General features: G+C 68.7%; 50 protein-coding genes (1 of these 50 only partly in view). 32 read left to right on the forward strand and 18 right to left on the reverse strand.

Annotated elements, in window-relative coordinates; translation table 11 throughout:
* From OWM54_RS14675 to OWM54_RS14695, 5 genes are all read right to left on the reverse strand, one after another.
* Nucleotides 1-1927, reverse strand: the 5' portion of a protein-coding gene (locus OWM54_RS14675) for an efflux RND transporter permease subunit (RefSeq protein WP_267697906.1). 1220 nt of this gene lie to the left of the window's left edge; 1927 of the gene's 3147 nt are visible here — the first part of the coding sequence; its start codon is at nucleotides 1925-1927; its stop codon lies off the left edge, out of view.
* A gap of 13 nt (nucleotides 1928-1940) precedes the next feature.
* Complete coding sequence (locus tag OWM54_RS14680) at nucleotides 1941-3551, reverse strand: efflux RND transporter periplasmic adaptor subunit (protein ID WP_141642824.1); 1611 nt, start codon at nucleotides 3549-3551, stop codon at nucleotides 1941-1943.
* A complete protein-coding gene (locus OWM54_RS14685) occupies nucleotides 3548-4720 on the reverse strand; it encodes a TolC family protein (protein WP_267697907.1) in 1173 nt (390 codons plus the stop codon). The genes OWM54_RS14680 and OWM54_RS14685 overlap by 4 nt, the downstream gene beginning before the upstream one ends.
* A 126-nt stretch (nucleotides 4721-4846) precedes the next feature.
* Entirely contained in the window at nucleotides 4847-5830 is a 984-nt protein-coding gene (locus OWM54_RS14690) for a M56 family metallopeptidase (RefSeq protein ID WP_267697908.1), read from the reverse strand.
* The gene (locus OWM54_RS14695) at nucleotides 5830-6222 is read right to left on the reverse strand and encodes a BlaI/MecI/CopY family transcriptional regulator (RefSeq protein ID WP_267697909.1); all 393 of its coding nucleotides are present in this window, start codon (nucleotides 6220-6222) and stop codon (nucleotides 5830-5832) included. Before OWM54_RS14695 ends, OWM54_RS14690 begins: the two co-directional genes overlap by 1 nt.
* Before the next feature lie 104 nt (nucleotides 6223-6326).
* Here OWM54_RS14695 and OWM54_RS14700 point away from each other — a divergent pair, with 104 nt between their 5' ends.
* Nucleotides 6327-7376: a DMT family transporter gene (locus OWM54_RS14700; protein ID WP_267701129.1), complete on the forward strand. Its 1050-nt coding sequence runs from the start codon at nucleotides 6327-6329 to the stop codon at nucleotides 7374-7376.
* A gap of 137 nt (nucleotides 7377-7513) precedes the next feature.
* Here OWM54_RS14700 and arsN2 read toward each other — a convergent pair whose 3' ends face one another.
* From arsN2 to OWM54_RS14725, 5 genes are read right to left on the reverse strand one after another with little or no spacing between them, the layout of a single operon-like run.
* A complete protein-coding gene (gene arsN2 / locus OWM54_RS14705) occupies nucleotides 7514-7981 on the reverse strand; it encodes an arsenic resistance N-acetyltransferase ArsN2 (RefSeq protein WP_267697910.1) in 468 nt (155 codons plus the stop codon).
* Nucleotides 7978-8379, reverse strand: a complete 402-nt coding sequence (locus OWM54_RS14710; protein WP_141642829.1) for an arsenate reductase ArsC — start codon at nucleotides 8377-8379, stop codon at nucleotides 7978-7980. The genes arsN2 and OWM54_RS14710 overlap by 4 nt, the downstream gene beginning before the upstream one ends.
* 24 nt (nucleotides 8380-8403) lie before the next feature.
* Entirely contained in the window at nucleotides 8404-8892 is a 489-nt protein-coding gene (locus tag OWM54_RS14715; RefSeq protein ID WP_141642830.1) for an arsenate reductase ArsC, read from the reverse strand.
* A 47-nt stretch (nucleotides 8893-8939) separates the two neighbouring features.
* Nucleotides 8940-10073, reverse strand: a complete 1134-nt coding sequence (gene arsB / locus OWM54_RS14720; RefSeq protein WP_141642831.1) for an ACR3 family arsenite efflux transporter — start codon at nucleotides 10071-10073, stop codon at nucleotides 8940-8942.
* Nucleotides 10074-10089: 16 nt separating this feature from the next.
* A complete protein-coding gene (locus OWM54_RS14725; protein ID WP_267697911.1) occupies nucleotides 10090-10752 on the reverse strand; it encodes a metalloregulator ArsR/SmtB family transcription factor in 663 nt (220 codons plus the stop codon).
* 647 nt (nucleotides 10753-11399) lie between these two features.
* On the opposite strand from OWM54_RS14725, the gene OWM54_RS14730 reads away from it, so the two are divergent.
* From OWM54_RS14730 to OWM54_RS14815, 18 genes are all read left to right on the forward strand, one after another.
* On the forward strand, nucleotides 11400-12626 hold the full coding sequence (locus tag OWM54_RS14730) for a TolC family protein (RefSeq protein WP_181790609.1): 1227 nt from the start codon (nucleotides 11400-11402) through the stop codon (nucleotides 12624-12626).
* On the forward strand, nucleotides 12623-14158 hold the full coding sequence (locus tag OWM54_RS14735) for an efflux RND transporter periplasmic adaptor subunit (protein ID WP_141642834.1): 1536 nt from the start codon (nucleotides 12623-12625) through the stop codon (nucleotides 14156-14158). The genes OWM54_RS14730 and OWM54_RS14735 overlap by 4 nt, the downstream gene beginning before the upstream one ends.
* The gene (locus OWM54_RS14740; RefSeq protein ID WP_141642835.1) at nucleotides 14155-17733 is read left to right on the forward strand and encodes an efflux RND transporter permease subunit; all 3579 of its coding nucleotides are present in this window, start codon (nucleotides 14155-14157) and stop codon (nucleotides 17731-17733) included. The genes OWM54_RS14735 and OWM54_RS14740 overlap by 4 nt, the downstream gene beginning before the upstream one ends.
* A gap of 331 nt (nucleotides 17734-18064) precedes the next feature.
* Nucleotides 18065-18463 (forward strand): TlpA family protein disulfide reductase, encoded by a 399-nt coding sequence (locus OWM54_RS14745; protein ID WP_267697912.1) that lies wholly within the window; start codon nucleotides 18065-18067, stop codon nucleotides 18461-18463.
* 494 nt (nucleotides 18464-18957) lie between these two features.
* Nucleotides 18958-19236 carry a hypothetical protein gene (locus OWM54_RS14750; RefSeq protein WP_267697913.1) on the forward strand — a complete coding sequence of 93 codons (279 nt, stop codon included), beginning with the start codon at nucleotides 18958-18960 and terminating at the stop codon, nucleotides 19234-19236.
* 3 nt (nucleotides 19237-19239) lie between these two features.
* Nucleotides 19240-20805, forward strand: coding sequence for an efflux RND transporter periplasmic adaptor subunit (locus OWM54_RS14755; protein WP_267701130.1), 1566 nt, complete (start codon nucleotides 19240-19242; stop codon nucleotides 20803-20805).
* 4 nt (nucleotides 20806-20809) lie between these two features.
* Nucleotides 20810-23947, forward strand: coding sequence for an efflux RND transporter permease subunit (locus OWM54_RS14760; RefSeq protein ID WP_267697914.1), 3138 nt, complete (start codon nucleotides 20810-20812; stop codon nucleotides 23945-23947).
* 12 nt (nucleotides 23948-23959) lie between these two features.
* Nucleotides 23960-24502 (forward strand): RNA polymerase sigma factor, encoded by a 543-nt coding sequence (locus tag OWM54_RS14765; RefSeq protein WP_267697915.1) that lies wholly within the window; start codon nucleotides 23960-23962, stop codon nucleotides 24500-24502.
* A 51-nt stretch (nucleotides 24503-24553) separates the two neighbouring features.
* Nucleotides 24554-25369 carry a hypothetical protein gene (locus OWM54_RS14770; RefSeq protein ID WP_267697916.1) on the forward strand — a complete coding sequence of 272 codons (816 nt, stop codon included), beginning with the start codon at nucleotides 24554-24556 and terminating at the stop codon, nucleotides 25367-25369.
* 220 nt (nucleotides 25370-25589) lie between these two features.
* Entirely contained in the window at nucleotides 25590-26525 is a 936-nt protein-coding gene (locus tag OWM54_RS14775) for a cation diffusion facilitator family transporter (RefSeq protein ID WP_223738404.1), read from the forward strand.
* The gene (locus OWM54_RS14780) at nucleotides 26518-27168 is read left to right on the forward strand and encodes a cation diffusion facilitator family transporter (protein WP_267697917.1); all 651 of its coding nucleotides are present in this window, start codon (nucleotides 26518-26520) and stop codon (nucleotides 27166-27168) included. The genes OWM54_RS14775 and OWM54_RS14780 overlap by 8 nt, the downstream gene beginning before the upstream one ends.
* A gap of 22 nt (nucleotides 27169-27190) precedes the next feature.
* On the forward strand, nucleotides 27191-27574 hold the full coding sequence (locus OWM54_RS14785) for a DUF3703 domain-containing protein (RefSeq protein ID WP_267697918.1): 384 nt from the start codon (nucleotides 27191-27193) through the stop codon (nucleotides 27572-27574).
* A 79-nt stretch (nucleotides 27575-27653) separates the two neighbouring features.
* Nucleotides 27654-27983, forward strand: a complete 330-nt coding sequence (locus OWM54_RS14790) for a hypothetical protein (protein WP_223738401.1) — start codon at nucleotides 27654-27656, stop codon at nucleotides 27981-27983.
* Nucleotides 27984-28421: 438 nt separating this feature from the next.
* Nucleotides 28422-29558 carry a TolC family protein gene (locus OWM54_RS14795; RefSeq protein WP_267697919.1) on the forward strand — a complete coding sequence of 379 codons (1137 nt, stop codon included), beginning with the start codon at nucleotides 28422-28424 and terminating at the stop codon, nucleotides 29556-29558.
* A complete protein-coding gene (locus OWM54_RS14800) occupies nucleotides 29555-30853 on the forward strand; it encodes an efflux RND transporter periplasmic adaptor subunit (protein WP_176435907.1) in 1299 nt (432 codons plus the stop codon). Before OWM54_RS14795 ends, OWM54_RS14800 begins: the two co-directional genes overlap by 4 nt.
* 9 nt (nucleotides 30854-30862) lie before the next feature.
* A complete protein-coding gene (locus OWM54_RS14805) occupies nucleotides 30863-34024 on the forward strand; it encodes an efflux RND transporter permease subunit (RefSeq protein WP_267697920.1) in 3162 nt (1053 codons plus the stop codon).
* Nucleotides 34021-34362, forward strand: coding sequence for a P-II family nitrogen regulator (locus tag OWM54_RS14810; protein ID WP_176435908.1), 342 nt, complete (start codon nucleotides 34021-34023; stop codon nucleotides 34360-34362). The genes OWM54_RS14805 and OWM54_RS14810 overlap by 4 nt, the downstream gene beginning before the upstream one ends.
* Nucleotides 34363-34727: 365 nt before the next feature.
* A complete protein-coding gene (locus OWM54_RS14815) occupies nucleotides 34728-35072 on the forward strand; it encodes a laminin G domain-containing protein (RefSeq protein ID WP_267697921.1) in 345 nt (114 codons plus the stop codon).
* 82 nt (nucleotides 35073-35154) lie between these two features.
* Here the strand turns inward: OWM54_RS14815 and OWM54_RS14820 are convergent, their stop codons facing one another.
* Nucleotides 35155-36312: a site-2 protease family protein gene (locus OWM54_RS14820; RefSeq protein ID WP_267697922.1), complete on the reverse strand. Its 1158-nt coding sequence runs from the start codon at nucleotides 36310-36312 to the stop codon at nucleotides 35155-35157.
* A gap of 243 nt (nucleotides 36313-36555) precedes the next feature.
* Here OWM54_RS14820 and OWM54_RS14825 point away from each other — a divergent pair, with 243 nt between their 5' ends.
* The 5 genes from OWM54_RS14825 to OWM54_RS14845 all read left to right on the forward strand — a co-directional run bounded on the left by OWM54_RS14825 (nucleotide 36556) and on the right by OWM54_RS14845 (nucleotide 41862).
* A complete protein-coding gene (locus OWM54_RS14825) occupies nucleotides 36556-37269 on the forward strand; it encodes a Coq4 family protein (RefSeq protein ID WP_223746186.1) in 714 nt (237 codons plus the stop codon).
* Nucleotides 37270-37319: 50 nt separating this feature from the next.
* Nucleotides 37320-38882, forward strand: a complete 1563-nt coding sequence (locus OWM54_RS14830; protein WP_046711264.1) for an acyl-CoA carboxylase subunit beta — start codon at nucleotides 37320-37322, stop codon at nucleotides 38880-38882.
* A gap of 122 nt (nucleotides 38883-39004) precedes the next feature.
* Nucleotides 39005-39616 (forward strand): hypothetical protein, encoded by a 612-nt coding sequence (locus tag OWM54_RS14835; RefSeq protein WP_267697923.1) that lies wholly within the window; start codon nucleotides 39005-39007, stop codon nucleotides 39614-39616.
* Between the two features lie 188 nt (nucleotides 39617-39804).
* Nucleotides 39805-41325, forward strand: a complete 1521-nt coding sequence (accC, locus tag OWM54_RS14840; protein WP_223746185.1) for an acetyl-CoA carboxylase biotin carboxylase subunit — start codon at nucleotides 39805-39807, stop codon at nucleotides 41323-41325.
* Between the two features lie 27 nt (nucleotides 41326-41352).
* Nucleotides 41353-41862, forward strand: coding sequence for a biotin/lipoyl-containing protein (locus tag OWM54_RS14845; protein WP_141331022.1), 510 nt, complete (start codon nucleotides 41353-41355; stop codon nucleotides 41860-41862).
* Nucleotides 41863-41913: 51 nt separating this feature from the next.
* Here OWM54_RS14845 and OWM54_RS14850 read toward each other — a convergent pair whose 3' ends face one another.
* A complete protein-coding gene (locus OWM54_RS14850) occupies nucleotides 41914-42738 on the reverse strand; it encodes a hypothetical protein (protein ID WP_223746184.1) in 825 nt (274 codons plus the stop codon).
* Nucleotides 42739-42808: 70 nt separating this feature from the next.
* The gene (locus OWM54_RS14855) at nucleotides 42809-45043 is read right to left on the reverse strand and encodes a zinc-dependent metalloprotease (RefSeq protein WP_223746183.1); all 2235 of its coding nucleotides are present in this window, start codon (nucleotides 45041-45043) and stop codon (nucleotides 42809-42811) included.
* A 232-nt stretch (nucleotides 45044-45275) separates the two neighbouring features.
* Between OWM54_RS14855 and OWM54_RS14860 the strand changes: the two genes are divergently transcribed.
* The 4 genes from OWM54_RS14860 to OWM54_RS14875 all read left to right on the forward strand — a co-directional run bounded on the left by OWM54_RS14860 (nucleotide 45276) and on the right by OWM54_RS14875 (nucleotide 47524).
* On the forward strand, nucleotides 45276-45560 hold the full coding sequence (locus OWM54_RS14860) for a hypothetical protein (protein WP_223746182.1): 285 nt from the start codon (nucleotides 45276-45278) through the stop codon (nucleotides 45558-45560).
* An 88-nt stretch (nucleotides 45561-45648) separates the two neighbouring features.
* The gene (locus tag OWM54_RS14865) at nucleotides 45649-46455 is read left to right on the forward strand and encodes a hypothetical protein (RefSeq protein WP_223746181.1); all 807 of its coding nucleotides are present in this window, start codon (nucleotides 45649-45651) and stop codon (nucleotides 46453-46455) included.
* A 63-nt stretch (nucleotides 46456-46518) separates the two neighbouring features.
* Entirely contained in the window at nucleotides 46519-47151 is a 633-nt protein-coding gene (locus OWM54_RS14870) for a hypothetical protein (RefSeq protein WP_223746180.1), read from the forward strand.
* 103 nt (nucleotides 47152-47254) lie between these two features.
* Nucleotides 47255-47524, forward strand: a complete 270-nt coding sequence (locus OWM54_RS14875) for a hypothetical protein (RefSeq protein WP_223746179.1) — start codon at nucleotides 47255-47257, stop codon at nucleotides 47522-47524.
* 3 nt (nucleotides 47525-47527) lie between these two features.
* Here OWM54_RS14875 and OWM54_RS14880 read toward each other — a convergent pair whose 3' ends face one another.
* Nucleotides 47528-48019: a hypothetical protein gene (locus OWM54_RS14880; protein ID WP_223746178.1), complete on the reverse strand. Its 492-nt coding sequence runs from the start codon at nucleotides 48017-48019 to the stop codon at nucleotides 47528-47530.
* 196 nt (nucleotides 48020-48215) lie between these two features.
* Here OWM54_RS14880 and OWM54_RS14885 point away from each other — a divergent pair, with 196 nt between their 5' ends.
* Nucleotides 48216-48731: a YfbM family protein gene (locus OWM54_RS14885; RefSeq protein ID WP_141331012.1), complete on the forward strand. Its 516-nt coding sequence runs from the start codon at nucleotides 48216-48218 to the stop codon at nucleotides 48729-48731.
* Nucleotides 48732-48738: 7 nt separating this feature from the next.
* Here the strand turns inward: OWM54_RS14885 and OWM54_RS14890 are convergent, their stop codons facing one another.
* Nucleotides 48739-49455 (reverse strand): TSUP family transporter, encoded by a 717-nt coding sequence (locus OWM54_RS14890; RefSeq protein WP_255652742.1) that lies wholly within the window; start codon nucleotides 49453-49455, stop codon nucleotides 48739-48741.
* 191 nt (nucleotides 49456-49646) lie between these two features.
* On the opposite strand from OWM54_RS14890, the gene OWM54_RS14895 reads away from it, so the two are divergent.
* From OWM54_RS14895 to yhbY, 3 genes are all read left to right on the forward strand, one after another.
* Entirely contained in the window at nucleotides 49647-50459 is an 813-nt protein-coding gene (locus OWM54_RS14895; protein ID WP_223746177.1) for a hypothetical protein, read from the forward strand.
* A 1093-nt stretch (nucleotides 50460-51552) separates the two neighbouring features.
* Nucleotides 51553-53283, forward strand: a complete 1731-nt coding sequence (locus OWM54_RS14900; protein ID WP_223783433.1) for a J domain-containing protein — start codon at nucleotides 51553-51555, stop codon at nucleotides 53281-53283.
* 61 nt (nucleotides 53284-53344) lie between these two features.
* On the forward strand, nucleotides 53345-53635 hold the full coding sequence (gene yhbY / locus OWM54_RS14905) for a ribosome assembly RNA-binding protein YhbY (protein WP_141328741.1): 291 nt from the start codon (nucleotides 53345-53347) through the stop codon (nucleotides 53633-53635).
* Nucleotides 53636-53665: 30 nt separating this feature from the next.
* Here the strand turns inward: yhbY and OWM54_RS14910 are convergent, their stop codons facing one another.
* From OWM54_RS14910 to OWM54_RS14920, 3 genes are all read right to left on the reverse strand, one after another.
* On the reverse strand, nucleotides 53666-54454 hold the full coding sequence (locus OWM54_RS14910) for a crotonase/enoyl-CoA hydratase family protein (protein ID WP_223746175.1): 789 nt from the start codon (nucleotides 54452-54454) through the stop codon (nucleotides 53666-53668).
* Between the two features lie 90 nt (nucleotides 54455-54544).
* Nucleotides 54545-55222: a hypothetical protein gene (locus tag OWM54_RS14915; protein WP_267697924.1), complete on the reverse strand. Its 678-nt coding sequence runs from the start codon at nucleotides 55220-55222 to the stop codon at nucleotides 54545-54547.
* A gap of 125 nt (nucleotides 55223-55347) precedes the next feature.
* Entirely contained in the window at nucleotides 55348-56658 is a 1311-nt protein-coding gene (locus tag OWM54_RS14920; RefSeq protein WP_267697925.1) for a neutral/alkaline non-lysosomal ceramidase N-terminal domain-containing protein, read from the reverse strand.
* Nucleotides 56659-56793 lie beyond the last annotated feature (135 nt).

The raw sequence follows: 56793 nt of genomic DNA on the forward strand, positions 1-56793 counted from the left end.
GCTCACCCTTCGAGAGGTCCAGCCCTACGTCCAATTCGGCGGCGTTGACGTCCTGCGCGTGCTCGTCCAGTTCGGCGCGGCCGGTACGCCGGGAGGTGGACGCCACCTCGGGGAAGGACAGCAGCACTTCCTCCACCCGCCGGCCCAGTTTGTCTGACTCCTCCAGCGATGTACCCGGCAGCGTGACGACATTCAGCGTGAGGGTGCCCTCGTTGAACTCGGGGAGGAAGGAGCGTCCGAGGAACGGGACAACGGCCAGCGTGGCAAGCAGCGCCAGCGCGGCCCCGGCGAGGATGGCGCGAGGCCGTGAGAGTGCCCACAGCAGCACCGGCCTATAGCGCTCCTTCAGCCAGCGCAGAACCGGCCCCTCATCCGCGCCCAGTGCCTTGGCCTTGGGCAGCAGGTACGCACACAGCGCGGGCGTCAGCGTTACCGCCACCACCAGCGAGGCGGCGATGGCCACGATGTACGCCAGGCCCAGCGGCGCCAGCATCCGCCCCTCGAGTCCCGACAGGAAGAAGAGAGGCAGGAAGACGAGGATGATGATGAGGGTGGCGAAGACGATGGCCTGGCGCACTTCCACCGAGGCCCGATAGATGACCTCCAAGGCGGGGCGGTGCTGACCTTCGGGCAGGTGAGCATTCTCCCGCAGGCGCCGGAAGACGTTTTCCACGTCGATGATGGCGTCGTCCACCAGAGCGCCGATGGCGATAGTGAGGCCGCCAATCGTCATGGTGTTGAGCGTCACACCCATGGCCTTGAGCGCCAGCACCGCGGCAACCAGCGACAGGGGGATGGCGGTGAGGGAGATGAACGTCGCCCGCGCGTTCATCAGGAAGACGAGCAGGATGAGCGCGACGAGAATGGCCCCGTCTCGCAGCGCCACGGACACATTGCGCACCGCAACGGAGATGAAGTCCGACTGGCGGAAGATGTTGCGGCCCACCACCATGCCCTGCGGCAACGTGGCCTGCACCTCGTCCAACGCCGCGTCCAGCCGCTTCGTCAGCTCCAGCGTATTGGCATCCGGCTGCTTCATCACCGCGAGGATGACGGCAGGCTCTGCGTTGGCACTGCCCTCCCCGCGCTTGAGGCGAGGCCCTACTTGAACGTTGGCAACCTGCCCCACGGTGATAGGCACGCCCCCACGGACGGTGACAACCGTGCCCGCCAGGTCCTCGACGCCCTTGGCGCGGCCCACGGCTCGCAGCAGGTATTCCTGCCCGCCTTGCACGTAGAAGCCGCCGGAGGCGTTGTGGTTCGTCGTGCGCAGGGCGGTGGCCACCTGCTCGAAGGAGACATTGAGCGATTGCAATGCCTCCGGGCGCAGCAGGACCTGGTACTGCTTCACCACCCCACCAATCGGCACCACCTGGGAGACGCCCGGTACGGACAGCAGGCGCTTGCGCAGCACCCAATCCGCCGCTCCTCGCGCTTCCATCATCTGCGCCTCGCGGCCCGCCGCGTCCGCCGCCAGCGCGTCCTTCTGCCAGGAGACGGAGAGGAAGAGGATTTCCCCCATGACGGAGGAGATGGGCGCCATGGAGGGCGGGGGCACGTCCGGCGGGAGCTGTGCGGCGACGAGTTGGAGCTTCTCGTTCACCACCTGCCGGGCCGTGTAGATGTCCGTCCCCCACTCGAACTCCACCCAGACGATGGAGATGCCCACGCCCGAGGCCGAGCGCACCCGGCGCACACCCGTGGCGCCGTTGACGGCCGTCTCGATGGGGAACGTGACGAGCGTCTCCACCTCCTCGGGCGCCAAGCCATGGGCCTCGGTGAGGACAGTCACGGTAGGAGCAGTGAGGTCTGGGAAAACGTCCACTGGCATGCTCCGGGCCACCTGAAAGCCCAGCACCAGCAGCAGTACGGAAGCGGAAACCACCAGCAATCGGTTGTCGATGGCCCAGCGAATGAGGCGATTCATCGTCGTCGTGCCTTTAGTGCTGGTGGCCATGCTCCGGGATGGCCCCGGTGGCGGTAGACAGCTTGAGCTCGTAGGCGCCACGCGAGACGACGCGCTCGCCCTCTTTGACTCCGTCCAGCGCCTGCACCCAACCGCCGGAGCGCACTCCAGGGCGGATGACGCGCTTGAAGAAGGACTCACCACCCTCCATGACGAAGACAGTGGGACGCCCGTTGTCGTCCACCACCGCTGCCTCCGGCACGGCCAGCGCGCGCACCGTCTCGCCCGTGAAGAGCGTCACCTTGGCGAACATGCCCGGCTTGAGGGCGCCATCCGGGTTGGGCAGCTCGAAGAGCACGGGCACTGTGCGCGTGGCCGAGTCCACGACGCTACCCACTGCCACGCGGCGGCCCGACTTCTCATCCACGGTGAACTCGCGCGTGAAGCCCGCCACCGTGAAGGCCGCGCCGGGCGAGCGCTCCACCTTCGGCGCGTCCGCCTCGTACACCTTCGCCTCCAGCCACAGTCGCGAGGGGTTGATGACGGACACGAGCCGCGTCCCCGCGACCACCACCGCGCCCGGCATCACCTCCGCGAAGGACACCACTCCGTCCAACGGAGAGCGCAACTCGAAGGCAGCTCCGCCCACCCCACCGCCCGACCCGCTCTGCGTGCTGCGGTACAGGGTGAGCTGGCGCTCTGTCGCGGACACCCGCGCAATCGCCATCTCCCGAGCCACCCGGGCCGCATCGAGCTGCTTCTCGGGGATTGCCTTCGCCGAGAACATCTCCTCGGCCCGAGCCACCTCGCGCTCCGCCAACCCCTGCTCGGCCCGGGCCCGCGCGGCCTCCATCTCCACGGTAGCCAGGTCCATCGCTCCTGCCACCGTGGTGGGGACCACCCGCACCAGCACCTCGCCCTTCTTCACCACCTGCCCCAGGTGCGGCACCGGCCCGCCCACGGGGATGCGCCCGGCTACGGGCGCGGACAGCTCCGCGGCCTGGCCCGCCACCGGCTTCAACTCGCCGTTTGCGCGCACGCCTCCCTGGAGGACGCGCACCTCAGCGGGCGCCGTGGCGTATTGCGTCTTCCACTGCTGCTCTTTGAGGAATGGAACCGAAGACTCACCAACCGCTTCGGGAGGAGCGGCAGACACGGCTGCAGCCACGGTGGGGTACACCGTCACCTTGCCTGCCTCCACCGTCCCGGCGACTTGCTCTCCCTCCAGCCGTAGGGTGAGCGTGGCTTGGCCTGATTTCGTGGGACGCACCTCTGGCTTGAAGATGCCGTCACGCAACAGCTTCTCGGCAACGAAGCGCTCCTCGGTGCCATCGGCGTAGCGGAGGGCGGCCGTCACCTTCCCCTTCGTCACCACCTTGAAGCCGTCAGGGGCGCGTGCGTCTGTGAAGTGAGCCACCAGCGGGGAAGGCTGCCCCACCACCAGCGCCGGGTACTCCATAAACAGCTCCAGGCCGTCCTGATAGGCAGTCACGGAGAGGTCCGGGCGCTCCGCCTCTGCGGCACCATGCGCGCCACCCTCGTCGTGGCCATGGGCGGCCTCCCCCTCGTGGTCATGACCGTGCTCCTTGCAGGACACCGCGAGGACAGACGCGAGGACCAGGGAGAGAAGATGCAGGCGACTCATGGCTGGACACTCCGAAGTTCGGCGCCGTCCCAGGCACCCGAGAGAAGGAAGAGGTCTGCTTCGCCCTCAGCGACGCCGAGGGACAGGTCCACTGCCGTCAGCTGCGCCTCGCGGGCAGTCCGCTCGGCATCCACCAGGACAAGGAGGTCCGCGCTTCCACCCCGGTAGGCCACCTGGGCGATGCGGCGCAGTTCCTCCGCGCGGGTGAGCACGCCCTGGCGCTGCCTCACGCGCCGCTCCCGCCGGCCCGCCACCTCCTCCAACACCGTGGTGAGGCGGGAATGCGCGGTGTGCAGCAGCGCGGCGCGGCGGGCCTCGGAGAGCCGCTGTCGTGCTTCTGCTTGGGCCTCCTGCCCCTGTCTCCGCTCGAAGAAGGGCAGCGGGATGGCGAGCCCCACCACGTACCCTCCTCCTGCCCCGGGCAGGCCCACGTCGAGGAGTTGAATGCCAGCGTTCACCGTAGGATCCGGAATCCACCCACGCGATGCCGCCTGGCGGGCCAACTTCGCGCCTTGCGCCTCCAGCTCCAGCGCACGCGCATCTGCACGGCGGGCCTCCAATTCAGCCTGCAGTTGGCCCGCAGCAGGAAGCGAGCGTTCCTGAGCCAGGGGTCCCTCGAGCGGAGGCAGCACACTCACCCCGGGCCCCAACAAGCGCAGCACCTCGGCCCGCGCCCGACGCTCTTCGAGAACAGCGCCACTCAACCCGTCCTCCACGGCGGCAGTCTCCGTGTCGATGCGCAGTCGGTCATAGCCCGCGGCGTCGCCCGCGCGCTCTCTCGTGGCGATGGCTTCCGCCAGGCGCCGCAACGCGGACAAGGACTCCTCGAAGATGGCCCGTCGCTCCTGTGCGGCCAGGGCCGTGGCGAAGGCACGGGCTGCCTCGTGGCGCAGCTCTCCCCGAGCCCGCGCAAGGTTTGCCCCCGCGGCTTGGGCACTGCGCCCAGCGGCCTCGGCCTCCAGTGCCAGACGGCCGGAGAGCACCAGGGGAATGGAAACACCCACGATGTCCTGGCTCGCCCCGTCCGCCACGCCAGAGGTGGCCTTCTCACGCTGCCACTCCAGTGTCGGATTGGGCCAACGTCCGGCCCCTACAGCCGCAGCCCGTCCTACCGCTGCCTCCGCTTCGGCGACACGCGCCTCCAGGCTGGCGGCGATCACCTGCTCCACGTACCGCGACTCAGTGAGTGGCGACTGGGCCGCTGCACCACCAGCCATCAGCACCAACAAGATACTACTTGCGATAGTAGGCGAGGACGAAGAACAGCGACGCGCGCGCATGAGCATGGCCATCGTTCAGGAGAGGATGTGAAGGGCGGTCTCCACCGCATGGTGGAGGAAGGCCGCATGGAGCAACGCGAGGGTCAGCACCCCAGCCGCAGCGCCCATCGCGAACAGGAGCGCGCGCGAGGGGAGCGCGGGCGGTGCTTCCTCATCCAAGAGGCGTCTCACCCGCTGCTCGAGCGCCAGTTTGCCGAAAGCAGGCACGCCAGCCACATCGCGCGCCCTCCGCTGAAGAGCCGCCATCTTCACCAGCGCCCCCGCCACCACCGTACCGTCCCCGACAACGCGCACCGCTTCCGCGTCGCAGGCCTCCTCGGCCGCCGTCTGGTAGACAGAGAAGAAGACGCGCGCCAAGGGCGGGGGCACGAAGAGGCCTGAGACAGCGAGCAGCAATGCCGCCAGCGGGTCTCTACGTCGCAGGTGGGCCTCTTCATGGGCCAGCGCTCCGCGCAGTTCCTGCGGGGCCAGGGCACCTTCCAAGCTGGCGGACAGGAAGATGCGCCGGTGGAGCACCCCAGCGGCATGGCAAAGCCGCGGTGCGCCCGGAACGGCCACCACTGGGAACACACCTGGGCGAGCGGAGCCCATCGACTCCAGCGCGGCCAGCCGGGCCCGCGTATGCCGCACGCGCCACAGAAGCCCACCCGCGCGGAAGACGAACACGGCGAGCGCCACCGCCCCCACCACCGCGAGCACCGGCCTCAACCCCGACGAGTGCAGAATGCACAGATGGAGATGGTGCCCATGACTACCACAATGGTCATGGCTCCAGCCCAGCATTGCGGACAGGGATGGCGCGGCAGCGGCGGACACCACCGCCAGCGCCACGACCGCAGGCAGGGTGCCCACGACAAAGGCCGCATCAGCACGGAGCGCCGGGCGCACCTGTGACACAGGCCACGGCAACAGGGTGGCGACTCCTACCAGGAGCGAGGTCAGCACGCCGGTGGCAGCGGCCACGGCCGCGCACTCCAGGAGGAACGCCAGGGCCGCCATCACTTGTGCCCTCTTCGCCGCTCGGCGATGAGCTGAGAGAGTCTGTCGAGCAGCGATTCGTCCACCTCGGCCGCGGCGTCCACGAACGCGGCCAGCGCCGCCTCGCCATGCGACTGGAGAATGTCGGCCGCGAGCCCGTCCGCCAGCGCCTTCTCAAACTCAGGCTGGGAGAGTGCCGAATTGTAGCGCCAGGCCAGGCCGTCCTTCTCGCGCACCAGCAGGCCCTTGCGGTGCAGTCGGTCCATCGTCGTCATGATGGTCGTGTATGCCCGCTCCTCGCGGCCAGTCATCCGGTCGCAAACCTCTCGGGCTGTAACGGGCGCCTGCGTCCAGACGACCTTCATCACGGCCGCTTCCAACGTGCCCAGCGGCTCCCAGGTGCGCTTCTTCACGAAGACGGTTCTATCCTCAGCCATCTACTATCGTCAATAGTACCTACCAACAGTCCAGGCGCAGGCATGATTCGAGAGGAGGAAGCGTGACGGTGTCTCCACGTGTGAAGGGCGCGGTACTCGGACTGTCCGCGGCAGCCCTCTTCGGGGTCAGCGCGCCCGTGGCGAAGCTGCTGCTGCCCTCCAGCACTCCTCTGGTGTTGGCCTCACTCCTCTACTTGGGAGGCGGGCTGGGGATGGCCTGTCTGGAAGCGCTGCGCCGACTGCGCCCGGTTGGAGTCCCCAACCGCGAGGCACGCCTGGGGCGCAAGGACGTTGCCCCACTGCTGGGGGTCATTCTCTGCGGCGGAGTGCTTGGCCCGGTGCTGATGCTGATGGGCCTGCAGCGGCTCTCCGGAGTGGCGGCCTCACTGCTCCTCAACTTGGAGGGCCCCTTCACCATCCTCCTGGCGCTGCTCGTGTTCGGCGAACACCTGGGCCGGGCTGGCGCCCTCGCCGCTGGTTTCATCATGGCGGGCGCCGCGGTGCTGGGCTTCCAACAGGGCGAGTTGCACGGGGACGTGCTCGGCGTGCTGGCCCTGGCCGGCGCATGCCTGGCGTGGGCCGTGGACAACAACCTCACGCAGCGACTCTCCCTCAAGGACCCGCTCGCACTCGTGCGCATCAAAGCGCTCGGCTCCGGCACGTGCACCCTCGTACTGGCCTGGCTCACCGGGCAGCCCTTCCCCTCCTTGCACATCTTGAGCGCAGCCCTGGTGCTCGGCTTCGCCAGCTACGGGCTTTCCATCGTCCTGGATGCCTATGCCCTCCGCCTGCTGGGCGCGGCCCGCGAAGCCGCCTACTTCGCTACGGCTCCGTTCGTGGGAGCCCTCGTAGCGGTGCCCCTGCTTGGCGAGCGGATGCGGCCACTGGACCTGCTGGCGGGCGTACTGATGGGCGCGGGCGTCTTCCTTCTGCTGCGCGAGCGGCACGGCCATGTGCACACGCACGCTGCGCTGGAGCACGAGCACCTGCATATCCACGACACGCACCACCAGCACTCGCATCCCCCTGGCGTTGATGTGACCGAACCACACAACCATCCCCACCGGCATGTGCCGCTCACGCACGACCATCCGCACGTGTCGGACCAGCACCACCGCCACAAGCACTGACTGCCTCGGCTCGTTGTGCCCACCCGAAATTCGCCCGCTGCATCATCGGTGCGTCAAAGCCACGCCAAGCAGTGCGTCAAGGCGAGCGAGCGATGCGCGCGCAGGGCATCGTCAGCTCGGTGCGTCCGCCGAGCCGACTACTTCCCTGATACAAAGGGCGAAGGCTGGCGCCTCATGACGCGGCACATCACGACCGCGCTCGCAGGGCATGCTCCACGGAGTTCCTCGGAGGCATGCAACTCTGGGGGGAGGGCAGCGCGGTCGATGCGGACAAAGCCGAAGCGCGGGAAGTAGTCCGCAGCAGTGGTGGTGAGGAGGAACAAGGCCTCGAGCCCATCTGCGCCGGCTCGCTCAACGAGCCGTTGGACCAACTCTGCCCCCACGCCCTTCCCCTTCTGGTTCTCGTTCACGACAACGGAGCGAAGGAGGGCGCTCGTCCCGTACAGCTCCAACCCTGCTGCAGCCACGAGCGCGCCTTCGCGCTCTGCCACGAGGAAGTAAGGCAGGTGGTCGGCCACTCCTTGTCGAGGCAGGTCTGCGGCAGCGAGGAGTGCTTCAACTGCGCCGAGGTCGGCGGGGCGGGCGGGCCGAAGGGTGAGCATCATCGCGCCCACCCTTCGCTGGCCAGGAGTTCAACCACCCGGGCGCGCACATCGTCGCGAATCTCGCGCACGCGCTCCACCGACTTGCCCTTCGGGTCTTCCAGAGGCCAGTCGCCGCGCTTCAGCCCCGGCACGTATGGGCAGGCATCGCCGCAGCCCATGGTGATGAGCCACTGAGCGCCCTGGGCCAGCTCATCCGTGAGGCGCTGAGGCTTGGCGCCCGACAGGTCGATGGCCACCTCCGCCATTGCGGCCTTCACTTCGGGGTGAACACGCTCTCCCGGCTGGGTACCAGCAGACACGGCGCGCGCCTTGGCTGGGTCCGACAGAGCGTTGAAGAAGGCCGCCGCCATCTGCGAGCGGCCGGCGTTGTGTACGCAAGCGAAGATGACCGTCTTCATCGTGATGACTCCTATGAAAGGCGGCTACTGCTCACCGATGCCGCGGGTGAGCGCCGTCAGGCGTAGCCGGTCCAGCTTCTCGATGGGTAGCGCGAGGAACAACTCCAGCCTGCGGGAGATCTCCATGGACACCTTGAGGAAGGCAGACTCCTTCTCCGCCTCGCTGCCTTCTACTGCCGCCGGGTCCGCACTTCCCCAGTGAGCGATGACGGGCTGATACGGCCACACCGGGCAGGACTCGCGCGCCTTGTCGCAAAGGGTGATGACGAAGTCGAAGCGCACGTCCCGGAACTCCTCCCAGGATTTGCTGCGCGCGTCGGCAGCGGGAATGCGGAAGCGCTCTCGAAGCAGCCGGAGGGCGAGGGGATGGACCTCACCTTTCGGCGCCGCACCCGCGCTGTGCACCTCGAAGCGCTCACCCCCCAAGCGCTTGAGCAGGAACTCAGCCAGGATGCTGCGGGCAGAGTTTCCCGTGCAGAGGAAGAGCACTTTAAAGGGCGTTGGAGGAGTCACGGGGCCTCGAGAAGGAGCACCTAGGGGACGACGTCGGCAGCCGGGTCCTACGGGTGCGCTCCGCCAGGCCCGGACGCAGGCGTCTTCCCCTCGAAGCGACGAGGCAGCACGGCTTCACCGGCTCCGGGGAAGAGCCGACGCCTGAGCCAGAGCGACAGGTAGACCAAGGCGATGAGAGCGGGAACCTCGATGAGCGGCCCCACTACGCCCGCCAGCGCCTCTCCTGAGGCCATACCGAACACGCCCACCGCCACTGCGATGGCCAACTCGAAGTTGTTGCCCGCGGCCGTGAACGACAACGACGCTGTCTCCTCATAGGAGAAGCCCAGCTTCCTGGAGAGGAAGAAGGCACTGGTGAACATGATCGCGAAGTAGACAACGAGCGGGAGGGAGATGCGCACCACGTCCAGCGGGAGGCGGGTAATCTTCTCCCCCTGCATCGCGAACATGAGGACGATGGTGTACAGCAGACCAATGAGCGCGGTAGGCCCCAAGCGCGGCAGGAAGCGCTGCTCGTACCATGCCTCTCCCTTGAGCCGAGTGAGGCCGATGCGCGTCAGCGCGCCAGCCACCAGGGGCACGCCCAGGAAGATGAGCACGCTCTTGGCGATGCTCCACATGGACACATCGAACGCCGCCACATCCGCGCCGAGCCAGCCCGGGATGACGGTCAGGAAGAGCCAGCCAAGCACCGAGTAGAAGAGAATCTGGAAGACCGAGTTGAGCGCCACCAGCACGGCGGCCACCTCATTGCTCCCGCACGCGAGCATGTTCCAGATGAGGACCATGGCGATGCAGCGGGCCAGGCCGATGAGCACCAGACCGTTGCGGTAGTGCGGAAGGTCCGGAAGGAAGAGCCAGGCCAGGGCGAACATCAACACCGGCCCCACAACCCAGTTGAGCACCAGGGACGTGGTGAAGAGCTTGCCCCGCGCGCGCAACCGGCCCAGCTCGCCGTAGCGCACCTTCGCGAGCACCGGGTACATCATCCACAAGAGGCCGATGGCGATGGGCAAGGACACGGTGTCCAGCCTCACCGTGTCCAGCCTCGCGCCCAGGTCCGGGAAAGCCCTGCCCAGGCCGATGCCCAGGCCCATGGCGGCGAAGATCCACACCGGCAGGAACCGGTCGATGACGGAGAGCTTCTTGACGATGCTGTCTGGAGCAGTGGTTGCGGTCATGAGAAGGCTCTTGGGTCTACTTGCAGGCGTTGGGGCCGCGGGACTTGAGGAGGCGCGCGACGTCTTCCCGGAGGACATCCCTCTTGGTGAAGGCGGACACGAGCGCCTTGAGCTGGGCCTTGCACACCTCGTCCAGTTGCGGAGCCAGTCGGTAGTACACCCAGCTCCCGTCCCTGCGGGCCTCGACGATGCCAGCGTTCTTCAGCACTCCGAGTTGGCGGGAGGTGTTGGACTGGGTCAGGTCCAGGGCTGACTCGAAGTGGCAGACGCACAGCTCCCCGTGGCTGAGGAGTGCGACGATGCGTAGCCGAGTCTCATCCCCCAACGCCTTGAAGAGGCGGGAGGCGGAGCGAACATCTAGAGAGGCGGCGGCAGGTGCCATGAAGACATTACGATATTCGAATATCATGTGGCCCGCCACAACATCGGCCTCTGCAAGCTTCCTGTGACACCACCAGACGCTGTGACCACGGAGGAGGCAGCGACAGAGCGCACGGCTGGTGGGCATGGCCACGACGGGCATTAGGAGCCTTGGTTCGTCACCTCCGTCGTGAAGACCGGCGACTACGTTCCGAAGCGGCGACGCCATTTGGCGTCCCCAAGTGCCGTCGTACCGTGAACAGGTGTGGCCCGGGGGATCCGCGCCAAGAAGTACCAGCTCCTTCTTGTAGACATTCACTTCCAATCTGCCCTTCCAGTGTTGAAGCACCCGTGGGCGGTCGGTACAGTCCCATCGACAATGCGGGCCCGCGCCATCAGCACGCTGCTGTTGCTCGTCGTGACGAGTTGGGCAGCCACACCCGCGCGGGCAACTGTCGAGTGCCGGGCTGTGTCCACCCAGGCCCGCGTGGGGTGCCCACCTCCCTGCCCCCACTGCAAGAAGGCCGAAGGCCCGAAAGGTCCTGGGCTGAGCAAGGAATGCTGCGTCGTCCGTGCTGCGCCCGCCTCGCAGCCGGCTGAACCCTCTGCCCGCAAGGCCCATGTTCCCTCAGCCGCGGTGGTGGCGCTGCCGGACTTCTTCCAGCCCGTGGCGACGCATGTGAGTCCGGAGGCACCGCGCCGAGGGGCACTCGTTCCGCTGCCTCTTCAGATCAATCGACCACTCCTGAGGTGAGCGTCTCCAGAGCACCGGGTCTTCCGTGTGCTGCACCCAGGAGCGCGTTGCCCAGAAGCGCGCGCATCCAGGCCCCGGCACTACTCGCGGCGCGCTGACTACTGTCTCGTGGGACGGCCCTGCAAGGGCTGCGCTCACAGAGCATGAGGTGCGCCTCCCTCACATCCTTCCAGGCGGTGCCCCTCGAACGGGCTCCCGCTAGGCGAAATGTCATGACCTTGTCTGCCGCGGTCGGCGGGCTCGCGCTGCTGGTGTCCACGCAGGGCCCCTCCGGAGAAGTGCTGGACTTGCCCAGCGCCGTGAAAACGGCGCTGCAACACAACCCTGAAGTCGCCCAGGCCCGCGCGGCCCGCGACGCGGAGCGGGCCGGAGCCGCAGGTGCTCGGGCATGGCCGGAACCGAGCCTCTCGTACCAAGCGTGGCAGCAGCCACTGGCCACCCCCTTCGACCCGACCGCCACCAACATGCACATGCTGGGCATCCGCCAGACGCTGCCCTTCCCCGGCCAGCTCGGACGCGCCGGAAGAGCTGCCGAGGCCGGAGCCGCGGCCCGGGGGGCCGACTTCCTCGCGGCACGCCTTCGGCTGGAGGCGCAGGTAGCGCACGCCCTCAACGGCTACTGGCTCATCCAGCATGAGTTGGAGGCCCACGCGCGCCACCTGGAGCTAGGACAACAGACCGTTGCCGCCGTGCGCGCGCGCTACGTCTCGGGGCAGGCCCGGCAGGCGGACCTTCTTCGCGCCGAGACGGAACTGCACCGACAGCACGCGAGCATCGCAGGGCTCCGCGAGAACCTCCGGGGCACCATGGCCCTGCTCAACGCACTCCTTGGCCGTCCCCCAGACTCAGCATTGCCCGCCGCCAGCGAGCCCGAAGCCGAGCTGCCCTCGGGAGCCTTGGAGCGCCCGGAAGTCGCCGCAGCGAGACTTCGCACGGTAGAGGCACAAGAGAGCGCGGCGCTCGCGGACAAGGCCCGACGCCTCCCGGAAGTCATGGTGGGCTTCGACTACATGCTGATGCCCGGCATGCCGGACGCGTACTCGGTCATGCTCCAAGTACCCATGCCCTGGCTGTCCGGCAGGCGCACTGCCGACGCAGAGCGAGCGCGGCGCCAGGTGGAGGAGCTGCACTTCGCGAAGGCGTCGGCCGAGAACGCGGCGCGCTACGAAGTGGCCGAGGCCCAGGCGGGTGTAGCGGCTGCGAGAGCCCAGCTCGTGGTGACGGAGGAGAAGCTCGTGCCAGGTGCGGAGCGGGCACTGGAGGCGACCCGGGCCAGCTACGTCGCGGGGCAGGCGGACCTCTTGGCCCTCCTCGACGCCGAAAGCGCGCTCCTCGACGCCAGACTCTCCCAAGTAAGACAGCGCGCGGCGCAGGGTGACGCCATAGCGGACCTGCGCCGGGCGTTGGGACTGTCCCTCATCTCGGAGAAGCAGCCATGAGCGAGCACCCTCACCACGCCCCCCTTCCGGAAGGGGAGGAGTCACCGCCCCCAGGGACGCGCGCCATGTCCATCGTGCGCTGGGTCATCCTCGGCCTCATGGCCCTCGCGGCACTCTACACCGTGGCGCTGGCAGCCTTCGGAGCCGTGCGGCCCGTGTCGTCACCCAAGGAGGGAGGCGCTGCCGACTCCAGTCACGCGGAGCCCGCGCAGGCAACCACCCGCTACACCTGCCCGATGCACCCGCAGGTGGTGTCCGACAATCCTGGCCAGTGCCCCGTCTGCAACATGAATCTCGTTCCCGGGAAGCCCGGCGCCGCGAGCACCACGGGGCAGGAGGGCCAATCCGACGCGGGAGACGCCGGCGATGCAAGACGTGCCGTTCCCGGGCTCGTCCCTGTCGATGTCGACCCAACCCGCACACAAACCATCGGCGTGCGCGTCGAAGCAGTGCGCCGAGAGACGCTCTCCGGCGGGCTCTCTCTCTTCGGTCGCGTGACGGCGGACGAGTCGAAACTCGCGCACGTCTCCGTGCGTGTCTCTGGGTACGTCGAGAAGCTCTTCGTTGCCGAGCAGGGCGCGCGCGTGAGCCGGGGTCAACCGCTGGCGGCCATCTACAGCGACGAGTTGCTTGTCCTCCAGAGTGAGTTGCTCCAGGCCCGCCGCTGGGGTGGAGACACCGCAGCGCCCGTGCGCGAGCGCCTGCGGCTGCTCGGCATCTCTCCTGCTGACGTCGCGGCCATTGAAACGTCCGGTGAAGTCCAGCGCGCGCTCACCCTCCACAGCCCAGTCAGCGGGTATGTCATCGCCCTGAACGTGGCCCAGGGTGACAGGGTAGAGCCTGCTCGCGAGCTGTTCGCGGTGGCCGACCTCTCCCGGGTATGGGTGATGGCGGAGGCGTACGAGCGCGACGTCGCCCACATCCGCCAGGGCCTCTCCGTCCAGCTTCGTCTGGACGCCTACCCTGGCGAAGTGTTCCGCGGGCGCATCGACTACGTCTACCCCACGCTCAACCCTCAGACTCGCACGCTGCCCGTCCGCGTCGTCTTCGCCAACCCGGACGGCCGGCTCAAGCCCGGCCTCTTCGGGACGGTGGAAGTGGCGCTCCCCTCCACCGAGGCGCTCACCCTGCCGGCGGAGGCCGTCATTGACACCGGCGAGCACCGCTACGTCTTCGTGGAGGTGAAGTCTGGCCGCTTCGAGCCCCGCGCCGTCGAAGTGGGCGCTCGCACGGGCGACCGGGTGCAGGTAGTGGCCGGCCTCGCCGATGGTGAGCGCGTCGCCACGAGCGGCAACTTCTTCATCGACTCGGAGAGCCGCCTGCGCGCCTCCGTGGCCGCAAGCCCTTCTCCCGCGGCCAGCAAGGCGCCGCCCCCGCCTGGCGCGGCCCCTGACTGTAACGTGGACTTCGACGCGAAGGGCGCCCCGGACAAGTACGCCCAGTGCAAGGCGTGCGAGCGCGTCCACCGTGGCATGGGGACGATGGAAGCCGACTGCAAGAATGCCATCCCGAAGCCCTGGAGGCAGCCATGAATCGCCTCCTCGGGGCACTCATCGAGTGGTGCGCCCGCCACCGCTACACCGTCATCGCCGCCTCCCTGGTGGCGGCGGCCGTGGGGTACCTCTCCCTGAGGGCCGTGCCGGTAGATGCCATCCCGGACCTGTCGGACCCGCAGGTGGTGGTCTTCACCGAGTGGATGGGCCGCAGCCCCACGCTGGTGGAAGACCAGGTGACGTACCCCATCACCTCCGGACTGCTCGCGGCCCCAAAGGTGACGGACGTGCGCGGGGTGTCCATGTTCGGGATGAGCTTCGTTTACGTCCTCTTCGAAGAGGGCACGGACGTCTACTGGGCACGCAGCCGCGTCCTCGAGTACCTCCAGACGCTTCAGCGGCGACTCCCCCCAGGCGTCAGTCCCACTCTGGGCCCTGACGCCACCGGCGTGGGCTGGGTGTACCAATACGTGCTGGTGGACACGAGCGGCCGGCACGACGTCGCCGACCTGCGCACCTTCCAGGACTTCTCCTTGCGCTATGCGCTGGAGAGCGTCCCGGGGGTTGCCGAGGTCGCGAGCGTGGGCGGCTTCGAGAAGCAGTACCAGGTGACGGTGGACCCTCGCCGCCTCCAGGCGCTGGAGCTCAGCCTCGGCGACGTGGCGCAGGCCATCCGGCGCTCCAACGCGGAAGTGGGCGGACGGGTGCTGGAGATGAGCGGGCGCGAGTACTACATCCGCGGGCGTGGCTACCTTCAGGACCTGGGGGCACTGGGAAAGGTCGTAGTGAAGGCGAGCAGCATTGGCGCCCCAGTGCGTCTCTCCGACATTGCCACGCTCTCCTTCGGCGGGAACATCCGGCGCGGCGCAGCGGACCTGGACGGGGAGGGCGAAGTAGTGGGCGGCACAGTCGTGGCCCGCTACGGTGAGAATGCCCGCGCGCTCATCACCCGCATCGAGCAGAAGCTCCAGGAGGTGAAGCCCTCACTCCCGGAGGGAGTGGAGGTGCGGCCCGTCTATGACCGCTCGGTACTCATCGACCACGCGGTTGGCACGCTCCACCGCACGCTCTTCGAGGAGGCCTTGGTGGTTTCGCTCATCATCTTCGCCTTCCTCCTGCACGTGCGCAGCGCGCTGGTAGCCATCCTCACGCTGCCCGTGGCGATACTGCTCGCCTTCGTGCCCATGCACGCGCTGGGGCTCTCCACCAACATCATGTCGCTCGGCGGCATCGCCATCGCCATTGGCGCGATGGTGGACGCGGCCATCGTGCTGGTGGAGAACGCGCACAAGCACCTGGAGGTGCTGCCGGAAGACGCGGGCGAGGCGGAGCGGTTGAAGGCCATCACCGCCGCGTGTCGCGAGGTGGGCCCTCCCATCTTCTTCTCGTTGCTCATCATCACTGCGGCCTTCGTGCCCATCTTCGCGCTCAACGGGCAGGCGGGACGGCTCTTCCACCCGCTCGCGTACACCAAGACGTTCAGTATGGGCTTCGCCGCGCTCCTATCCGTGACGCTCGCCCCCGCGCTGATGGCGCTCCTCATCCGAGGGCGTATCGTCCCAGAGCACCGCCACCCGGTGAGTCGTGGACTCATCGCTCTCTACAAGCCGTTCGTCTACGTGGCGCTCCGCAAGCCGAAGACAACGCTCGCCATCGGAGTCCTCGCGGTCATCTCCGCGCTGCCGCTCATTCCTCGCCTGGGCAGCGAGTTCATGCCCGCGCTCGACGAGGGCGACCTGCTCTTCATGCCGGTGACGATGCCCAACATCTCCATCGAGGAGGCACGGCGCGCGCTCCAGGTGCAGGACCGACTCCTGCGCGGCTTCCCCGAGGTCCTCTCCGTCTTCGGCAAGGTGGGCCGGGCCGAGACGGCCACCGACCCCGCCCCCCTCTCCATGGTTGAGACTGTGGTACGCCTGAAGCCCCACGCCGACTGGCGAAAGGTGAAGGTGGCGCGCTTCTACAGCCACTGGCCGGGCTGGCTGAAGGCGCCCGTTCGCCCGCTATTCCCCGAGGAGCGGCAAAAGACGACCGAGGAGTTGATTGCCGAGATGAACGCGGCCCTGCAACTGCCCGGGTGGACCAACGCCTTCACCATGCCCATCAAGAACCGGCTCGACATGCTCACCACGGGCATCCGGACGCCGGTGGGCGTGAAAGTCTTCGGCACGGACCTCGCGGAGATTGAGCGCGCGGGAGAGGAACTGGAGCGGGTGCTCGCCTCCGTGCCCGGCACGCGCAGCGCCTTCTACGAGCGCTCTCAGGGCGGGCTGTACGTGGACATCATTCCGGACCGCGACGCACTCGCCCGCTACGGAATGACTGTGGGCGACCTCAACGACGTCATTGAAGGGGCCATCGGCGGTGAGCCCGTGACGATGACGGTGGAAGGCCGCAGCCGCTTCAGCGTCAGCGTCCGCTACCCCCGCGACGTGCGCAGCGACGTGGAGAGACTGCGCCAGGTCCTCGTCCCTGTCCGCGACACCTCCGGGGACATGGGTACTTCCGGCATGGGGAAGACGGGCCTCGACATCCGCCGCCTGCTCTCGGGCCCATATGCGCTGGCGCAGGCGGACATGGGTGGAATGGGCCGAGCCACAGGTGCATCCCCTGGGATGGGAGGCGGCCTGGAGTTGCGACTGCCGGAGCGCCCCAAGGCGATGGCCTCTGACACCGGCCTGGGGATGCGCCTGATGCCTCCGGGCGGCGCCATGGTGCCTCCGGGCGAAGGCATGGCACCCGCCTCCCCAGCGTCGGTCGGTGCGGCCCCAGCGGCGCGCACATTCATTCCTCTCTCGGCGCTGGCGGAGGTGAAAGTAGTGCAGGGGCCCCCAATGCTGCGCGACGAAGCGGGGTTGCTCGTGGGCTACGTCTACGTGGACGTGGACACTGGCGCGCGTGACGTGGGCGGGTACGTGCACAGCGCCAAGGCGGCCGTCGAGTCCGCGGTGCAGGACGGGCGACTGCGCCTGCCCCGGGGCGGCTATCTGAAGTGGACCGGGCAGTACGAAATGCTGGAGAAGATGATGGCCCGGATGCAGTGGGTGGTGCCCCTGACACTGCTGCTCGTGGTGCTCTTGCTCGTGGCCAACTTCAAGCACCTCACCGAGGCGCTCATCGTCCTCTTGTCCGTGCCGTTCGCGCTCGTGGGCAGCGTGTGGCTGATGTGGCTGCTCGACTACCGACTCTCCACGGCGAGCTACGTGGGCCTCATCGCCATGGTGGGCCTCGCGGCCGAGACGGGCATCGTGATGATTGTCTACCTGGATGCGGCCTTCGAGCGGCGCCTGCGCGCGGGCAAGGTGCGCGACCTCAACGACATCATCTGGGCGCACATGGAGGGCACCGTCCAGCGTGTCCGCCCCAAGCTGATGACGGTGTCCACGATGCTCTTCGGCCTGGTGCCCCTCCTCTGGAGCCATGGCACGGGTGCGGACGTGATGAAGCGCATCGCGGCGCCAATGGTGGGTGGCCTGCTGTCGTCGGCGTTCCTGACGCTCGAAATCATCCCCGTCGTCTACACCTACTGGCGCCTCTGGCAGCTCCGCCATGGCCGACTGCAGCTCATCAGTCTGGGAGGTGCGCCAGACGCTACGAGCGACCAGCGGCCCTGAGGGTCCGCGAGGGATGTACGCCGTGCCAGCTCGGGCCTATGCGGTCGGTGTGTGACTTCGGCCCCCAGGATCGCCTCGCGGTGAATACCTGCGGACATTCGGCCAGGGGGCTTGGCATCTCACGTTCGCGCCACCCACGACCCGCTCGCCCTGTCGCTGATAGGTGAGACGTATGCCTTGTGGCGCCCTTGCGCCGCACCGTGAGATACCGTCTGGCGTGAGGCGCATCCATCGCACGTGGCGCACGCTGACGCTCTGCCTACTGGCGGTGAGCTGGGCCTGCCGGAGCGAGCCTCCGCCCGGCTACATCCGCCTTGATGGACTTGCACCGATGCTCGCAGACGCACCGGGCTCACACGCACTGCTGGTAGTCTTCTGGGCTTCCTGGTGCCCTCCATGCAGGGAGGAGACGCCCCAACTCCTCTCCCTGGCCGAGTCGCCTCCCGAGGGACTTCGGGTCGTCGTCTTCAGCCACGATGCGGACCTCAAGGCAGTGGAATCATTTTTCGAAGGCCCTCCCCCGCCGGAACTCCGCCTGCGCCTGGATGTGGGCGAGAAGGTCGCCCGCGAGTACGGGGTGGAGCAGCTCCCGACGAGCATCCTCGTCGTCGAAGGGCAGTTGGTCGCCCGCTTCCCTGGCCCACGGGACTGGGACTCCAGAGCCATGCGACGCCTCCTGGAAAGGTTGACCCGCGAGCGTGCCATCCGGGCGACCGGCTCGGCGGATTGACACTTGCCCTGGGCCTTTGTAAGCCACCTACTGGATGCAGCTCCTCTTGCGACTCATGGTCGTGCTCCTCGTCCTGACGACGGGCGGCGTCTTCCAGACGCTGGCCTTCGCTTCGGACACGCACGCCGACTGCATGGAGGATGAAGGCGATGACTGCACGGACTGCGCCCCCAGCTGCGTCCTGTGCCCATGCTGCCCGCTGAGAGCAGCCCCCGCTCCGGTTCCCGTCATGGGGGACCTCGCGGCCGCGCCCACACCGCCGCTGGTGCCCAGCCGCGTGGACGAGCCGGTCCTCTCCGGGACCGCTACCGACATCTTCCAACCGCCTAGAGCCTGACGCCTCCCTTCACGGGAGACGTGTGCCGTGCGCGAGCCCTACCGGGTCCGTGCGTGCGCATGCGCGTCCTCTTCGCCTGAAGCCCTGTCCATCCTCTCCGCGCACTCTCGCGCGGGCATTCACCGCCGTGGGCGACTGCCCCGGCTGGAGTTTCCTCATGCGTTCGTTGCGCACCATGTCCATCGTCGTCTCGCTTCTCACCCTTCCCGTCCTCCCCGCGCTGGCCGAGGAGCCCAAGCCCACCGAGAAGTCCCAGACCGCTGAGGCTGAGAGGCCCAAGTGTGAGCACGGCGTCCAAAAGTCCCTGTGCACTCGCTGCAACCCGAAGCTCGCGGCCGTCTTCAAGGCCAAGGGCGACTGGTGCGCGGAGCACGAGCGACCTGAGTCCCAGTGCTCTATCTGCAACCCAGCGCTCTCCAAGAAGGGCGTGAAGTAGATGATGCCAGCCTCCCGCGTCGGTCCGGTGATGCTGTTGGCCCTGCTCGCGCTGGGCGCAGCCAACTGCTCGAAGGAGTCGAAGCCCGCCGTGGCTGAGAAGTCCTCCGCGCCTCCGGCCGCCGCGGGAGGCGCTTCCGGACCCTTGCAGTCCCTACATCTGTGCGAACACAAGGTGCCGGCGGAGCTGTGCACCCGGTGCAACCCGGACCTCATCGACGTCTTCAAGGCGCAAGACGACTGGTGCGAGGAGCACGGAGTGCCAGAGTCCCAGTGCCTCCAGTGCAACCCGAACCTCACCTTCACCACACAGCCCACCGCGCCAAAGGACTGGTGCAAGGAGCACTCCGTCCCCGAGTCGAAGTGCACCAAGTGCAACCCGGCGCTGGTCGCGAAGTTCATCGAGGCGGGCGACTACTGCCGGGAGCACGGCTTTCCGGAATCCGTCTGTCCGTACTGTCACCCTGAGCTGGTGAAGGCGGCGGGCGCGGAGCCGCCCACCTTCCCCGAGCCAGGAACGCGCGTTCGGCTCGCCTCCGCCGAAACCGCTCGAGAGGCCGGCATCCAGACACGTCGCGTGGAGAAGCGGCCCTTTGCCCGCACTCTGGACGTTGTTGGCCAGCTCGCCTTCAACAACAACCGGCTGGCTCAGATGTCGGCCCGAAGCGAGGCACTGGTTCTGGAAGTCCGTGTGGACGTCGGCGACGAGGTGAAGGCCGGGCAACCCCTCGTGGTGATGACCTCCGGCGCCGTAGGCACAGACCAGGGGCGCCTCTCATCGGCCCAGGCACGGCTTGGAGTCGCGCGCGCCGCGCTCACACGCGAGCAGTCGCTCGTCGAGCGGGGCATCAGCGCACGCAAGGACCTGGAGCAAGCCCAGGCGGAGGTGGCCGAGGCCGAGGCCGAGCGCGACGCGGCCCGCGCATCCCTGACCGCCGCAGGGGCCTCCGTCCGCAGCCAGCAGGGGACCTACGTGATGACGGCGCCTTTCTCCGGCACCGTGGTGGCACGTGACGCCGTCCCCGGCAGGCAGGTGGGTGCGGGGCAGACGCTCCTCCAAATCGCTGACCTGGACACCATGTGGGCCCTCCTAGAGGTGCCCGAAGCAGACGCGGGAATGGTGCGCGCGGGCCAGCGCGTCACGCTCTCATTCGAGAGCATGCCCGGCGAGACGCGTGAGGCAACCCTCACCCGCGTGGGCGCCTCCGTGGACCCGGCCACCCGCACCGTGCGCGCCCGCGTGGAGCTGCCCAACCCGGACGGCGCCCTCAAGGCGGGGCTCTTCCTCCGCGCCAGGGTGCAGGTGACCGCCGAGCAGGAGTCCGTGCTGGTCCCCCGCGAGGCCATCCAACGCGCCGAGGGCCGCGCGCTCGTCTTCGTGAAGAAGGGCGCGGGCCTCTATGAGCCCGTCGTGGTGGAGCTGGGTGCCGGCACCCGTGAAGAAGTCGCCGTGGTGAAGGGACTCTCCGCTGGTGCGGAAGTCGTTACCACTGGCGCCTTCCTCCTCAAGACGGAAATCCTCAAGGAGTCCATCGGTGCGGGCTGCTGCGAGACAGAGGGAGGCGAATAGTCCCATGCTGACCCGAGTCATCGACTGGTCCCTAGCACACCGCTGGGCCGTCCTCCTTGGCACCCTGGCCCTCGTCATTTCGGGCCTGCTGGCCTTCCGGGCACTGCCCATCGACGCCATCCCTGACACCACGCCCACGCAGGTGCAGGTGAACACCATGGCCCCGGCCCTCACCCCTATCGAGGTGGAGCGGCAGCTCACCATCCCCATCGAGCAGGCGCTGGCGGGCCTGCCCCACGTCAGCGAGCTGCGTTCCATCTCCAAGTTCGGCCTGTCCCAGGTGACGCTCCAATTCAGCGACGGCACGGACCTGTGGTTCGCGAGGCAACAGGTTGCCGAGCGGCTCGGCCGGGTCGCCGTCCCCGCGGGCATCGAGCGCCCGACGATGGGGCCGGTGGCCACAGGCCTGGGCGAGGTCTTCCACTACCTCGTCAAGAGCCGGACGAAGAGCCTCGAGGAGCTGCGCACGCTGCATGACTGGGTCATCGCTCCACAGTTGCGAAGCGTGTCCGGCGTGGCAGAGGTGAATGCCTGGGGCGGCCAGGAGAAGCAGTGGCACGTCGTCGTGGAGCCGCGCCGCTTACAGCAATTCAATCTCTCGCTGCAGGACGTCTACCGCGCGCTGGAGGAGAACAACGCGAACGTGGGGGGCGGCATGGTGGAGCGCGGGGGCGCGGCGAGCCTCGTCCTCGGCGTGGGTGTCCTGGAGGACGGCAAGGCCGTCGAGGACGTCGTCGTCGCGGCGCACAACGGCGTGCCCGTGCGCATCCGGGATGTGGCCCGCGTGGAGGTGGGCCATGAAATCCGCCGGGGCGCCACCACGGCCGACGGTGAAGGCGAAGCCGTCCTGGGCCTGGGCTTCATGCTGGTGGGGGAGAACTCCCACACAGTGACGAAGGCGTTGGCGCAACGGCTCGACGAGGTGAAGCGCACCCTGCCCCAAGACGTCTCCGTGGAGCCCGTCTACGAGCGCACCGAGTTGGTGGACCACGTGCTGCGCACGGTGCGAACCAACCTCCTGGAGGGCGCGCTCCTCGTCATCGCCGTCCTCTTCCTCTTTCTGGGCAACTGGCGCGCGGGGCTCATCGTCGCGGCGGCCATTCCCCTGTCCCTACTGTTCGCCTTCAACGCGATGCTGCGCTTCGGCATCGCCGGCACCCTCATGTCGTTGGGGGCCATCGACTTCGGGCTCGTCGTCGACTCCTCCGTCATCCTCGTGGAGAACGCGGAGCGGCGGCTCGCCGAGGCCAGGGGGAGTCGGTCCATCCTCGAGGTGGTGCGCGACGCCGCCGTCGAGGTGCGCGGGCCCACCCTCTTCGGTGAGCTCATCATCATGGTGGTGTACCTGCCCATCCTCGCGTTGGAGGGCGTGGAGGGAAAGCTGTTCCGCCCCATGGCGCTCACCGTCATCTTCGCCCTGCTCGGCAGCGCGCTGCTCTCCATGACGTTGATGCCGGTGCTGGCATCCTTCGCCTTGAAGCGTGGCGGAGGGCACCACCGCGAGCCGCGCCTCGTCACCTTCCTCAAGCGCTGCTACCAGCCGGTCCTCGACTGGGCCCTCACCCACACTCGGGCCGTCCTCGCCGGCGCGGGGCTCCTCGTCGTGGGTGCACTCATCGCCGCCACGCAGCTCGGCAGCGAGTTTGTTCCGCGCCTCTCCGAAGGCACGCTCGTCATCAACACCGTGCGCCTGGCCGAGGTGTCCCTCACCGAGTCCGTCCGCTATGGCACCGAGATTGAGAAGGTGCTGCTCGCCCGGTTTCCTGACGAGGTTCAGCGCGTGTGGACGCGCACCGGCACGGCGGAGGTGGCCACGGACCCCATGGGCATCGAGCTGTCCGACGTCTTCATCACCCTCAAACCGCGCGAGGCCTGGAGGCGAGCTTCCACTCAGGACGAACTCGTGGCGGAGATGAAGGCGGAGCTGGCGGACCTGCCCGGGATGCGCATGGCATTCCTCCAGCCCATCGAGATGCGCGTCAACGAGATGATTGCAGGCGTGCGCAGCGACGTGGGCATCAAGCTCTTCGGGGACGACCTGGACGTGCTGAAGGCCAAGGCCCGTGAGATTGAGGGCGTGGTCAAGGCCATCCCAGGCGCCGCCGACGTCACCGTGGAGCAGCTGACGGGCCAGCCCGTGCTCGAGGTGACAGTGGACCGAGAGGCCGTGGCCCGTCATGGCATTTCCACCCGTGCGGTGCTCGACATCGTCGAGGCGGTGGGCACCCGGAGCGTGGGCGAGGTGCGCGAGGGCGAGCGGCGCTTCGACCTGGCCGTGCGTCTGTCCGCGGAGTACCGGGATGACCCGGCGAAGCTGGCCACCATACCGGTGACGGGGCCAGGGGGTGCACGCGTGCCGCTGGGGCGGCTTGCCCGCATCCGCGAGGTGTCCGGGCCCACTACGCTCCAGCGCGAGTGGGGCAAGCGCCGCATCGTCGTGCAGGCCAACGTGCGCGACCGAGACCTCGGCGGCTTTGTCGAGGCGGTGCGCCACGCGCTTGACGAGAAGCTGGAGCTGCCCGCGGGCTACTACCTCCGCTTCGGCGGACAATTCGAGCACCTGGAGCGTGCCCAGGCGCGCCTGCTCATCGTGGTGCCGCTAGCCCTGGCCCTCATTTTCCTCCTGCTCTACCTCACCTACCGGCGCGTCCTCGACTCCGTGCGCATCTTCGCGGGCGTGCCCTTCGCACTGGTGGGCGGAGTGCTCGCGCTCCTGCTGCGGGGACTGCCCTTCTCCATCTCCGCCGCGGTGGGCTTCATCGCCCTCTCCGGGGTGTCGGTGCTGGGAGACATGGTGCTCGTCTCACGCGTGCGCTCCCTCCTCGATGCAGGCCACGCATTGAGCGAAGCCATCCGCGAAGCGGCCCTCTCACGCCTGCGGCCCGTGCTGATGACGGCCGCCGTAGCCGCCATCGGATTTCTGCCCATGGCTCTCAACACAGGCGTGGGAGCGGAAGTCCAGCGACCACTCGCCACCGTGGTTATCGGCGGCATCCTCTCCTCCACACTGCTCACCCTGGTCGTGCTTCCGGTCCTCTATTCCGTGTTCGGGGGTGGGCGGCAAGCACCCCTCCTGAGCCCCTCTGAGCGGGCCGGCGTTACGCAGGCACCCGAAGGGGAGTCAACCCGTGCGGCGAGTTGAAAGGTCCAGCCCATGAGCCCAGAGCCCCTCACGCTCCTGCTCCAGAATCGGCGGCGATTCCTTGCCTTTCTAACGCCACGCATCGGTAGCGTCGAGGGGGCCGAAGAGGTCCTCCAGGCCGCGCTCCTCACGGGCTTTGAGTGTGGGAGCCCCCTGCGCCAGGAAGACAGCGCGGTGCCATGGTTCTACCGGCTTCTGCGCAACGCCCTCATTGACCGCTACCGGCGACAGGAGCGCAAAGAGCGCGCGCTTCGCGAATGGGGCAGTGCCAGGTTGCTCTCCACTGAGGAGGCGACCGAGTTGGAGAGAACCGTCTGCGCCTGCATCTCTGCCCTCACCACCACTTTGAAGCCAGAGTACGCGGAGGCCCTGCGCAGGGTGGATCTAGAAGGTCAGAGCCTCGCGGCGCTCGCCGAAGCGGCTGGCATCACCACCACGAACGCCAAGGTCCGCCTGCACCGGGCCCGGCAGGCACTGGGCAGGAGGCTGGTGCAGTCCTGCGGCCCCTCCTGCTGCGAGCGAGGCTGCGTGGACTGTCCATGTGAGCCAGCCTGAGATGAGAGCCCTGCATCGCACCCGGGACCGGACCAGCACATGCCCACCCCTATGATGGAACGCCTCGCGGATGGCGACGCTGCAGCCGCCTTCATCGCCGTTGCGGCGCTGGGCCTCTGCGGCGCGATGCTGCACGAAGCCTGGCGTGGCACGAAAGCGCGCTGGGCGCGCACCGCGTCCATATTCGTGATGGTCCTCGTGCTCGTGCTGGCTGCCCTACCCGCCCTCGAAACAGTTCTGCCTGGGCAGCCACTTGCTGCCGTCGAAGTGACGGAGAAGGGACAGAGCATCCCCCTCCCTCCTTCTGTGAATGGAAGGGTCCTCGTCGTGGTGAGGGGCAGGCTCGCCCAAACAGGCGACACCGAAATCCTGTTTTCGATAGCGGGAATGGAGGAGATGATACGTGGGACGCTGGAGCGGTCGCGTACCTACATCCGGGCGAAGCGCGGGCGCACCCATGTCTGGCGCAACCGATTGAGCTTCCATCAGCGAGGCTCCATCCCGCGAGGCGTACACGCGCTGACGGTGGAGCAGTTGGAGGGGAGCCTTGAAGGCCCTTTGCGCGTGGAGTTCTACCGCAACCGGTGGCCCCCCCTTCTCGTATCCTGGGCTGCGGGCCTCGTGCTGCTCACAGCCTCGGTGCTTCAAGCCCGCCTCCAGCTCCGCCGATACGCGCTCTGGGCTGGTACTGCGCTCGGAACGAGCCTGTTCATCTACAACTGGGGCGAACCCCGCGCCGACATCACGTTCGCTGCGGCCTGCCTCTTCTTGGGATTCACAGTGGGCGCTCCCATAGGGTGGTTGGCGTCCCAAGCACTGCGGGCGCGGTCCCCTTCGCCTGCTCGACGGCGAAGAAACCGGAGCTGAGCTCCAGGCAGCCATGAGAATTCGGAGGTCGGGGAAGGCGTGCACTCCCATCGGGCGCTGGCGGGGCCGCTTCGTCAGCGTCCGCGCGCGACAAAAACGTGGAGGTGTAACCCTGGGCAAATCCGTTCGTCAGCCCAGGTAGATTTCAGGAAGTCCCTGCTGGCACACCGGAAAAGGAGTGTGCAGCGGAACTGTTTTCACTCTGGAGGCACCCACGCCCATGTCAGGTTCCCACAGTCACGCACCCGATTCACCCGGACGGGCATTTGCCATCGGTGTAACCCTCAATTTGGCCTTCGTTGCTGTCGAGGCCACCTTCGGCGTCATCTCCAACTCTCTGGCGCTAGTGGCGGATGCCGGCCATAACCTGAGCGACGTCCTCGGGTTGATGCTCGCCTGGGGGGCGAGCATCCTGGCCAGGCGAAAGCCGACAGCCCGCCACACCTATGGTCTGCGCAGTTCGTCCATCCTGGCAGCCCTCCTCAATGCCCTCCTCCTGCTCGTCGCCGTGGGCGCTATCGGATGGGAGGCTGTGCAGCGCGTCGGAGAGCCCGCTCCTGTCTCCAGCGTCACCATCATGGCGGTAGCCGGGGTGGGCATCATCATCAACACCGCCACGGCCATGCTCTTCTGGAAGGGCCGCAAGGACGACCTCAACATCCGGGGTGCATTCCTCCACATGGCTGCGGACGCAGGAGTGTCGCTCGGTGTCGTCCTGGCCGGCGCCCTCATCCATTTCACCGGATGGGCATGGCTCGACCCCGTGGTGACGCTCCTCATCGCAGTCCTCATTTTCTGGGGGACATGGGGACTACTCAAAGACTCCGTCAATCTCGCCTTGCATGCAGTGCCGCAGAACATCGACATGACCTTGGTACGGGAGCAGCTGAGCCGAGCACCTGGCGTCGTCGACGTGCATGACCTGCACGTCTGGGCCATAAGCACTACCGAGGCGGCCCTCACCGCGCATCTCGTCGTTCGGGGGATACAACTGGACGACCCGCTCCTCGACCGCATGAAGCGGCAACTCCACGATGAGTTCGGCATCGAGCACGTCACGCTCCAGGTGGAGGCGGGGCAGCTTTCCAACTGCTGCAACATCGCGCCCGCCGAGGAGCCTGTCGTGGCGCACCCTGGAGAGGAAAATCATGTCTGAGACGGCCACCTTGCCCGACGGAAGACTGCCGCTTCTCAAACGGGCCAAGGCATTGACGCTGGTCACCGTGGGATGGAACCTCATCGAGGGCACCATCGCCGTGGCCGCAGCCCTCGCTGCCGGCAGCGTGGCGCTACTCGGCTTCGGAGTGGACAGCTTCGTGGAGAGCACTTCCGCAGCCATCATGCTGTGGCGCCTCTCGGCGGAGCGGCGAGCTCGGCGCACTCCCGGGGAACTGGAGCAACTGGACCGCCGCGCGCACCGGCTCATCGGACTGTCACTCTTCGCGCTGGCCGCATTCGTGGCATGGGAAGCATCGACATCGCTTCTGAACAGCGAGCGGCCCAAGACGAGCCTCGTCGGCCTCATTCTTGCGACTGTCTCACTGGCGGTAATGATGTGGCTCGCGCGCGCGAAAAAGCGGACCGCCGTGGCCCTGGGCAGCCGCGCCATGGAAGCCGATGCCTTCCAGACCACTGCGTGCTGGTGGCTGTCCCTCATCACCTTGGGTGGTATCGGCCTCAACGCGGCTTTCGGTTGGTGGTGGGCGGACCCAGTGGCCGCCCTTGGGATGACGCTCTTCCTTGTGAAGGAAGGCCGGGAAGCGTGGCGGGGCGAGGACACCTGCGCTGCGTGTCACTGACGCATCAGAAGGAGGCGCCTTGATGGAACCGAAGTTGCGAATTCATTTCGAGAAGGAACTGCGACAAGCCTCCGAGGCCGAGGCCAAAGGCCACCTCCAACTGGCGTGGCATTCGCTGGAACGCGCTCACATTCTGAGCCAGGCCCACGCGTGGCCTCATCTTCAGGTCCACGGAGCCATGTTCTGCTTCGCATGGAGGAGAGGAAACCTGAGCGAGCTGGCCGGACAGTTGCCCCGATTGCTGCTGGCCGCCCCTGGCTCCTGGCTCGGGCGCGCTCCCCTCGGCAACACCGGAGGCGCCAACGTGGGCATCTTCACGCCCATGCCCATTCCAGGGGACCTCCAGGCCATCTTCCAAGAAGCTGCCCGGCAGGAAGGGCAAGGGCCCCCCAGGCAGGCCCCCTGAACGAGGTGAATCCGTGCGCCAGCAAACCGTGACCACCAGCCGTATTGCCTTCTTCCACTAAAGTCACTACGAAGACACCGTGCTGCGCCTTCTGATGTTCATCGTGCTGGTCAACGGCCTCGTGCCTTCCTTCGGGGAGGCCGTCGAGATGGCCGTTCACTACGCGGCGTCCGGGCATCTCGCGCACTCCATTGCGGACGAGTCAGACCTGGGAGAGTCCAGCCGGGAGCACGGCTGTGGCCCAACCGAGCACCATTGCGGGTGCTGCCCCAGCCAGTCCGTCATTCCTGAATCCCTGCCGTCACCGGGTTGGGCCATCACGGTCAAACCGCCGAAGATTGTCGGGCAGAACCAGGAGGCGGCCGAGGAAGTGCGTCCCCGCCTCCTGCGTCCGCCTATATCGGCCTAACGGCCGGTTCGTGCGCCCCTCCACCTCCAGCCGTGCTGTGGCCGTGACGTCCTGCGGCCATGCGCGTGCGGCAATTCTCGCACGCTTACGGGGACTCTCGCTTCGAGAGACCAGGAGATAGGCCGCGCCTTCGCGCCGATGACGCGCGAACGGACCGGACGCATGTGCCTGCTCAGGCGTGCCCGGTACCGCCATGCGCGGCGCCGGCCTTGGGCCATCTCTCATCCACTCATCAGCTGCGGCTGACGCTGCAGGTGTGCTCGCGTCCTGACGGTCTGACTCCGCCGGTTCCGCACATCCTCCAGCCCAGGCGCGGCCCTACCTCTTTTCAATTTGGTGAGCGTCGTGTCTCCATCAATCCGTCTCATAAGTCTGCTCCCGCTCCTGCTCGTCGCGGTGCCGGCCTTCGCGGCCCGCCCTCTCACGATGGAGCAAGCTGTGGCACTCGCACTCGAACGCAGCCCCCGACTCATTTCCACCCAGGCCGATGCCGCCGCAGCTCGAGCTCAGCTTTCGGGAGCATCCCTCCTGTTCCAGACCAATCCGGACCTACAAGTCGCCATCGGCCCACGCTTTCGCGCGAGTGGGAACAACGTCGACGTGGGCGCCGGGGTGAGCCAACAACTGGAACTCTTCGGCCAGCGCGGAGCGCGCAGGGACGCCGCAGCGGCGACACTTTCCGCGAGCGAGTCGCGCCTCGCGGTCTCTCAGGTAGAGCTCGCGGCCGAAGTGCGCCAAGCCTTCGGCAGGGCCCTCGCGGCCGAGCAGGAACTGCAACTGGCCAATGATGCACTCGTACTCGCAGAGCAGGGCCGGGATGCCGCAGAGCAGCGACTGCAGGCTGGAGCCGCCTCTCGCATCGAAGTGAACACCGCGCGGGTGGCGCTGGGCCAGACCCAGCGTGCCCGTGTTCGCGCCGTCCAGCGCCGGACGCAGGCCCTCGGAGAGCTGCGACTGCTGCTGGGCATCGAACCAACTGAGGACATCGCACCCGAAGGGAACCTGCGCGCGGAGGCGGCCGCGCCCCCAATCCTTTCCGTCCTCCTGGAGCGAGCGGCGGCGCAACGCGCGGACCTCAAGGCAGCCAAGGCCGAGTTGGAGGCAGCCCAGGCAGAGGTCCGGCTCGCCAGCCGGGGGGCGCTACCCCGCCCTCGATTGGGGGTGAGCTACAGCCAGGAGGAGGACGCCCAAATCGTCCAAGGCACACTCGGCATCGACCTGCCCCTCTTCAACCGCAACCAAGCGGCGCGAGGGATTAGCACGGCACGGGCGGCCCAGGCGGAGCGGGCGCTCGCCGCCACCGAACGCTTCGTGCGTTCCGAGGTGGTGCTCGCCCTCGAGCGCTACCGCACTGCCCTGTCAGCCGCGGAGGTGTTCGGCGGCGATGTGATGGCGGCCGTGCAAGAGAACTTAAAGCTGATCAATGAGGCCTATCGGGCCGGGAAGGTGGACTTCCTGGAGCTGCTCATCATCCGGCGCGAGGCCCTCGATACGAGCCGTAGCTACATCGAGGCCCTTGAGGAACTCAACGCCGCGGAGGCCCAACTCAAGAAAGTGGTGGGGAACATCCAATGAACGTTCACACGAATCTGTCCATCGTCCTGGCGGCGGCCCTTCTTCTGGCCAGTTGCTCCGACAAGAAGGCCGCCCCCCCCTCCGATGAAGCGAAGACGGCCCCGTCCGGCAAGGAGACGAAGGGCAAGCCCCACGCCGAAGAAGAGGGCCACGACCACGAGAAGGAAGAAGGCGAAACCCATGGTGAGGGGGGAGAAAAACATGACGAGGTCATCACCCTCACGCCAGAGGCGCTGCGCTCGGCGCAGCTCCAGTTGGCCCAGGCAGAGGCAAAGCCCCTCGTAACCGGCCTCATCGTGCCAGCGCGTATCACCTTCACCCAGCAAGGCGTAGCCAGAGTGGCCTCCCGCGTTCCAGGACGACTCGCCACCATCCAGGTAGCTCTCGGCCAGAAGGTGAAAAAGGGGGAGGTGCTGGGCCATCTCGAGAGCCCTGAGCTTGGCCAGGCGCGAGCGGACTACCTCTCCGCCGCGACCAAGGCGCGCGTGGCGGAGCAGAACTTCCGCCGGGAGAAGGATCTGCTTGCTAAAGGAATCACCAGCGAGCGGGACATGCGCGAGGCGGAAAGCACCTTCGTCACCGCCGAGGCGGAGCGCAACGCCGCCGACGGCCGGCTTCATGCGCTCGGCCTTTCCGACGGAGAAATCAGCACGCTGCGTAGCAACGAGCACTACAGCTCGCGCTTTCCGGCCATCAGCCCACTGACAGGCACGGTGGTGGAGATTTCGGGCACGGTGGGCCAGGCGGTGGAGGCGGCCACGTCCCTCTTCACGGTGGCGGACCTCACGGAACTCTGGGTGCAGTTGGACCTGACGGAGTCTCAGCTCCCGCAGGTCCATGCCGGTCAGCCGGTGGAAATCACCGTCCAAGCACGGGCGGGCCAGCGCTTCGCGGGCCGCGTGGACTACATCGGAGACGTCGTTGATGAGAAGACTCGCACCATTCCGGTACGAGTCGTGGTGTCCAACACCGATGGGGCGCTCAAGCCGGGCATGTTCGCCCAGGCGGAAATCGCCACCACCTCGGGAGAGACACGAGACTCGGGCTCCGCCTCGCCCACACGCATCGTTGTCCCACGAGAGGCCGTGCAAAAGGTCGGCGAAGAGCAGGTGGTCTTCGTCCCAGCCGGCGAGAACCGCTTCCGCCCCGTCGAGGTCCAGACTGGCGCCAGTTCCGCCCAGGACGTGGAAATCCTCTCAGGTCTTCAGCCCGGTACCTCCTTCGTCACTCAAGGAGCCTTCATCCTCAAGTCCGAGCTCTCGAAGGAGAGCATGGGCGAGGGCCACTCCCACTAGGCGGGCGCCATGTTCGACAGGCTCATCCATTTTTCCATCAAGAACCGCATCCTCATCTTCATCCTGACGGCGGTGCTCATCGGCTTCGGCCTCAACGCACTGCGCTCACTTCCCATCGACGCGGTACCGGACGTCACCAACGTGCAGGTCCAAATCCTCACGTCCTCACCGGGCCTTGGGCCGGTAGAGGTGGAGAGGTTCATCACCGTGCCCGTCGAGACCGCGATGAGCGGCTTGCCGGACACCGAGGAAATTCGCTCCGTCTCCAAGTTCGGGCTGTCCGTCGTCACCGTCGTCTTCAAGGACGAAGTGAACATCTACTTCGCGCGGCAGCTCATACAGGAGCGGCTGACAGCGGCGCGCGAAAGCATCCCCGAAGGCTACGGCTCTCCGGAGATGGGGCCCATCTCCTCGGGCCTGGGAGAAATCTACCAGTTCGAAGTACGGGGCGAGGGCCAGGGCCCCATGGAGCTGCGCAGCATCCTGGAGTGGCAGGTTTCCCCGCGGCTACGTGCCGTGCCCGGCGTCGTCGAGGTCAACGCCTTCGGCGGAGAGCTCAAGACTTATGAGGTGCAGGTGGACCCCTCCAGGCTCACGGCCTACGGCCTGTCTCTGGGCCAGGTGTTCCAATCCCTGGAGGAGAACAACGCCAACGCCGGAGGCGCGTACATCGCACGCGGTCCGGAGCAGGTGCTCATCCGTGGCGAAGGCCTTGTGGAGACGCTGGATGATATCCGCAGCATCGTCCTCTCCACGTCGCCACAAGGAGTCCCGGTCTATGTCCGAGACGTGGCCAACGTGGCGTTCGCTCCACAGGTCCGTCAGGGCGCGGTGACGCGTGACGGCCGGGGCGAGGCCGTTACGGGCATCGTGATGATGCTCATCGGGCAGAATTCGCGCGAGGTGGTCAACGACGTGAAGGCCGAGGTGGAGAAGATCCGCCCCACCCTGCCTCCTGGCGTCACCATCGATACCTTCTACGACCGCACGGACCTGGTCCGGAAGACCATCCAAACGGTGGCGAAGAACCTCGTCGAGGGCGGGCTGCTCGTCATCGTCGTGCTCTTCGTCATGCTGAGAAACCTACGCGCGGGACTCCTGGCCGCCGCGGCCATTCCCCTGTCCATGCTCTGCGCCTTCATCGGGATGCGGGCGCTGGGCGTCTCAGGAAACCTGATGTCCCTGGGAGCCATCGACTTCGGCCTCATCGTCGACGGCGCGCTCATCATCGTGGAGAACGCGGTGCGGCACATTTCGGAGCAGAGCCACACGCTGGGCCGCGCCCTCACGCGTGAGGAGCGCGACGAAGTCGTCTATCGCAGCGCGGTGGAGGTGAGACAGGCGGCCGCGTTCGGTGAAGTCATCATCGGCGTGGTCTATCTGCCCATCCTCGCCCTGAGCGGCATCGAGGGGAAGATGTTCAAGCCCATGGCCATCACGGTCATCTGCGCCTTGGCGGGAGCCTTCGTCCTGTCACTCACCTTCATCCCGGCCCTCGCCTCCGTCCTGCTTCCCCGAAAGGCGAAGGAGCAGGAGAGCTTCATCGTCCGCGGGGCGCGCCGTGTCTACGAGCCCGCTCTGTCCTGGTGCCTCCGGCGACGCGGGGTGGTGGTGGGCATCGCTGGCGGGCTGCTCGCGGTGAGCTTGGCCACGGTGCCCTTCCTGGGTGCGGAGTTCATTCCCCGGCTGGATGAGGGAGCCCTCGCGTTGCAGGCCTGGCGTGTGCCCTCGGTCTCGCTGGAGGAGTCGGTGCGACAGACGGGCCTCATCGAACGGGTGCTCAAGCGCTTTCCCGAGGTCACCACCGTGGTCTCCCGAACGGGGCGCGCGGAGATCGCAACAGACCCCATGGGCGTGGAAATCAGCGACATCTTCGTCATGCTCAAACCCCATGAGGAGTGGACAACGGCGAAGGACCGCGAGGGGCTCATCGTCCGCTTCAACGAAGCGCTGACGAAGGAGGTGCCCGGCACCCTCTTCAGCTACTCGCAACCCATCGAGCTTCGGGTCAGCGAGCTCATCTCCGGCGTGCGCTCGGATGTGGCGCTCAAGCTCTATGGCGAGGACCTGGACGTGCTGAAACAGACGGGAGACAAACTCGCCGCCGCGCTGGCCAAAGTCCCGGGCGCCGCGGACGTCAAGGCCGAGCAGGTGGCGGGCCTCCCCGTCGCGCGCATCCAGATAGACCGGCAGGCCATCGCCCGCTATGGCATCAACGCCCGGCAGGTGCTGGACACCATCGAGGCCGTGGGTGGCAAAGAGGTGGGAACGGTGCTGGAGGGCCAGCGGCGATTCGCGCTCCAGGTGCGCTTCGCACCGGGCGCTCGGCAAAGCGTGGAGCAGCTTGAGGGAATCCGGGTGGCCAGCCCTTCCGGGCAACTCATCCCGCTCTCACAGCTCGCGCGCATTGTCGTAGAGGAAGGCCCCGCCCAGGTGAGCCGGGAGAACATCCAGCGACGACTCACCATCGAGACCAACGTGCGCGGGAGAGACCTCCAGGGCTTCGTCACGGAGGCACAGGCTGTCATCGCGCGCGAGGTCAAGCTGCCGGCAGGCTATTGGGTGAGTTGGGGCGGACAATTCGAGAACCTTCAGTCCGCGTCGAGCCGCCTCGCACTCGTAGTGCCCCTCACCCTTTTCCTCATCTTCGTGTTGCTCTACACCACGTTCAACGCGGTGCGGCCGGCCCTTCTCATCTACCTCAACATCCCCTTCGCGGTGACAGGTGGGCTGCTGGCGCTCCTGGCGCGGGGGATGCCACTGTCCATCTCCGCGGCGGTGGGCTTCATCGCCCTCTTCGGAGTCGCGGTGCTCAACGGCTTGGTCTTGGTGGCCTACATCCTCAAGCTGCGTCAGGACGGCCTGTCTCCTGCCCAAGCAGCCCATGATGCAGCCCACGTGCGCCTACGGCCGGTCCTCACCACGGCGTTGGTGGCCTCCCTGGGCTTCCTCCCCATGGCGTTCTCCAGCGGAGCGGGTGCCGAGGTGCAGAAGCCGCTGGCCACCGTCGTCATCGGCGGGCTCTTCAGTTCCACGCTGCTCACGCTGTTGGTACTGCCCACTGTCTACACCTGGTTCGACCGCGGCAACCCCAAGGTAGTCCCCGTCCCTCCAGAGCAGTCCCCTGCGCCCACGGGACACTCCCCCGTCGCCGAAGGAGGTGTTGCGTGAAGGAAATCAAGGCCATCATCCAGCCCTTCAAGGTCAGTGAAGTCACCGACGCGCTTGAAGCCATCCCCGGTGTGGGTGGCATCACCGCGCTGGACGTACGCGGCTTCGGCCACCAGCGCGGACACAACGGCATGGAGGCCCGCGCACACGGGTCACTCAACTATCTGCCCAAGGTCATGCTCCTCCTCGTCATCCCGGACTTACTCGTTGATACCGCGCTCGCCACCATCCAGCGGCATGCTCATACGGGCAACGTCGGAGACGGAAAGGTGTTCGTCTCCCATGTTGAGGACGCGCTCAGGGTGAGAACCGGGGAGAGGGGCGAATCGGCGCTCTGAGCTACCCTCTTCTCTGCGGCCGAGCTGCGAGCCAGGGTCTTTACGGGAAGGGTCAGACGCGCTGGAGCGAATGGCGCCGTTCACAGGGGGGCATGAAGTCCCACATGCCCCCCTGCCCAGTACGATGCATCCCCACACAGCCTCCCCTGCTGAAGGATGCTGGACGCCCTCCCCAATCCGCGCTACTCGGGGAAAAAGCCGCAGTGAAGTTTGCGGAGACTCAATCGGCCCCCGAATTTTCCCGACTTCGCCTAACCCCAGGATTTTTCTCGTGTTTTTCGTCGCAGTCTCTGGAGAGGGCACAGAGAACGAGTTCGCGCAGGGCTTCGTTCGGGGACCTCTCCACGGCCCACGGCTCCAACCTCGTGCAGAAGGGGCTGGCGAGCACCGCCCAGTGGAAGCTCCAGCTCGATGACGCCGTGCAGGGCCGACCCAGCTGCGTGGTCCGCACCACGGGCGGAGTGAATCCCATCATCGTCAAATCGTCGGTGGGCGTCGCCGATGGCGCCTGGCACAAGGTCGCCTGCCAGCGCACCAGCACCACGCTGACCATCCTCGTGGACAACGTCGCGCGCGGCAGCGCGCTGCTCCCGGCCACCTACGACATCAGCCCCACGGGCCAGGCCGTCAACGTGGGCGCCAAGAGCGTTGGCAACAACAACGACCAGTACCACGGCGAAATCGACGACGTTTACTTCAACCTCGACTGAGCCTCGCCCCCCGGCTCCGGTGGGCTCCCTCACACCGGAGTCGCGCCGTCTCGTCCCGCGCGAGCCAGTCCCTCGAGACCGCTCACGCGGGCCGCTCCTCGCGCCACCGCCGTGCATCCCGCTCCGCCCGCTCCTCCCGGTTCTGGAAGAGCGTCAACCCGCGCTCCACGTCGCCCAACTCCAGCGTCCCCGCCAGCCGCCCGTCCGCGTCCACCACCAACAGCAGCGGAGACTCCTCCTCCGCCATGCGACGCAGCGCCTGCCACCCGTCCTCCTCCAGCCGCGCCACCGGCGTCGCGCGCATCACCTCGCGCACCTGCCGCCGCGTCCGCTCCCCCGCCGGCACCGCGCGCACCGCCTCCACCGCCACGCGCCCCAGCGGCCTGCCGTCCTCCGTCACCGGCAACGCCGTGCGCCGCTCCACCCGGAACTCCGACAGCGCCTCCTCCAGCGACGCCCCCACGTCCACGCCCATCCAGCGCGGCGTCATCAACTCCGCCACCCGCACCTTCTCCAACGTGGCCTTCATCCGCACCTGCTTCGCCTCGCCATCCGCGCCCATGAAGATGAAGAACGCGATGACCATCAGGAATGGGTTGAACGTCGCCAGCCCCCACACCCCGAACAGCAGCGCGAACCCCCGCCCCACCACCGACGCCACCTGCGTCGCGCGCACCATCCCCATCCGCCCCGCGAGCAACGCCCGCAGAATCCTCCCGCCATCCATCGGGAACGCGGGCAGCAGGTTGAACACCCCCAGGAACAGGTTCAGGCTCGCCAGGTAGAAACACGCGAACTGCAGATTGAACGAGCCCGTGCCCGCCACGCCCCACGTGGCCAACGCGAGCAGCCCCGCCAGCGCCAGGCTCGTCAGCGGCCCCACCAGCGCCATCAGCGCCTCGTCCCGGGCCCTCGGCGGAGCCTCCGACAACTCCGACACCCCGCCCACCATCATCAGCGTTATCGAGCGCACCTGCCCGCCCCGCGCCAACGCGTACAACGTATGCGCCAGCTCGTGCACGAACACCGACACGAACAGCCCCACCGCCACGGCCAGCCCCCATGCCCACGGCGCGCCCCACAGCTGCCCCGCCGGAACCGCCGCCACCTCCGCGGCCCGCCGGAACGCGCCGCCAAAGACATACGCGAGCAACGGCAACACGAGCAGCAGCGAGAAGTGCACGCGGACGGGAATGCCGCGCAACGAGCCCACCTTCAACGCACCTCGCGTCTCGCGCATCTCGCCTCCTCCTTTTCCGGCGCGCCCTCGCCTGCCCCCACCAACCTCCGTCAGCCGCGCGACGCGCGCACGGTGCCAGGGGCGACGCGTTCGCCCGCCCGGCCCCTGAGTGTCCGCTCCCCATCCCGGCAGGTGTCCACCCACGAGCACACCGCTGACGACACGGCGCCACGCGCGTGACTCGCCAGCTAGCGTGCCCGCGCTCGACTCCCCGCCGTGCCCCTTCCCCTCGAGAGGCCCCGCATGAACCTGAACAGCCCCCTCACCCTCGCCCGCGAAGTCTGGCGAGCGGCCCGCGTGCTCAGGGACCCCCACCGCCTGCAGGACATCATCGACCTGGCCCGCGTGCTCGTGCCCCCCACCGCCATGCGCCGCATCGTGGAGCGACTGAGCCAATCCCCCACCTGCGCCCGCGCCCTCGCCGAGCGCCCCCGCGTGGGCCGCCTCCCGCTCGCCACGCTGCGAGCCCTGCCCGAGGGCACCCTGGGCCGCGCGTTCATCGACCACCTGGAGCGCAACGGCCTGGACCCCGACGCCCTGCCCCAACGCGAGGCCCACACCCCCGAGGACTACGTGCGCGCGCACCTGCTCGAGTCCCATGACATCTGGCACGTGCTCACCGGCTTCGACACCGACGTGGCCGGAGAGCTGGGCGTCCAGGCCTTCAGCCTGGCGCAGGTGGGCACCCCCTTCGCGCTCGGCATCCTCACCGGCGGGCTCGCCAACACCCTGCTCTACGCCTTCTCCGAGCGCGACGCCCGCGTCCAGGCGCTCGCCCGAGGCTGGGTGCTGGGACGCCGCGCCCACCCCGTGTTCGGCGCCCCCTGGAGCGAGCTGTGGGCGCGCCCCCTGGAGGAGGTCCGCCAGCGCTACGGCCTGGACTTGTTGGCAGTGGACGCGCTGCTCCCCGTCCTGATGGGCCCGGTAAAGGACGACCCCGCCCGACGCGCCGCCTGAGCGAAGGCGGGCAGCGCGCGAGCGCCCCAATCGTGCTAGAGCGCGGGCCCATGGACGAGACCACCGAGAAGGACCCCCTCCGCGCACGCCTCCAGCAGATGGAGAAGCAGGCCGAGCTGGGCGGCGGTGCGGACCGCATCGCCAAACAGCACGAGGCCGGCAAGCTCACCGCTCGCGAGCGCATCGACCTGCTCCTCGACCCCGGCTCCTTCTGCGAGCTGGACAAGTTCGTCACCCACCGCTCCACCGACTTCGGCATGGGCGACAAGAAGATTCCGGGCGACGGCGTCGTCACCGGCTACGGCACCGTCGAGGGCCGACAGGTGTTCGTCTTCGCCCAGGACTTCACCGTCTTCGGCGGCTCGCTGTCCGGCGCCTATGCCCAGAAGATCTGCAAGATCATGGACATGGCCACCCGCGTGGGCGCGCCCGTCATCGGCCTGAACGACTCCGGCGGCGCGCGCATCCAGGAGGGCGTGGAGAGCCTCGCGGGCTACGCGGACATCTTCCTGCGCAACACCCTGGCCTCCGGCGTGGTGCCCCAGATTTCGCTCATCATGGGTCCGTGCGCGGGCGGCGCGGTGTACTCGCCCGCCATCACCGACTTCATCATGATGGTGAAGGACACCTCGTACATGTTCATCACCGGCCCGGACGTCATCAAGACGGTGACGCACGAGGAGGTGTCGAAGGAGTCCCTGGGCGGCGCGCTGACGCACAACCAGAAGTCCGGCGTGGCGCACTTCGCCGCGGAGAACGAGCAGGCCGCCATCGTCATGACGCGCGAGCTGCTGTCGTTCCTGCCCTCCAACAACCAGGAGGACCCGCCCGTCCAGCCGTGTGACGACGACCCGTTCCGGGCCGAGGAGTCGCTCAAGACGATTGTCCCGAGCAACCCCAACAAGCCCTACGACATCAAGGACATCATCAAGGCCGTCGTCGACAACAAGCACTTCTTCGAGGTGCAGGAGCACTACGCGCGCAACATCGTCGTGGGCTTCGCGCGCATGAACGGCAAGAGCGTGGGCATCGTCGCCAACCAGCCCGCGGTGCTCGCCGGCGTGCTGGACATCGACGCCAGCGTGAAGGCCGCGCGCTTCGTGCGCTTCTGCGACTGCTTCAACATCCCCCTGCTCACCCTGGTGGACGTGCCCGGCTTCCTGCCCGGCACCGACCAGGAGTGGGGCGGCATCATCACCCACGGCGCCAAGCTGCTGTACGCCTTCGCCGAGGCCACCGTCCCCAAAATCACCCTCATCACCCGCAAGGCCTACGGCGGCGCGTACGACGTGATGGCGTCCAAGCACATCCGCGCGGACATCAACTACGCCTACCCCACCGCCGAAATCGCCGTGATGGGCCCCGAGGGCGCGGTCAACATCATCTTCCGCAACGAGCTGAACAAGGCGCAGGACGCCGCGGCCGAGCGCACGAAGCTGGTGAACGACTACCGCGAGAAGTTCGCCAACCCGTTCAAGGCGGCGGAGCTGGGCTACATCGACGAGGTCATCCGCCCCGAGGAGACCCGGGCCAAGGTCATCCGGGCGCTGGAGATGTTGAAGGACAAGCGTCAGGAGAACCCGCCGCGCAAGCACGGGAACATCCCGCTGTAGGCTCCCTTCCGGGCCCCTGGACGCCTGCTCTCCCTCGGCTGGAGAGCAGGCAGGCTCGGGCCGCGCGGGAAATTCTCGTGCGGCCCGAGGGCTTTCACCGGGCCAGGAAAGGAACCCCCATTTTGCCCCACCGCCGACTCCTTCTGTTTCTCGCCGACGTCGAAGGCAACCTCACCGCACTGCGTCAGACGCTCAAGCGTGTCTGCGAGGCGGTGGACCTCCCCACGCCGGAGGTGAAGTGGGTGGAAACGCCCCCGGACGGGCTGGCCGATGCGGGCTGGCACGCCGCGGAGGTGGCCCTGCCCCCGGCCCCTGGCCGCAAGGCGCGCAAGTCCGAGCAGCCCTTCCTGGAGGAGCAGCTCGACGCCATGGCGCAGGCCCTCTCCCAGGACTTCCGTGAGCGCACGCTGGGCATCTTCGTGGACCGGGAGCACAGCTACGCGCGCACGTGCGTCAGCGGCCCGGGCCGTCCCTCCAAGGCCGTGGAGGGCGAGGTGCTGGATGTGATGCGCCAGGCCGCTCGCTGGCTGGACGTGGAGACGGGCTTGCTGGCGCGGATGCTCGGGGGTGGCAACACCGCGCGCAACCTGCTGGCCGCGGCCGTGGATTTCGGTGGGGACGCCGCCGCGGTGCCGTCCAAGCCTCCGGAGCCGGATGAGGATGACCGGTTCGTCGAGGCGAAGCTCGCGCAGGCGCGGGCGTACATGGAGCAGTACCGCAGCGCGCGGAAGTAGGGCGCGCGCGTGTGACGCCCGGAGGGGTCTTCCGGGCGGGAAGAGGTTCGAGACGTACCGGGTGGACTCGAGCGTGGAGGTGGAAGCCTCCACTCCCTCCGAGAGCCCGACAGGACGCGCTCGGTGCCAACAACGGGGCCCGCATCCAACCCACGCAAAACGAGGCGGCCCGTGGTAGACGGGCGCCCATGCCCAAGATCCGCAAAGTGCTCGTCGCCAATCGCGGCGAGATCGCCATCCGGGTGATGCGCACCTGCAAGGAGCTCGGCATCGCCACCGTGGCGGTGTACTCGGAGGCGGACCGCGCCGCCCTGCATGTCCGCACCGCGGACCAGGCCATCTTCGTCGGCCCTCCGCCCTCCCGGGAGAGCTACCTGGTCCAGCAGCGCATCCTCGACGCCGCCAAGGCCGCCGGCGCGGACGCCATCCACCCCGGCTATGGCTTCCTCTCCGAGAACGCCTCCTTCGTGCGCGCCTGCGAGGCCGCCGGCATCACCTTCATCGGTCCGCCGGCCTCCGCCATGGACGCCATGGGCGAGAAGACCCGCGCCCGCGCGAACATGATCAAGGCCGGCGTGCCCGTGGTCCCCGGCACCACCGAGCCCATCGCCACGGAGGCCGAGGCGCGCGAGTACGCGCAGAAGATCGGCTTCCCCATCATGCTCAAGGCCGCGGGCGGCGGCGGCGGCAAGGGCATGCGCCGCGTGGAGGGGCTCGGTGACTTCGAGTCCGCGTGGCGCTCCGCCAAGAGCGAGGCGCTCAACGCCTTCGGCAACGACGCCGTCTACATCGAGAAGTATCTCGAGAAGCCACACCACGTCGAAATCCAGGTGTTCGCCGACACGCACGGCAACGTCATCCACCTGAACGAGCGCGAGTGCTCGGCGCAGCGCCGTCACCAGAAGGTGGTGGAGGAGACGCCCAGCCCCATCCTCACGCCGGAGCTGCGCTCGAAGATGGGCGAGGTCGCGGTGAAGGCGGCCAAGGCCGTCAACTACGTGGGCGCGGGCACGGTGGAGTTCCTGGTCGACGTGCACCGCAACTTCTACTTCCTGGAGATGAACACGCGCCTCCAGGTGGAGCACCCGGTGACGGAGTGGGTGACGGGGCTGGACCTGGTCGCGCTGCAGATCAAGGTCGCCGAGGGCGAGAAGCTGCCCCTGCTCCAGGCGCCCGCGCCGCAGGGCCACTCCATCGAGGTGCGCGTGTACGCGGAGGACCCCGCGCGCAACTTCATGCCCAGCCCGGGCAAGATTACGTACCTGCGCGTGCCGGGCGGACCCAACGTGCGCGACGACTCGGGCGTGTTCCCCGGGTACACGGTGCCCAACGTCTACGACCCGATGATCTCCAAGCTGTCCGTGTGGGCCCCCACGCGGCGCGAGGCCATCGCCCGGGCGCAGCGCGCGCTGTCCGAGTACGTGGTGAAGGGCATCACCACCAACATCCGCTACCTGCGGGCGATTCTGGCGCACCCGGAGTTCGTCGAGGGCGACTACGACACGGGCTTCCTCGGCCGCGAGCACACCACGCTGCAGGGCGTGGAGGACCCGAAGCTCAGCGAGATGGCGCTGCTGGCGAGCGTCGTCTACGCGCACCAGCGCGATGCCAAGCGCGCCAAGACGCTCCCCGGCGCCAAGGCCGCGAGCAGCTCCGACACGGGCCAGGTCAGCGCGTGGCGCCAGGCGCTGCGCTCGCGTCGCCGCTAACCCCACCCTGAGGCTCACGAGACTTCCATGCGCTATTTCACGAAGCAGCAGGGACAGAAGGAAGCGGTGCCGGTGGACCTGGAGGCGCTGGGTGGCGAGCGCTACAAGCTCACCGTCAACGGCGTCACGTACCAGGTGGACGCGCTCGCGCTCGAGCACGGCACCATGAGCATGTTGGTGGACGGCCAGTCCTACAGCGTCGAGTTCGAGGAGAACGGCGACGAGGTGGGCGTGCTGCTCCGCGGCCAGGTGAGCCGCTTCGACGTCGCGGACGAGCGTCGGCTGCGGCTGCGCGCGGGCACGGCGGGCTTCTCCGTGGAGGGCAAGCAGCTGGTCACCGCGCCCATGCCGGGCAAGGTGGTGAAGGTGCTGGTGAAGGTGGGCGACGAGGTGAAGGAGGGCCAGGGCCTGGTGGTGGTGGAGGCCATGAAGATGGAGAACGAGCTCAAGAGCCCCAAGGCGGGCAAGGTGACCGAGCTGTTCGCCAAGGAAGGCACCACCGTGGAGAACAACGCGAAGCTCGTCGTCGTCGAGTAGCCAGGGCGTGGCGGCGCGTGCCCGGTCTCGCGCGCGCCGCAACCCCGTCGTTCAGGGCCGGGGCGATAGTCCGAAGCGCCTCGCCTCGTAGGGGTCGTCCGATTCGGCGGCCAACGCCTCCACCCGCGTGAGCGCCCTCGTCAGGGGCGCGGGCAGCGGCGCCTCCACGAGCGGAGGCAGTCGCAGCGGGCCGGAGTGGGACTCGAGCAGCTCCGGCGAGTCCGCGTCCAGCCAGTAGCGCACCAGGAAGTGCCGCCGCTGGAGCGTGCCTCGCGACAAGCGCTGTCCCTTCGCGTCCACGGCGATGGCGGCGATGGGCCGACGCAGCTTGTTTCCCTGAAGCGCGGAGCCCGTGGGCAGCTCTCCGTCCAGCAACCAGCGGACAGCGACGAGCGCGGTGGCGGCGGGGCCCTGGCGCGTCCAGGAGCGCAGCTCCACCTGGGGCAGCGGCGGCCACTCGGGCCCTCGGGCCTGGACCGTGAGGTCCACGACGCACACGCCCTGGAACGTCAGCTTCAGCGCGCGGGTGCCCTTGGGCACCGCGGTGATGAGCGCCAGTCGTCGAGGCTTCGCCGCGGCGCCGAGCGACTCGAAGTAGCGGTCCACCGGCGCGCCCTGGTCATCCAGCAACACCCACTGGAAGTCGGACGCGGGGGGCCTCCCCGCTCCATCCTGGAGATGGATTCGGACGGGCTCCGCGTCCCGGTGCGAGAAGTCGATGGCCACCAACTCCGTGGACGGAGGGGGCTGCACCGTCGCCCCGCCCCGGAACACCCAGGCCCGGTGGACCCGGACCTTCCCCTCGCACGCATCCCCTTTCGCGACAGGGGACGCGGCCAGGAGTGAAGCGGTGAGCCCCACGAGCAACGAGAACATGCCCCGAGCGTAGGCACAGCCCCCCCTGGACTGCACCTGCATCCCGGGTGCGCCAACTCGCGCGAGGGATTCAGCGGTAGTACGGGGACAGCGCGGCGGTGATGCGGGCAATCAGGTCCGTCGTCTGCAACCTCTCATCGGCGCTCAGCGTGGGCAGCGCGGCGGTGAGCGAGTCCCGCGCGGACATCAGGATGGAGTACGCGGCCAGCGACTGCTGGACCTTCAGGATGTCCACCATGGCGCGGCGCGCGGCGTACCCGCGCACCCCATCCGAGTTGAGCAGGATGCCCTGCACGTCCGCCAGCACCAGCGACGTCAGCGCGGGAGCGTCGGGCGGGTTGGCGCTGAAGGGGCCTCGCTGCGCCGCCGGGTCCAGGTACAGCCGCGCCAGGAGCCTGCGCGCCAGGTCATCCGCGCGCGACGCGTAGTGGGCGGGAGCCCCAGGAGGGATGACCAGCGGCGGGCGCACCTGCTGCATCGCCAGCTGATACGCCTGCGCCTGCACCGCCGGGCTGCCCGCGCGCACGAACTGGAGCACGGGGTTGGCCGTCGCGTTGAACCGGCCTGCCAGCGACGCATACAGGAGGGGGTGCGAGACATTCAGCAGGGTGTTCATCGCCACGTTCATCGCGGGCACGTAGAACTTCGTCAGCGGCTCGTCGGTGCGGTCATACCGGTTGCAGTACGGGTCGACGCGCGCGTCCACGTCGGTGCAGTACGGCTCGGTGGGCAGGTCCGGGGACAGGCCATAGAGGTAGCGCACTGCCTGCACGTCGTAGGCGCCCGGCGCGTCGCCGTACACGGCATCCCGAGGGTCCAGGTACTCCATCACCGAGCTGGAGCGCGCCCCCGTCGCGCCGCCGTCGTACACCTGTGAGCCCGCGAAGTTGTGCCGAAGCCCCAGCGTGTGCCCCACCTCGTGCAGCACCAGGTACGTGAGGTACGCCTCCACCTTCTGCTTCTTGGTCATCGGCGAGCCGGGCTCGACGAGGAGCTCCGCCCCCTGCTCGCCCTGCTCGAGCAGCGCCTCGGAGTGGAAGTCACACCGCGCCTCGCCCCCCATGCCGGCCCAGGACATCCGCAGCGACGAGGCGGGGCGCTCGGTGGCCACCAGCGCGCCCACGTCCCCTGAGAAGGTCTGGTGCGCCACCTCCAGCCAGTTGCTGCCCAGGTAGATGCTGGCGCCACGAATCTCGCCGGTGTTCGGGTTGGTCCGCCAATCGGCGAAAGCGAACGACGCCGCGCGGTCCGGGTCGACGATGAGGTGGTTCTCGTCATCGCGGCCGAAGTCGCTCGAGCTGTCCCCCATCACCGCCTCGAGCGCCGGGAAGCCGAAGGCCGTGTTCCATCCCTCGATGCCCCGCTTCACCGCGCCCACCAGGTCATACGCCTGGAAGCGCGGGTCCGCCTGCACCGTGAGCAGGCTGGGTGTGATGCGCCAGCGGATGGGCGTCATGCCCGGCTGGATGGCCCACTTCGCGGCCACGCGCTCGGTGGCGCCTCCCGTGTTCGGAATCAGCTTCGGCTCGCTCAGGAAGTAGTGCTCCCGCGCGGGCGCGGGCGTGGGCACGTACCCCGGGCTCTCCTGGTAGCGGCGCAGCGCGATGCTCAGCGTGCCCGACGTGCGGAAGGGGTTCTCCTCCAGGTACAGCGGCGCCATGTCATCCGGCAGGTTCGAGTAGCCGGTGAAGACCTGCTCGAAGGTGACGCCGTCCGCGATGGGCCGCAGCTTCTGCGCCAGGCTCAGCTCCACCTGGAACTGCGCGCGCATCATCACCGCGTTCAGGTCCCCCATCACCCCGAAGCGGTTGAGCCCCGCCGCCGGGTCGATGAGCACGTACTGCTCCGAGCCCCGCCGCCGGTGGAACGGCGGGTGGTCCTCCACGATGGGATACGCCTCCACCAACACCTGCGGGTCGAAGATGTCGCTCAGGACCTTGCGGTCATCCACATCCAGGACGAACAGCTTGCCGTTCTGCTCCTTGAAGCTCACCACGCGCGTGCCCAGCGAGTTGGCCGCGAAGTAGGCGGCGCCTCCCGGGTGGTATTGCTGGATGTACGCGGACAAGAACCACTTCGTCGCCAGTTGGTCCCGACGGATGGCCAGGTAGAAGCCGCGCCCCGAGTCCTCCACCACGCCTCGCAGCTTCTGCTCCACCTGCTGTCGCTCGGCGGCCCCCACCTCCCGCGGCACCGCCACGAAGGCCCCCTCCAGCACCTCGTCCGGCAGCGCCACGTCCGGAGTGTCGGGCGGAGCCTCGCCACAGCCCGTGCCCCACAGCAGGGCCAGCGAAAGCACTCCCACCCACGAGCACCGAGGGAACCGCCTGCGTCCGCGCATCGCGTGTCTCCGAGTCCGGGACGCGCGAGGAGGCGCGCCCACCCACGGGTCAACGACGCGCCCGCACCATCTTCCCGGGAGGGGACACGATTTCTCCGCCCCGCCGGGAGCCGTCCGCGACTTTAAATGCGACCCGCGCAACCCAGATGCTTTTGCTACTCAGTTCGACCCGAGCGGTCGCTCACCTGGAGGCACCATGCGGAGCTGGAACATGAAGGGGCTGTGGTTGGCTGGCGTGCTGTTGGCGGGCTGTGGTGGCACCGAGGCCCTGGACGGGCAGCCCGAGGCGGCCGCCCCCGAGCTGGCCCAGACGGAGGCCGCCCTGGAGTACAACGAGGACCTGCACTGCATCGTCATGACGCCCTCGGTGCGCTGCAACAACGGCCTGCAGATGTACGCGTACTGGAGCGACGAGCTCGGCCACTACTTCATCCCCCGCAACGTCTGTGGCAGCCGCGGGCCCATCGTGTGCCCGCTCTAGTCACTCCCTCACACTCCTAGTGTGAAACGGCGCCCCGGCCCGCCTCGTGGTTTGTTCGCACGCAAACCAGATGGCAGACTGGGGCGTCATGAAGGTCACTGGTCGCCGAGTCCTGCTCGCGGCCCTGGGCGCGTCGCTGTCGGCGTGCGCGTCCCGGCCCGCCCCTCCGGTCCTGCACTACAGCTTGGGCATCTCCCGAGCGGACTACCGAGACTACGGGGGTGCCAAGGCCAGCCCCTGTGACGCGGAGCAGCGCTGGTTGTCGGACGAGCTGACGGCCGTCAACGGCGTGCTGGCGCGCTTCGTCAACGGCACCGACAAGCTCGACACGCCCGCCTCGCTGGACCATGCGAAGCAGGTGGAGCTCCTGAAGGAGGCCCAGCAGACGCTGCCGCCGGTGCTGGCGGTCCACGAGAACAACCTCCGGGGCCTCGCGCAGTGCGGGTTCAAGGACAAGGGCGCCTTCCCGGAGATTTCGCGCCGGGGTGGGGAGCTGGTGAAGGAGGCGCGCGAGCGGCTGTCCAGCGCGGACTCGGTGCTCGCCGCCGTGTCGCTGCGCCAGGCCCAGGACAAGTGGAAGGAGGAGTCGCCCCAGCGCGAGGCCACCGCGCGCGGCACGTGGTGCACCGCCGACCCGAAGATTGGCGAGGCCACGGTGTTCTACGCGCGCGCCGCAATGGACGGCACCTTCCGGTGGCACTTCTGCGACGGCTCCCTCGTGGAGCAGCGCGCAGGCGCGGAGCCGACCTACGTGGAGCCCGAGGGGCTCAACAAGCGCGACCGCCGCCGCATCCAGCCGCCGCGCTACCTGGAGGCGGCCGCCAACTTCCCGGCCGAGGAAATCGACCGGCCGCCGGAGACCGGCACCCCGAAGAGCGCCTCTCCGACGCCCTGACGTTCTACAGTCCGGGAACCACCGGGCGGCCTCGTGCCGCCCCCTGCCCCGGAAAGCCGCCCCATGCGACACGCCGCCGCCGTCGCCCTCGTGATGCTCTGCTCGCTGCCCGCGCTCGCGGCGCGGCGCGAGGGCACCTGTGAGGTCCGGGTGATGGGAGGCCTGCAGCTGGCCTTCTCCGGCAAGGGCGGCACGCAGTCCGCCACCTCGGACCACTGGATGTCTCCCGAGGAGATGCGCGCGGTCTACGAGAAGATCCACAGCCGGATGAAGCAGGACCCCAAGAAGGTCCAGGCCGCCGCCGCGAAGCTCGCGGCGAAGGGGACGATGAGCGGCCCCCTGTCCATCCACTGCATCAGCGCGGGCGGCATCCAGTCGGCGAGCCTGAGCATCCTCTCCGGGCAGAACACCAAGGAGAGCGTTCCCTTCAAGCCCGGCGCGTACCCGCTCGTCACGCTGGACGAGAAGCCCGGCGAGTTGCCCGTGGCGCTGCGCCTCAAGGGCGTCAACTACATGCTCACCGTGCCCGGCGTCCTGGTGCTGACCCGGTTCGACGGCCGCGGCGTCGCGGGCACGTTCAAGTTCACCGCCCGCACGCACAGCTCCGCCAACAAGAAGGACGCCACCGAGCGCACCATCCGGGTGGAGGGCAGCTTCGACTTGCCCTGTCCCGTGAAGAGCCGCGTCTGCAGCTAGCCGTGCGGGGCGCGCGGCGGCACGCCGAACTGGGAACGAGTCTGCATCTGCCATTCGGCTACAGTGGTGTCCGCGGTCATCCCCCACGCCACGGAGCACCTCCATGCAGCTGCGCCCCTTCCTCGCGTCCCTCGCCGTCTGCCTGTCCCTCCTCGGCTGTGGTGGCGGCGCGCCCGCGAGCGAGCCGGTGAGCCCGGAGGCGCCCCAGACCGAGACCTCGACGAGCGCCCAGGTCTCCTGCTGGGACGAGTGCTACCAGGCCAACGCCTGGTGTCCGTCCCAGTGCGGGGTCTCGAGCGAGGTGTGCGCCCAGGCCATCTCCGTCTGCTACGACTCGTGCGAGCGCGGCGTGGGTCCCTGGCTGCCCTGCTGAGCGTCACCTGCCAGCGGCCGTGGAGCGCTCCGTCATGGACAGCTCCACGGTGTGGCTGCTGTCCGGTGAGAGCTCCAGGTTCATCTGGCACGTCTCGATGTGGCGCGGCCCCTTCGCGCAGACGGTGAACACGCCCGCGCGCACCTTGGGGAAGCGGGCCATGCCCTGCGCATCCGTCTTCAACTGCTCCGGATGCAGCCGACGCGGCTGGCCCTCGCTCACGATGGCCACCGTGATTCCCGGCACCGGCTTGAGCCCCCAGGGGTCGAGCGTCCGCACATAGACGCGCCCCAGTTGAGAAGGCGCCAGCGTGCGGGGGTCCTCGGGGTCCTCGATGGGCATCGAGCCCGCATCCGGCGAACCCGCGTCGGAAACCCGAGCGGTGGCGACCTTGGGTCGGGGCTCTTGCGCCAGTTGCCGCCGCAGGAGCGCCGCGAGCGACAGCGACACCCCGACGCCCGCGATGGCGATGACCCAACGAACCCCTCGGTGCATACCCGAGCTCCCTGGCTTCCAACCGCGAGGACGACGGCCCGACGTCGGAAGCCTAGCATTCCGAGGACTCGCGGCCCGCGTCGGTGGACCTGGGGGCGGAGGGGCCCGCATCGAAATTCCGCACGCTCGCCCGGGACTGGTAGGGTCCGGCGCCGCTCCACTTCCCCCGGCTTTCGCGTCACACGAGGTCCCCCGCATGGAGATGCTCTGCACCTTGCGCAGCGTCACGGAGGCGCAGCGCGGCGCCCTGCTTCAGGCCCCCGAGCGCCTGGAGGACTTCCTCGACGACGACGAGGACTTCGGAGACCCGAAGGGCGGAGCGTTCCTGGAGCTGGACATCGGCGAGGCGTGGCATGCCCTCCAGTACCTGCTCACCGGCACCGCGTGGGAGGGCAGCGCGCCGTTGGACTTCCTCGTCCGCGGCGGTGACGACGTGGGCGACATCCCCTCCGACGAGGGCACCGCGCGCGTCTTCGCGCCCGCGCAGGTGAAGGCGCTCGCCACCGCGCTGAAGGACGTCTCCGAGAACACGCTGCGCCGCCGCTTCGACCCGGCGAAGATGCAGGCCCAGGACATCTACCCCGGCACCTGGGATGAGCCGCCCGAGGACAGCGACCCGCTCGAGGAGGTGCTCTCCTACTTCGAGGAGCTCCAGAAGTTCGTCGCCCAGGTGTCCCGCCGCGACGGCGCGCTGCTGGTGCACATCGGCTGAAGGACCGTCAGCCCATCACCACGTCGCGTCCCAGCTTCAGCACCAGCGCCAGCACCACGGCGAGCACCACCTTGCGCACCAGGGTGTCGCCGCCCTTCACCGCCAGGTGCGCGCCCAGCCACGCGCCGGTGAACTGCGCCGCGGCCATGGGCAGCGCCACCTTCCACAGCACCACGCCCTTGAGCGAGAACAGGATGACGGACGCCAGGTTGGAGGCGAAGTTCACCACCTTCGCGTCCGCGGACGCTCGCGCCAGGCCGTGGCCCAGCAGCGTGTTGAAGCCGACGATGAGGAAGGTGCCCGTGCCCGGGCCGAAGAACCCGTCATAGGTGCCGACGGCCAGCGCGATGAGCGCGCCGATGGCCTGGGCGCGCGAGCGGGGCGAGGGCTCCGCGTGCGCGGGGGCCTTGGGCGGCGCGCGGCGGAAGGCGAGGAACACCGCCACGGCGATGAGCAGCACCAGCACCAGCGGCTTGAGCACCTCCGGCTTCACCAGCAGCACCAGCGCCGCGCCCGCGAAGGCGCCGCCCAGGCCGAAGGGGAACGTCACGCGCGCCAGCTTCCAGTCCACCAGCCCCGCGCGCGAGAAGCGCACCAGCGCCGCGAACGAGCCGAACACGGACTGCCCCTTGTTGGTCCCCAGCGCCACGTGCGGGGGCAGCCCCGCCGTCAGCAGCGCCGGCAGCGTGATGAGCCCGCCGCCGCCCGCGATGGCATCCACCATGCCCGCCACCAGCGCCGCGACACACAGCAGCAGCAGGTGCTGCGCACTGACGTCCACCAGTAGGTCCACCCTGTGTCTCCCTCGCCTCGAGCGGCGCCTGGGTACCACGGGCGCCGTCGCGGCTGCTCGCTTCTTGCGTCCCCCGCCACCTTGGGCGTCAATGCCCCGGTCGTTTCACCTCCGAGGTCTTCATGCTCGCCTCCCTCTTCACCGTGCTGGCGCTCACGCTGGCCTCGGCTCCACCCTCGCAGGACCCCAACGCGCCCACCTGCCGGATGATGAACAGCCAGGTGGCGTGTGGATATGGGTGCAAGTCCGACTCGAACCGCGCCCGCTGTGCGCAGACGCCCCAGGGGCGCTGTCAGCTCATCGACGGGCAGGCGGTGTGCTTCGACCCGCCGGCGTACGTGGTGAAGGCGTATGGCGCGGCGCTGCCGGAGCCCGAGTGCAAGGCCATCGACGGGGCGGTGGCGTGTGGCTACCACTGCGTGACGCAGCCGGGCCGGGTGAAGTGCGCGAAGTCGCCGGCCGGGGTGTGCAAGGCGCGCGGAGGCGAGGTGGAGTGCTTCGACCCGCCGGCGGTGGTCTTCGCGGTGTACGGCAAGGAGACGCCCCGCGCGGACTGCCGCAGCAACGGGGTGGAGCTGACGTGTGGCTACAACTGTCTCAACGCGTCAGAGGGCGTGCGGTGCACCCGGACGCCGGCGGGGGTGTGCAAGATTTCGAGCGGGCGCATCACCTGCTTCGACCCGCCTGCGGCGGCTTTGTGCACCTGGAAGCGCGCGATTCCCGCGCCGGAGTGCCGCAACACGGAGTCCGGCCCGGCGTGTGGATATGCGTGCACGACGGCGTTCTCGAAGTCGGCGTGTGCGTCCACGCCCTCGGGCATCTGCAAGGTGTTCGACAGCGAGGTGCACTGCTTCGACCCGCCCGTCGAGCAGCAGGCGGACCCGGCCTGCCTGTCGGTCCTGGGGATGGCGGTGCTGGACGGGGCCACGCCCTGACACAGGGTATGAGCCCTCCGCCCCGCCGTCTGCTTTGAGCCTTCCTGGGAGAGCGGTAGGGTTGCCGTCTTCTCGCAGCAGGAATGGAGCAGAACCGCGCATGGCGGAGGGTGACGTCCGTCAATATTGGGTCCGCAACGACAGGGGCACCCTGTGGGGGCCCCTCACCCTGCCGACCATCGAGCTGCTCATCGACAGCGGCGCCATCAAGGGCAAGCTCCAGGTCTCCGAGGACGGGCTGAACTTCGCCTTCCCCTGGCGCTTCCCCGAGGCCCGCGAGGTGTTCCCGCGCGAGCTGTGGGGTGACGGCGCGCCGGCGAACCTCGGCCCCGGGCCCCAGGCCCCGGTAGCGCGCCCCGGTGTCCCCATGGCGGGGCCGGGCGGTGTGCCCATGGCGGGGCCGGGTGCGGCGCCCATGGCCGGTCCGGGCGTGCCGATGGCGGGACCGGGAGTACCGATGGCGGGCCCAGGTGCCGCGCCGATGGCAGGGCCAGGTGCCGCGCCGATGGCGGGGCCAGGTGCCGCGCCGATGGCGGGGCCAGGTGCCGCGCCGATGGCGGGGCCAGGTGCCGCGCCGATCGCACGCCCAGGAGTTCCCATGGCGGGCCCGGGTGCGCCCATGGCGGGGCCCGGTGCAACCGGGCGTCCAGGTGTCCCCATGGCGGGCCCGGGTGCGCCCATGGCGGGGCCCGGTGCAACCGGGCGTCCAGGTGTCCCCATGGCGGGCCCTGGTGTCCCCATGGCGGGCCCAGGAGCCCCGATGGCAGGCCCGGGAGCGCCCGTGGCTCGACCAGGGGTCCCCATGGCAGGCCCAGGTGCACCCATGGCGGGCCCAGGGGTCCCCATGGCGGGTCCAGGGGTTCGACCGGGGGATCCTCGGGCGCAAGGCAACCCGATGCAGGCCGCACGGCCTCAAGTTCCAGGTGCGGCCCCCGGAGCCCCCGGAGCCGTCGCACGGCCCGTCGCGCCGCCCAACGCGGCCACCGGACAGCCCCAGGTCGCCACGCCGCAGGCGGGAGCCGTCCCTCCAGCAGCCCCCTTCCCCTCCACGGCAGCCGCGCCCGCCGTCTCCACGGAGTCCTCGCCCTACGCGATGCCCTCGCAGGGGCAGCTCGAGCAGACCTCGCCGCTGAACCTCTTCGGCCGCATCGCCTCCGCGGAGCAGACGGGCCTGCTCAAGCTGGCGCTCACGGACCGGGTCACCCTGATTCACTTCCGCAAGGGCAACCCGGAGTTCGTCGACTCCAACCACCCCGAGGACTCGCTGGGCACGTCGCTGATGGGCGCGCGGCTGCTCACGCCCGAGCAGCTCCAGCAAGCCGAGTCCGCCAAGGAGCGCTTCGGCGGAGACCTGCTCGCCGCGCTCTTCGGACTCGGTCTGCTCCAGCCCGCCAGCGCGTTCTCGATTCTGGCGCAGCGAGCCTCCAGCATCCTGTTCAAGGGCCTGCGCGCCGAGTCCGGCATGTTCGCCTTCGAGCTGCGGGAGCTGGCGGGCAACAAGGCCATGCCGCTGGGCAACCGGTGGGCGGTGCTCAGCGACACGGTGCGCCGCATGCCCTCCGCGGACATCAAGCGTCGGCTCATGCCGGTGCTCAACCTGCCCATCATGAAGTCGGGTGGGATGGTGGCCGCGAGCGAGCTGCGGCTGACGCCGCACGAGGTTCGCGCGCTCACGGTCATCGATGGAGTGCGCTCGGTGTCGCAGCTCCTCGCGGACTTCCCGCAGGACGCCGACCACCTGCTGCGCCTGGCCTTCCTGCTGCGCGAGCTGGACGCGGTGTCCTTCGCGGCCGCGCGCCCGGCCCCCGCGACGGTGGCGGGCCCCACGGCCGCCGCGCAGCCCGGTCCAGCGCCCACCGCGGGTCCCACGGCCGCGCCCCGCCCGGCCCCGCCACCGGGGGCACAGGCTCCGACCGCCGCGCCTGGGAATCCCCCGGGAGCGGGCTCACCGCAGGCCGCGCGCCCGGGCAATCCGCCGGGTGCCGCCGCGCCGGCAGCGGCCCGTCCGGGCAATCCTCCTGGAGCCGCCGCGGCCCCCCGTCCGCCGCCCGTCGTCGGAGCGGCGCCAGCCCGTCCGGCGAGCCCCGCGCCCGCCGCGGCAGCACGTCCGGCGCCGCCCACGGTCTCCGGCCCTCCGCCGGGCGCCGACGAGATTCCGGCGCTCAAGCAGCTGGCGATGGCGTTGAAGCAGCAGAACCACTTCCAGCGGCTCGGGTTGGCGGAGCAGGCGGACGGCAGCGCGGTCAAGGTCGCCTACTTCCGTCTGGCCAAGCTGTACCACCCGGACACGCTCCCGCAGGGGGCGCCGCCGGAGCTCGAGAAGCTCAAGGCCGAGGTGTTCGCCTACATCGGCGATGCGTACCGGACGCTGTCCGACGACAAGAGCCGGGCGGCCTATCTCGAGGAGCTGAAGAGTGGTGGCGCCGGGGCGGAGGTGGACATCAACGCCATCCTGATGGCGGAGGAGCTCTTCCAGAAGTCGTGCATCCTGGTGAAGGCGCGCAAGTTCCCGGAGGCCGTGAAGATGTTGAACGAGGCCATCCAGCTCAACGCCGAGGAGGCGGAGTTCTACGCCTGGCGGGGCTATGCGCGGTTCTTCACGGCGACGGACAAGAAGGCGGCGCAGCCGGAGGCGTTCCGGGAAATCCAGAACGCCATCAAGCGCAACGAGCGGTGTGCGCCGGCGCACTACTTCCTCGGGGTGATTGCGAAGCTGACGGGAGACACCGCGGGGGCGCTGAAGCACTTCAAGCGGACCGTGGAGCTTCAGCCAGACCACATCGACGCTCAGCGGGAGATTCGCATGGCGGCCCAGAAGAAGTAGGGTGCGCCCCCCATCCGGAGGGGCCAGGGGCCCCGCGGGTGGAGTCGAAGGAGACAGCAACGTGTCGCTCACCGGGAAGCAACGCCGCCATCTGCGCGCGCTCGGACACCACCTGGAGCCGGTGGTCATCGTCGGTCAATCCGGCGTCACCGAGGGCGTCATCGCCGCCGTCGAGCAGGCGCTGCACGACCACGAGCTCATCAAGGTGAAGATCAACGAGGGCCCCGAGTCGCGCCAGGAAGCCGCCGCGCGCCTCGCCGAGGGCACCAGCGCCGAGCTGGCCCAGCTGTTGGGCCGCACGGCGCTGCTCTTCAAGAAGCGCAAGGAGAAGTCCAAGTTCGAGAAGTTCTGACGGACCGTCCCCGGGCCCCGCATGTCCGCTTCACTTGCCGCTGAAGCGGGCCTCGCGGCGCTCGAGGAAGGACTGGACGCCCTCGGCGGCGTCCTCCGTCTTCACCAGCTCCAGCAGCCGGGGCAGCAGCGCGGCCCTGGCTGCGTCGGGCCCTTCGTGCACCGCCTGTCGCGCGGACGCGAGCGTCGCCTGCACGCCCAGCGGGGCCTGCTTCGCCACCGTCTCCGCCAAGGCGAGCGCCCGCTCCAGGTGCCGGCCGCGCTCCACCACCTCCTGCACCAGGCCGATGCGGTAGGCCTCGCGCGCGTCGAACTCATCGCCGGTGAGCAGCCACCGCATGGCGTTGCCCCAGCCCGCGCGCTGGGGGAAGCGCACCGTGGCGCCGCCGAACGGGAAGATGCCGCGCTTGATTTCAATCTGTCCGAAGCGCGCGTCCTCCGAGGCCACGGTGATGTCCGCCGCGAGCACAAGCTCGATGGACAGCGTGAGGCACAGTCCCTGGACGGCGAGCACCAGGGGCCTGGTGCGCGGCGGTCCCTGGATGCCCCACGGGTCGATGAACCCCTCCGCGTAGAGCGGCTCGCCGCTGGAGAGCGCGGGCGCGACGCTCGCGAGGTCCAGCCCCGCCGAGAAGTGGTCGCCCACCGCGAAGATGACCATGCACCGCACGTCCGGATGCCGGTCCGCCTCCGTCACCGCGGACGAGAGCCCGCGCAGCATGCCCACGTCGAACGCGTTGCGCTTCTCCGGCCGGTGGATGCCGATGAGGGCAAGGTGTCCGCGCACTTCCAGGGTGATGCGAGGGTCCGACGGGCTCATCTGCGCTCCACGGTGAAGGTGGACGCGCATTGTCCGCCACGCGGCGCCGCGCGCACCATCACGCGCGTCACGCCGTCCACCGCACGACGTTCAGAACCGCCCCGCCAATCCACCCACGAGGCTCCCCTCCTTCGTCCGGGCGAACGAGGGCACCACGACCACCTGCTGCGAGAGCCTGCGCTCCCGCGCGCGCACCGTGGAGGAGTGTGAGAGGCGATAACCGACGAACGAGCCCAGGATGGGCGTTACGACCAGGTTGAGCACGCCGATGGTCGCCACACCGGGGCTGTTGCTGTTGAGCAGCAATGATGACGGCATCGCGCCGATCGCCGCGCCCAGCAGCGTGTAGCCGAAGCTGCCCTCCCCTTGAAGCCATCGCCCCGAGAGGTAGACATCGCTGGCCGCGCCAAGCGACGAGCCCACCCCCAGCGAGAACGCGAGCCCCACGCTGTTCCAGCAGGGAAAGCCAGCACAGCCTGCCAGCCAGTTGCCCGCGACGAGCCCCACCATGGCGCCCGACACCAGCCCCGCGCCGCCCAACAAGATGCCCAGGGAGAGGTGCGTGCCACGTCGATAAGGATGCGCCGCGAGTGACGCGGAGCGAGCCTGCGCGGAGGACTCGGGCACCGCCGCGTCCGGCACGGACACCAAGGGAGGAGACAACGAGGCGGAGTCCCTGTCTCCGGGAGACTCGGGCAGATGCTGCCCCCACGCCGGCAGCCCCACGAGGACCACGGCGAGCACGCCCACCACGCATCGCAGTTGCATCGGAAATCCCCCCCTCTCCCGCGGGACTTCAGGCCACCGCGTCGCGGCCTGTCAATCCGGGGCCCGACACACCCAGCACGCCAGGACGAGTGCAATCCAGCGCATGCACGCGGGTGACACCACCGTCAGCGCGTGAAGCCCGCCGTGCTCGCGGCCAGCTCCGCCGCCACGCCCAGACGCTCCAGCAACGCGGGCCCGAAGTACTGCCTGCGCGACTCTCCGCCCTTCGCGTTCACCAGGTCCGGAGTCTCCACGTAGCCCACGTAGCCCCCCGCGAGCCCCAGCACGCCCGAGGCTCCCGTGCGCCGCACCAGCTCCGCGCCCGCGTCCACCGTGGGCTCGCCCGGCACCGTCACCAGCTCCAGCGGCCCCAACACCAACGCGGACACCTCGGCCACGCGCTCGGCGGAGCTGCACAACAAGTTATCCCCAGCCGCCCGGGTGAAGGCCGGCACCAGCCGCGACGCATCCGGCCGGGGCATCACCGCCTCCGCGCGCGCCAGCGACAGCCGCACGGACGGCCCCGCCGAAGCCAGGGGCGCCTTGCCCGCCAGCTCCGACAAAGCCCGCGCGAAGCCCGACACCCGCTCCAGCCCCTGCCCCTCCGAGTACGCCACGGACGCGTTGCCCACCGCGCCCTGCAACAACAGCGTCACGCCGCTGCCCTCGGACTCGCGCAGCGTGCTCAAGCGGCCCGGATAGTCCGGGTCCACGTACGCGCGCTGCCGAGGCACCATCGCCGGGTGCGCCGCGAAGAAGAGCAGCTCCGCCACGGGCGCTGCCTCACCGCGCAGCACCGCGCGCGTCAGCGTCCCATCCGGCGCGGTGCCACCCGAGCGCGTGTAGACATACGAGGACTCCTTCGCCTCCCCCAGCTCCAGCGTCACGTCCGTGAGCGAGGAGGCGGCCTGCCCGAGCGCGGCGCTCGCCGCGGCCACCACCGTCGCTTCCGAGTCCTCCCGATAGCGCCCCGTGCCGACGAGCTGCGACACCAGCCGCGAGTCATAGCCCCCGAGCGACGAGTGCGTGTGCGTGGCCAGCACCAACACATCCTGCAGCCCCAGCGTCTTCGCGTGCTCGCGCACCCGCGCCGTCACCACATCCGTGACGAGCAGCAGCTCCAGCGACACCAGCCCCACGCGTGAGCCCCCCGCCTCCAACACCACCGCGCGCGCATGGAGCGGCGGGTCGGACTGCGTCGCGTCGGGACGCGGCGGCGAGTACCCCGCCACCACCACCGGGAACGGCGGCGCCAGGGCCACCTTCGCCGCGCCCGCGCGCAGCGGCCCCTCGCCCTTCACCTGCGACAGCAGCACCGGCGCGCGCTCCGCCCACGTGCCGCACCAGTTCCAGGAACCCAATGCATAAGCGGCACCCACGGTGAGCAAGACCAGGGGAAACAGGGAACGCCAGGAGGCTCGTCGTGGAAACACCATGCGGTGCGCAGACTAACGGCATGCGGCACTCGCCGCGAGGCTCGTCTGCCCACATCGGCCGACTCCGGTGACGGGTGGAATACCCACCAGAGGGGCGTGCGTTCCTGTTCCGCTCACCGCCCGAAAGGAGTAAGG

Source organism: Myxococcus sp. MISCRS1 (genome assembly GCF_026626605.1).
GTDB lineage: Bacteria > Myxococcota > Myxococcia > Myxococcales > Myxococcaceae > Myxococcus > Myxococcus fulvus.

Excerpts from the sequence above, each read along its gene's own strand:
- OWM54_RS14680 (WP_141642824.1), bottom strand. The coding sequence starts at position 3,551 with ATGAGTCGCCTGCATCTTCTCTCCCTGGTCCTCGCGTCTGTCCTCGCG.
- OWM54_RS14690 (WP_267697908.1), bottom strand. The coding sequence starts at position 5,830 with ATGGCGGCCCTGGCGTTCCTCCTGGAGTGCGCGGCCGTGGCCGCTGCC.
- arsN2 (WP_267697910.1), bottom strand. The coding sequence starts at position 7,981 with ATGATGCTCACCCTTCGGCCCGCCCGCCCCGCCGACCTCGGCGCAGTT.
- OWM54_RS14710 (WP_141642829.1), bottom strand. The coding sequence starts at position 8,379 with ATGAAGACGGTCATCTTCGCTTGCGTACACAACGCCGGCCGCTCGCAG.
- arsB (WP_141642831.1), bottom strand. The coding sequence starts at position 10,073 with ATGACCGCAACCACTGCTCCAGACAGCATCGTCAAGAAGCTCTCCGTC.
- OWM54_RS14730 (WP_181790609.1), top strand. The coding sequence starts at position 11,400 with ATGACCTTGTCTGCCGCGGTCGGCGGGCTCGCGCTGCTGGTGTCCACG.
- OWM54_RS14735 (WP_141642834.1), top strand. The coding sequence starts at position 12,623 with ATGAGCGAGCACCCTCACCACGCCCCCCTTCCGGAAGGGGAGGAGTCA.
- OWM54_RS14740 (WP_141642835.1), top strand. The coding sequence starts at position 14,155 with ATGAATCGCCTCCTCGGGGCACTCATCGAGTGGTGCGCCCGCCACCGC.
- OWM54_RS14745 (WP_267697912.1), top strand. The coding sequence starts at position 18,065 with ATGCTCGCAGACGCACCGGGCTCACACGCACTGCTGGTAGTCTTCTGG.
- OWM54_RS14750 (WP_267697913.1), top strand. The coding sequence starts at position 18,958 with ATGCGTTCGTTGCGCACCATGTCCATCGTCGTCTCGCTTCTCACCCTT.
- OWM54_RS14755 (WP_267701130.1), top strand. The coding sequence starts at position 19,240 with ATGCCAGCCTCCCGCGTCGGTCCGGTGATGCTGTTGGCCCTGCTCGCG.
- OWM54_RS14760 (WP_267697914.1), top strand. The coding sequence starts at position 20,810 with ATGCTGACCCGAGTCATCGACTGGTCCCTAGCACACCGCTGGGCCGTC.
- OWM54_RS14765 (WP_267697915.1), top strand. The coding sequence starts at position 23,960 with ATGAGCCCAGAGCCCCTCACGCTCCTGCTCCAGAATCGGCGGCGATTC.
- OWM54_RS14770 (WP_267697916.1), top strand. The coding sequence starts at position 24,554 with ATGATGGAACGCCTCGCGGATGGCGACGCTGCAGCCGCCTTCATCGCC.
- OWM54_RS14775 (WP_223738404.1), top strand. The coding sequence starts at position 25,590 with ATGTCAGGTTCCCACAGTCACGCACCCGATTCACCCGGACGGGCATTT.
- OWM54_RS14780 (WP_267697917.1), top strand. The coding sequence starts at position 26,518 with ATGTCTGAGACGGCCACCTTGCCCGACGGAAGACTGCCGCTTCTCAAA.
- OWM54_RS14785 (WP_267697918.1), top strand. The coding sequence starts at position 27,191 with ATGGAACCGAAGTTGCGAATTCATTTCGAGAAGGAACTGCGACAAGCC.
- OWM54_RS14800 (WP_176435907.1), top strand. The coding sequence starts at position 29,555 with ATGAACGTTCACACGAATCTGTCCATCGTCCTGGCGGCGGCCCTTCTT.
- OWM54_RS14805 (WP_267697920.1), top strand. The coding sequence starts at position 30,863 with ATGTTCGACAGGCTCATCCATTTTTCCATCAAGAACCGCATCCTCATC.
- OWM54_RS14820 (WP_267697922.1), bottom strand. The coding sequence starts at position 36,312 with ATGCGCGAGACGCGAGGTGCGTTGAAGGTGGGCTCGTTGCGCGGCATT.
- OWM54_RS14825 (WP_223746186.1), top strand. The coding sequence starts at position 36,556 with ATGAACCTGAACAGCCCCCTCACCCTCGCCCGCGAAGTCTGGCGAGCG.
- OWM54_RS14830 (WP_046711264.1), top strand. The coding sequence starts at position 37,320 with ATGGACGAGACCACCGAGAAGGACCCCCTCCGCGCACGCCTCCAGCAG.
- accC (WP_223746185.1), top strand. The coding sequence starts at position 39,805 with ATGCCCAAGATCCGCAAAGTGCTCGTCGCCAATCGCGGCGAGATCGCC.
- OWM54_RS14845 (WP_141331022.1), top strand. The coding sequence starts at position 41,353 with ATGCGCTATTTCACGAAGCAGCAGGGACAGAAGGAAGCGGTGCCGGTG.
- OWM54_RS14850 (WP_223746184.1), bottom strand. The coding sequence starts at position 42,738 with ATGTTCTCGTTGCTCGTGGGGCTCACCGCTTCACTCCTGGCCGCGTCC.
- OWM54_RS14860 (WP_223746182.1), top strand. The coding sequence starts at position 45,276 with ATGCGGAGCTGGAACATGAAGGGGCTGTGGTTGGCTGGCGTGCTGTTG.
- OWM54_RS14865 (WP_223746181.1), top strand. The coding sequence starts at position 45,649 with ATGAAGGTCACTGGTCGCCGAGTCCTGCTCGCGGCCCTGGGCGCGTCG.
- OWM54_RS14870 (WP_223746180.1), top strand. The coding sequence starts at position 46,519 with ATGCGACACGCCGCCGCCGTCGCCCTCGTGATGCTCTGCTCGCTGCCC.
- OWM54_RS14875 (WP_223746179.1), top strand. The coding sequence starts at position 47,255 with ATGCAGCTGCGCCCCTTCCTCGCGTCCCTCGCCGTCTGCCTGTCCCTC.
- OWM54_RS14880 (WP_223746178.1), bottom strand. The coding sequence starts at position 48,019 with ATGCACCGAGGGGTTCGTTGGGTCATCGCCATCGCGGGCGTCGGGGTG.
- OWM54_RS14885 (WP_141331012.1), top strand. The coding sequence starts at position 48,216 with ATGGAGATGCTCTGCACCTTGCGCAGCGTCACGGAGGCGCAGCGCGGC.
- OWM54_RS14890 (WP_255652742.1), bottom strand. The coding sequence starts at position 49,455 with ATGGTGGATGCCATCGCGGGCGGCGGCGGGCTCATCACGCTGCCGGCG.
- OWM54_RS14895 (WP_223746177.1), top strand. The coding sequence starts at position 49,647 with ATGCTCGCCTCCCTCTTCACCGTGCTGGCGCTCACGCTGGCCTCGGCT.
- OWM54_RS14900 (WP_223783433.1), top strand. The coding sequence starts at position 51,553 with ATGCCCTCGCAGGGGCAGCTCGAGCAGACCTCGCCGCTGAACCTCTTC.
- OWM54_RS14910 (WP_223746175.1), bottom strand. The coding sequence starts at position 54,454 with ATGAGCCCGTCGGACCCTCGCATCACCCTGGAAGTGCGCGGACACCTT.
- OWM54_RS14915 (WP_267697924.1), bottom strand. The coding sequence starts at position 55,222 with ATGCAACTGCGATGCGTGGTGGGCGTGCTCGCCGTGGTCCTCGTGGGG.
- OWM54_RS14920 (WP_267697925.1), bottom strand. The coding sequence starts at position 56,658 with ATGGTGTTTCCACGACGAGCCTCCTGGCGTTCCCTGTTTCCCCTGGTC.